Origin of the sequence: Myxococcus sp. AB036A, assembly GCF_006547355.1 — a bacterium.
Lineage (GTDB): Bacteria > Myxococcota > Myxococcia > Myxococcales > Myxococcaceae > Myxococcus > Myxococcus virescens.
The window spans coordinates 57,672-113,095 of the sequence record NZ_VHLC01000012.1 but is presented as its reverse complement, the minus strand read 5'-3'; the positions used below and the strand labels follow the sequence as shown (position 1 = coordinate 113,095).

Genomic DNA, 55,424 nt, shown 5'->3' with positions numbered 1-55,424 from the left:
TACATGCTGTCCGCGTCGGACATCCAGGAGACGCCCGCGACGGTGTCCCGGCTGGAGAGCACCTTCGTTCGCGACCCCGAGCTGGGCCGCAACGGCGTCACTGACTCCGACTACACGCGGACGGGCTTCGACCGGGGCCACATGAAGCCGGCGGAGGACTCGCCCACGCAGGAGGCGATGAACGAGAGCCACCTGATGACCAACATCGCCCCCCAACACGGCAACCACAACCAGCAGGTGTGGCGCACGCTGGAGCAGGGCGTCTCCGGTCTCGTGAACTCGCTGGGGGGCAAGGCGTACATCCTCACCGGCAACCTGTACCTGGATGACAAGGGACAGCCGCTGCCTCCTGAAAAGCGGGAGACGACGGGGGCGGGTGAGCGCCGCCTCGCCGTGCCCACGCACAACTTCAAGACGGTCCTCCACGAGCTGCCGAACGGCAGCCTCACGATGTACGCGTACCTCGTGCCCAATATGAAGGACGGGCCGTCGAAGAAGGAGGACATCCTCCCGCTGCTCGATTCGCACCGCGTGCCCGTGGACCGCATCGAGGAGTTGCTGGGGCAGGACCTCTACGCAAACCTGCCCAAGCGGGTGCAGGACAAGCTGGAGAAGGGCACGTCGGCCGAAGGCGTCTTCCAGCGCAACAGCCTGTACTTCGCCGCCAGCCTGTTCCGTTTCGCGCCCGGCAACTGACGCGGGGCTTCGCGGCCTGGGGCTCGCTTCCGGGGGAAGCGCGGGCTCACGCCACGGGGCGCGGTACGCCCAGGTGCGGGTCGTCCACGTGCTCGACGACGGCCACGCGGTCTCCCACGGAGAGCGCGTCGTGCAGCACGCGCACGGCCTCGTTCGAGTGGCGGATGCAGCCGTGCGAGACATCCGTGCCCAGGAGGGCGGGGGCGTTCGTTCCGTGCAGCTCTTCACCGGAGTGCCGGCCATCCGCCCAGGAGAGGTCGAGCATGCGCACGCCGAAGACATGGCGGTCGTTCCACAGCCGTGCGCCGGCCGCTTCGGTGGCCAGTTGATCCAGCTTCGTGCGGACCACCTTGAGCCCGGTGCGGGTAGGGGAGGCCGCGGCGCCCGTGGCGTTGGGGAAGATGTCCACGAGTTGTCCACGGGTGTCGAAGAGGAAGGTCCGGTGCTCGCGGAGGGCCACCACCACGCGGACCTGTTGTCCGTCGAAGAAGGCGGAAGGCAGTCCCCGTGTCTGCCCACGCGTCCCTGGCGCTGGCGCCAGTGCATCCAGCGCGCGCAGCGTGGCGGCATCCAGCGCGCCCGTGGGGAGGACGGCGGGGAAGGTGCGCGAGGCGTGGACCTGGAAGTTGCGCAGGGCGCGGGTGGTGTGCGGGCCGTGGCGTCCGTCCGCGCCGCCGTGCAGGGCGAAGCCCATGTCGAGCAGGGCGGCCTGTACGGCGCGGAGGCCCTCGCCCTGGCTGCCGGGGCCGAGGACCTGGGCCCCTGACGCGACGTCCGCCAGTTGGGGCAGTCCGATGAAGCGCGCGTTGTCAGGGGGCGCTGGAGTGCGCGCGGGCCGGTCCACGCCTTCCGGAGGCAAGGGCGTCCCGGACCGTGGACGTGCATCCAGCGAGGGCTGAGGACCTTGGTCGACGGTGACACGGGAGGCGGGCTTGGGACTGCGTGCCGTCTTCCCGAGGGCGGGTGTTGATACCGCGTCCGGGACGTCAGGCGGAAGGAACGAGATACGTGGCTCGGGTGGCGAGATGGATGAGGTCATCCCCGGCCTCAGTGCAAATCGCTCGCCCGACGCAACCACGCGAGGTCTGCCTTTGAGGATCGCACCTTCCGCCACGACGTTCCTGAATGTGGACCTCGAAATCCGAAGCCCGCACCGGCTTGAGGGCCTGGTTCGCGCGCTGGCTCCGGGCGCGTTCGCGCTTCACGAGGAGCCCCACTTCGCCTGTCTGGAGCTGTCTTCCTGGCCGACGAGCGTGGAGTCTGCGCTGATGGAGTTCGTGGGGCTCATCCAGGCCCTTCCCGAAGAGGCGCGCGCGGCGTGGGACGGTTGTACCCAGCGGCGCTTCGATATCGGGATTCATGTGGGGCTGGAGCCCCATTCGAGCGCCTTCCCCGTGCCGGAACTCGTCGTCCGGCAGCTCGCCAGCGTGGGTGCGGAGCTCGCCTTCACCGTGTACGCGCCGGAGACTACGGCGCGCTGAGGAGCAGCACCTTCCCCGTGGGAATGGTGCGGTTGTCCTTGATCTTGTTCCACCGCATGATGTCGTCCACGCTGACGCCGTAGCGCTGCGCGACGGACCAGAGCGTCTCGCCCTCGGCCAGCGTGTGGACCTTGCCGGCCTTGCCCGCGGGCTTGGCGACGCTCACCGAGTGCTTCGCCAGCACCGTGCCGCCGCGCTCCTGCACGCTGGCGGTGGCTGTGTTGCCATCGGGCCAGATGAACAGCGTGGAGCCCACCTGGAGCGTCGGGTTGCGCCGCTTGAGGTTGTTCCACTGCTTCAGCGAGTCCACCGACACGTTGAACTTGTTCGCAATCACCCAGAGGCTGTCGCCGGACATCACGCCGTAGGTCACGCGCGTGCGCCCGTTGATGGTCTCCTTCTTCACGGGGCCCGCGGCCACCGGGCCTTTGGGCGTGCCCGCCGGTACCTCGTCCTCGGGCCGCACCACCACGCCGCTGCGGCGGGCCTGCGCCACCTTCGTCGCCAGCGCGCCGCCCGAGCTCTTGCCGGCGGGAATCGGAATCACCAGCTCTCCGCCCACGCGCAACGTCCGGGCCGACTTCAGCTGGTTCATCTGGAGGATGGCCTCGGACGCCGTGCCGTACGTCTCAGCGATCTGGGACAGGGTGTCGCCGCGCTTCACCTTGTGGATGCGGAAGGTGAGCCGCTCCGCGGGGCTGATGCGCTTGTAGTTGTCCGCGAACTGCGTCCCTGCCCCCTTGGGAAGCCGGAGCGTGTAGGGCTTCTTGGCCGTCGCCGGCGGGGTGCACCAGCGCTTCAGCTCGGGGTTGAGGTCCTGCACCACCTTGACGGGCACGCCGGCCGCGCGGGCGACGACGTCCAGGTCCGCCGCGTCGGTGAGCTGCACCTCGTCGAAGTCGAGCACGGGCTCGGGGTCGAACTCGTTCTCGTTGAAGCCGAACGCCGCCGGGTGCTTGGCCACCAGCGCCGCGGCAATCAGCTTGGGCACGTAGTGCTTCGTCTCCTTCGCCAGGCCGCGCTCCTCGGACAGGAGCCAGAAGTTCGTCGTCCCGTGCCGCTCCACCATCCGCCGGACGCGTCCGGAGCCGGTGTTGTAGCCGGCCCACGCCAGGTACCAGTGCCCCAGCTCGCGCTTGAGGTCCTTCAGGTATGACGCCGCGGCGTGGGTGGCCTTGATGGGGTCCCGCCGCTCGTCCACCCAGAAGTCCTGCTTCAGCCCGTACTGCTTGCCAGTGCTGGAGATGAACTGCCACGGCCCCGCCGCGTGCGCCCACGAATAGGCATGCGCCGAGAAGCCGCTCTCAATCATCGCCAGGTACACCGTGTCCTTCGGCAGGCCGTACTGCTCCAGGATGGGGTGCATCACCGGCACGTACCGGGCCGCGCGCGACATCCACTTGCGGAACCAGCGTCGCCCGGGCCCCTGGAAGAACTGGACGTACTGGGCCACCAGCGGCTGCATCTCCACTGGGATGTCGTAGCGGTCCTGAATCTGCGCCACGTCGAAGGTCGCCAGGTCCGTGATGAGCGGAATCTCCGGCAGCTCTTCGTCCTCGCGGAAGGTGTGCTCGTCGAGCGCGTCCAGCATGCGCATCCGCAGCGGGTTGGCGAGCCCGAGCCGTCGCAGCGACTGCATCACCTCCGCGGTGGAGCGCGACGCCGGGTCCAGCGCAGCGCCTTCCAGTGCGCGCAGTTCCTCCAACTCGGCGGACTCGGACTCAACCGCGTCGCGCGTGGCCTCGCCTTGCTCGGAGGCGTCCTCGGCCACCATCGGCGTGCCGGGCTCCAGCGGCTCCAAAGCGGGCTCATCGACATCATCGGTCGCGGTATCCGCGGCGCCAGGTTCCGTGGCGGCCGTGGGTGCCTTCTCGGCCGTGGGTGCCTTCTCGGCCGGTGCCTGCGCTGCGGGTGCCTGCGCACCCTCGGATTCCACCACCTGAGCCTTGGCAGGAACGGGCCCCACGGGCGGTGGGGTGAGCCCCGAGGCAGGGGCTGAGGCCAGGGCGAGCAGGAGCAGAGGTAGAGGCGGCATACAGTCGCGGGAACGGGCGCCCGGAGGCGGGCGAAAGCGGGAAGTAATCGCCCTTTTCCTTGACAGTCAAACAAGGAGTCGCGCCATGCGCGTCTTGTTTGGACGCCGGGTAGGAGCAACCGCCCAGGCGAGGCCCTGGATTCCTGGATGACTAGGGCTTCCCGTGTCCCGGCCCCACGATGCGCGGCAGGTACGTCGCGAAATCGAAGTGAGGCGAGTTCTCCGGGTTGTGACAGGTGACGCACACGCTCTCGCCCGGCGAGGCGATGATGTTGTGGGTGCCAGGCGCATCCGCGTGCTCCGAGCCCGGACCGTGGCAGCTCTCACAGCCCACGTCCTCGCGGCCCGCCACCTTGTCCAGCCGGCAGACGCCGCCGGGCTGCTCCCAGCCGGTGACGTGGCACCCCACGCAGTTGAGGTGGAACTGCTTGCCCACCTGTTCCAGCGTCTCCCAGGCGAGGTGGTGCTTGGACTTCTCCCAGACGGGGAAGGCGTCCTCATGGCAGGTGCGGCAGGGCTCGTTGCCCACGAAGCCCGCGCGGCCCGGCGCCGGAGGGGGGCAGTCCTGTCCATGCGCCTTCGCCCAGGCGAGGTTCATCTTCCCCACGTCCGCGTCATAGGCGGACACCAGCGCGACCGCCTCCGCGTCGGAGGGAAGGCTGGACTCGAGGGGCACGAAGCGCAGCGTGAAGGCGTTGACGCCGTCGTTGGTGACGGGCGGAGCGTCCAGCAGGGCCTGCCGGCGCGCCACCAGTTCGTCGCGCTTGCCCTGCTTGAGCGCCTTGAGCTTCGGGTCCGTGCCGGGGAGGTTGATGTCCTTGTCCAGCAGCGCCGTGCGCTGCTCCAGGGCGGCGGCCTCACGCTCCAGGTCATCCTGCCCCTTCTGCAACGCAAAGGGGCCCGCCTGGGGTGCATAGGCCAGGTCCACGCGCAGCAGCGAGCGTCCCTTGCTCTGCAGCGCCACCACCGGCACCGCGGAACGCACGAGCCGGTTCTCCTCGCCGCTGAACTCGGTGGCGGTGCGGGTGGCCACCACCACGTCGGCCTTCAGGTTCGGCTGCTCCACCGCCTGCTGGGCCACGTCCAGCGTGACGTCCAGCAGGCCCACCACGAAGTCCGCTCCCTGCGCGCGGGCCTGGGCGCTGGCCTCCGCGAGCTGCGCGGCCGTGGTCGCCGCCACCACGCCCACCTTCCGTTCGCCCGCGGGCAGCAGCTTCACCGCACCCGGCGCCAGCTCAGGCAGCCCCAGGCCCTTGCGGAACTCCACGCCCTGTGTGTCGTCCAGCGGGCCGGTGGCGCGCACCGCCAGGCCCATGTGCCGCATGGCGTCCGCGAGCGCCTTGGCCTTGCGCTCCTCCTGGGGCACTTGTCCTGGCTTGAGCCGCTGCTCGCCGAAGAGGCTGTTGCCGCCATCCACATAGAGGACGGGCAGCGAGCCCTTGCGCGCCGACTGCACCTGCGCGGCGGCGCGGGCAATGCCGCCCCGCATGTTCTCGCTACAGCCGCACGGGCCCAGGTAGCCACGCGTGTCGGCGGAGAAGAAGAGGATGGCGCCCGAGCCCTGGCTTGCTGCCACGGCGGGCTTCGCGGCGGCGGTGGCCGACGAAGCCGAAGCGTCTGCTTCCGCGGGCTTGGGGGGCGGGTCCTTGCGTGCACAGCCAGCGAGCGACGCGGCCAGCAGGGCCGCGGCGAGGAAGGCACGCATGGGATTCACCAGAGGATGCTCTGCACCAGTTCGTCGATCTTCTCACCCATGGCTTCCAGTCCGTTCACCTTGGACAGGGAGCCGTCTGCCCCCACCTGTTCGGCCAGCTTGGACAGCTCGTCGTCCGGGAGGCTGGAGAAGAGGACGATGGGGATGTCCTGCGTGCCGTACTCGTTCTTGAGCGTGCGACAGATATCCGTGCCCTTGGCTTCGGGCATGTGGATGTCGGTGAGGATGAGGTCCGGGCGCCAGGTCTGCAGCGTCTTCTCGAACTCCATGAGCGTGGAGGTGGCGATGACCTCGTAGCCGCGCGCTTCGAGCACGGCCTTCTCCATCGCGAGCGTAATCTCGCTGTCATCAATCAGGAGGATTCTTCGCTTCTCGGACACGGCGACCTTCCTTCACTCCTTTATCTATCCTACCCCCACGCGCCGCACCAACGCTTTCCCGTGCGCTCCCGGGGCCGGTGTTTCCCTGATTTCGGATGTCCACCGCCGCACGCTCGCCCGCCGGGTCTCCGGGGACGACTTCTTTCCAGTGAGACATCCGAAAAGGGATATGGAAGTCAGCCATGATGCACCGTGACAGATGGACCCTGAGAGCACTCGTCCTGGGACTGGGGCTGCTGTGGAGCCTTCCTGCCGCCGCGCTCAACGCGGGCCTCAACCCGCCGCCCCCTTCGGTGGACCGGAAGACGCCGCAGGCCACCGTGCAGGGCTTTCTGGCCGCCGCGCACCGGGGTGACTACGCCCTGGCGGCGCACTACCTGGACCTGGACTACATCCCCCGCGCCCAGCAGGCGGAGCGGGGCTTCCAGTTGGCCCGCGCGCTCAAGTTCGTGCTGGACCGCAAGCTGCCCGTGGACGTGAGCTCGCTGAGCAAGGAGCAGGAGGGCGACCCGGCCGACGCGCGCTACGATCAGTTGGGCACCATTCCGTTGCAGGGGAACAACGTCCCCGTCCGCGTCCAGCGGGTCTCTTCTACCGAGGGGGAACTGGTCTGGGTCTTCAGCGAGTCCACGGTGCGGCAGGTGGACCCGCTCTTCGCGGAGTATGGTCCCCGGCTGGTGGGCCTCCTGCCGGCCTTCTTCTTCAGTGACACGGTGCTGGGACTGGAGCCCTGGCAGTGGCTGGGGCTGCTGGTGACGGTGTTGGGCAGCCTGGGGCTGGCGGTGCTGCTGGAGCGCCTGGTCCTGGCCTTCGCCCGCCGTGTGGCGCGGTGGACCCGGTTCACCTGGGAGGAGAATGTGGTCTCCTCGGGGAAGGGGCCGCTGAAGCTGCTCACCTTCTCCGCGCTGCTGGTGGTGGGCACGCTGCTCTTGCGGCTGCCGCGTCCGGCGCAGGGCGTGTTCATCCGGATCGGCTATTCGTTGAGCGTCGTGGCGCTGGCCTGGGCCGTGCTGCGCATCCTCCACGTCTCCGTCGCCTTCGTGCAGAGCCGCGTGTCGTCGGAGATGAAGGACGCGGCCCGGGCGCGCAGCGTGAGCACGCAGTTGGTGGTGCTCCGCGCCATCTTCGAGGTGGCCACCTACGTCATCGCCGCGGCGCTGCTGCTCATCCAGTTCGAGGTGGTGCGCAACGTCGGAGTGTCACTGCTGGCCTCCGCCGGTATCGCCGGCCTGGTGCTCGGTCTCGCGGCGCAGAAGTCCATTGGTACGCTGCTGGCCGGCATCCAGCTCTCCATCACCCAGCCCATCAGCATTGGCGACACCCTCATCACCGAGGGCGAGTGGGGCACGGTGGAGAAAATCACGCTCACCTACGTGGTGCTGCGGACGTGGGACCAGCGCCGGCTGGTCATCCCCATCGTCCAGTTCCTGGACAAGCCCTTCCAGAACTGGAGCAAGGGGAACCCGGAGATGCTGGGGCCCGTCATTCTCCAGGTGGACTTCCAGACAGACATCGACGCGCTGCGCGCGGAGCTGCGCCGCATCCTGGAGAACGAGGGCAAGGCCTTGTGGGACGGCCGCGTGGCGACGGTGGTCGTCCTGGACGTGCTGGACCGGACCCTCACGGTGCGCGCGCTGGTCAGCGTGTCGGACTTCAGCAAGCTCTTCGACCTGCGGGCCCTGGTGCGCGAGAAGCTGGTCGCCTTCCTTCGCGCCCACCCGCTGTGGCTGCCCGTCACTCGCACGGAGGCGCGTCCCTTCCCGCCGCCCGAGCTGGACCCGACGCGGCTGTCCGCTTCCCCTGAGTTGCCGCCCGCGCCGCCTCGGGCGTGAAGGCGGGCTGCCCCCCAGGCGCAGTGAGCCCTTGCCTGGGGGCATGGGGTTTTGAATAGTCGGCGCGCCGCGCCGTCATAGCGCTGGAAATTCGCACCTACCGCCCGGGGGAGTCTTCGAGATGATGCGTCATGTCAGGTTGTGTGGGGCCCTTGCGATGGTGGCCGCCACCGTGCCGCTGACCGCCAGTGCCCAATCCGGAGGCCGCACGGACGGTCCAGAGGAGTCCGAGTACGGCAAGGGTGGCTACAGCGGCCCCGGAGGCCGGAGCGTGTCGCTCCAGCTCGACTGGGGCGCGGCCATCAACTCCCGCAAGCCGCCTCGGGGCGCGCCGGAAGGCCCGCCGCTGTTCGTGGGCGCCACGCTGTCGCTGTGGGGTGCGGACTGGTACCAGCTGGACGTGAGTGGTGCCTACGTGTTCGACGGGGGCCGCTTCGTCGGCATGGTGGGCCCGCGCTTCCGGACCTGGGGCTGGCCGCTGGTGTTCACCGCGGGCCTGAAGGCCGGCGCCATCGTCATCCCGGAGGGAGAGGGCCTGCGCTTCGGCATCTCCCCGCAGCTGGGTGCCGAAATCCTCCTGGGCGACCGCGAGAACATCCTCATGGCCCTCAACTACACCCCGGACATCCCCATTGGCGGTGGCGGCGTCACGCACCGGCTGGGCATGTCCGTGGGCTACAAGTTCTAGCAAGGAGGTTTCGACATGATTGCCCAGCTGCTTGCCGCCACGCTGGCGTTGACCTCCAGCCAGGCGCCCGTCTCTGTTTCCGGCCGGGGAAGCCCGCAGGTGAACCTGCCGTTTCCGTCCGGAGACGTGCAGACCTACAACATCATCCAGTGGGACCCCAACCAGCTCCCGCGCATCTACGAGCGCTCCGACCAGCTCCCCCTCACCGACGAGGAGCTGACGAAGCTGTCCCAGGCTGGCTTCGAGCCCGCCCAGCTCGTGAAGATGATTGAAGAGCGCCGCTGCGCCTGCGACGCCAGCGCGGACGGCCTCATCCGGCTCAAGAAGGCAGGCGTGGACAAGGACGTGCTGGCCGCGGTGTCCCGGCACGGCCTGGCGCCCAACCGCGGGTTGAACCTGCTGGTGACGTTGGACTTCACCGGTGAGAGCCGCACCGCGCGCGAGGCGTTCCTCTACTTCTTCGTGGACGATGGCGACATCACCCGCGTCTTCACTGCCAACATCCCGGAGCTGCTGCGCCGCCGCAACAGCCACGAGACGACGGTGGACCGCAGTGACATCCTCGTCGCGCGTACCGTGCGCCGCGTCCAGTTGGCGGGCCAGGTGCCGCTGCGCACCTATGGCAAGCACAACGTGCTGGTGGTCGCCAGCGCCAGCCCCACGCTCACGCATCCGTCCCAGCTCACCGCGCAGGAGCTGTCGCGGTCGCAGCGCTACACCTTCGACTACCCTCGTGCGTCGCTGCAGAACGTCTGCCGCCTGACGGCTGGGTACCGCCGCGACGCGGTGCTCGCCTACAAGTGGAACTTCGAAGGCAGCCGCTTCGAATGCGAATGGAACTAGGAGTGACCCGCACCATGAACACCCGCCGCCTGCTTCTGTCCGCCTGTCTCGCCGCTTCGCTGTCCGCCTGCACGGGCCCGCGCGCCTTCACGCGTGGCACGTACGAGGACCCGAACACCATCGAGATGCTGTCGGACCGCTTCAACGAGAACGACCTGCAGCTCATCGCGAAGAAGATGGCGGAGTCGCTCGCCACCTCGCCGCGCTTCGCCCAGCCCCGGCCGGATGGCTCGCTGCCCATCGTCCTGGTGGGCAAGCTGAAGAACAGCACCTCCGAGCACATCGACATGCGCTCGCTGGGCGACAAGATTCAGACGGCGCTGGCGCAGACGGGCCGCTTCGCCCTGGTGGACCAGCAGGCGCGCCAGGACATCGCGGAGGAGTACGAGTACCAGCAGTCCGGCTACGTCGACCCGAACACCGCCAAGGGCCCGGGTCAGCAGACGTCGGTGGACTTCCTGATGACGGGCGACCTCGCCTCCATCATCCAGGAGGTCGGCCGGGACAAGCTCGTCTATTACAAGATGACCGCGAAGCTCAGCAACGTGCGGACCGGCCTCATCGAGTGGACGGACGAGAAGCAGATCCGCAAGAAGTTCGAGAAGCGCGGCGTGAGCTGGTAACGGGCGCATTCTTCCATGTCCATCCACTCCCGCAGCCCGGTCCGCCTGAGCGGGTGGGGCGCGCTCGCGCTCGCGAGCGTGCTCCTCCTGTCGTCGGGCTGCGCGGGTGATTATGTGGCACGCACCCGGGGCGTGCGGTCCGCATACCAGTCCGGGGACTATTCGCGCGCGCTGTCCACGCTGGAGGCCGCGGCGAAGGAAGGGCCCGAGCAGGACCGCCTGCTGGTGTTGATGGACAAGGGCATGGTGTTGCACGCCGCCGGGCAGTGGGCGGAGAGCAACGCCGTGCTCGAGGAGGCGGAGCGGCTCAGCGAGCAGATCGACAGTGTCTCCGTCAGTGAGGAGGCGAAGACGCTCGTCACCAACGAGCGTCAGCGCACCTACCGCGGGGAGGACTTCGAGAAGCTGATGATTTCCGTCCTCCAGGCGCTCAACTACGCGGAGCTGGGCGACGACGAAGCCGCCATGGTGGAGGTCCGCCAGGTCAACGAGCGCCTGGAGAAGATGATCGCCGAGGAGAAGAAGCCCTACGAGCAGCTCGCGATTGCCCGCTACCTGGGCGGCGTCATCCGGGAGGACCAGCGGGACTGGGACTCGGCCTACATCGACTACGCGAAGGCCTATGAAATCGCGCCCCGCAAGGACGCGCTGGCCGAGCCCCTGCTGCGGCTGGCGCAGAAGGTGGGCCGCGACGACATGTACGCGGAGCTGCTGGCGAAGTACCCGGACGTCCCGCACGCGCCGCTGGCGCCGGACGAAGGGCAGCTCGTCGTCGTGGTGGAGGCGGGGCTGTCTCCCGAGAAGCAGCGCGGCTCCAGGGACCCGGGCGGCGGTGGCGACCTGATTGAAGTCCCCACCTACCGGAACCGGGGGCTCGCGCCGCCCGTGAGTGTCGCCCTGGAGAGCCAGTCCCAGCAGGCGGTGACGGTGACGTCGCTGGCGGACGTGGCCGTGGTCCACCTGAATGACCGGATTGGCCGCATGTTGGCGAAGCAGCTCGCGGGCGTGGCCGTGAAGGCGGGCGTGGCGGCGGGCGTGGGCGCGCTGACGAAGAGCGATGAGCTGGGCGTGCTGACCTTCCTCGTCCTCAACGCGATGAATGCGCCAGACCTGCGTTCCTGGCTCTCCCTGCCCGCGGAGTTCCAGGTGGCGCGCTTCCGCGTGCCCGCGGGGAATCACACCGTGCGTGTGACGAGCTGGGGGCAGGTGACGGAGCATCCGGTGGAGGTGAAACCGGGCCGAGTGGAGTTGTTGGTGCTCCGGCGCTACTGATTTGGTTTTTTGATGTAGGGTGCGCGCCCCATGTCGCCGGTCCTGGCCACGGTGGCCCTGTATTCCCTCATCATCGTCCTCGGCGCGCTGGCTGGCGCTGTGGTCGTCGTCTTGAACGACCGACCCACCCATCTGGTGCGCTTCCTGGCTTTCGCCGCGGGCGTGATGCTGGGCGCCGCCTTCTTCCACATGCTGCCGGAGGCGTATCTGGGTGGCGGATGGTGGGCCTTCGCCCTGGTGCCCGCGGGCTTCGCCTTCCTGTTGGTGCTGGAGCGCTACCTCGTCGCGCACGCGGGCGAGGACATCTCCCACGGAGACACCATGGCGGGCACCGGGCACTCGGTGCATCCGGGCCACGTGCTGGGGCTCACCGCCTTCCTGGGGCTGTCCACGCACACATTGTTCGACGGGATTGCCCTGGGGTCGGCGGTGGAGGAGGGCGTGGGGGGCATGGCGTTGCTGGCCATCGTCGCGCACAAGGTGCCCTCCGCGCTGTCGCTGGCTTCCATCCTCAAGACGGAGGGGCGCTCGAAGGCCTCCATCCTGTCGCTGTCCACGCTGTACGGGATGATGGTGCCGGCCGGCGCGCTGCTCTACTTCCTCTTCGACGCGATGCTGCAGTTCGAAAGCCTCGCGGCCAAGGCCCTGGCTTTCTCCGCGGGCACGTTCCTCTACATCGCCGTGTCGGACCTGCTGCCGCACGTGCACCGGCACGGCAAGGACCAGCCGGGCCGCAACGTGCTGGCGCTCTTCGCGGGCCTGCTGCTGATGTTCCTGCTCGCGCGGCTGATGGGGCACCCCGAGCACCCCGGCCACTGAGCGCCCTTCATGGAAAAACGCACCGACTGGTACGAACACCCGCAGTACTACGAAGCCATCTTCGGCACGGACACCGTGCGCGAGGTGGACTTCCTCCAGACGCTCAGCGAGCGCTTCGGCACGGGCGGCAAGCTGTGGCTCGAGCCCGCCTGCGGCGCGGGTCGGCTCGTCGAGGAGGCATCGAGCCGGGGCCTGCGGGTGGTGGGCTATGACATCTCCGAGGCGATGCTGGCCCATGCGCGAAAGCGCCTGACGCCGGCGCAGCGGCGGCGCGTGAAGCTGGGGCCGTCACGCATGGAGTCCTTCGCCGACCCGTCGCTGGAGGGGCAGGTGGACCTGGCGCACTGCCTGGTGTCGACCTTCCGCTACCTGGACAGTGAGGCCGCGGCGCGCCAGCACCTGCTGGGGACGCGGCGGCTCTTGAAGCCGGGCGGCATCTACGTGCTCGGCTTCCACCTCACGGACTACGCGCGCGCCCGGCCTGAACACGAGCGCTGGGTGGGGCAGGTGGGGGAGGACCGCGTCGTCTGCAACACGAACGAGGGCCTTCCGGAGCAGCGGGCGCGGCGCTCGCCCATGCGCAACCGCCTGCGCGTCACCGGGCCGGACAAGGACTGGCTCATCGAGACCCAGTGGTACTTCCGCACGTACAGCAATGCCCAGGCGGCGAAGCTGTTCCGCGACGCGGGCATGCGGGTGCTGGCCGGGTACACCTTCGACTACGACATCAACGCACCTGTGGAGCGGGGCAGCCTCCGGTTGGACCGCGTCTTCGTCCTCCAGCCGGACCCCGAGTCTCCGTCCGTGGACCCTGCCGAGCCTGGGCGTGCGTCCGCGCGGAAAGCGCCCAAGAGGGCCTCGACGCCCCTGAAATCGCGCAAGATTTCACGATGAGGGCGTTTTGAGAGGATTGTAGAGGTACTCTCGGTGAATTCTGGGCGGCCTGCGTTCTGATGGGACGCAGGCGCGTCCTGCTGGAACGCAAAACAGGCCCCTCGTGGTGGCCGCGTTCACCCATCCCCCTGGAATCACACGAATGTCGCGTCTGGCACGGGACGCGCATGTCGTTTTGCCGTGGCGCTTCGGGAAACCGGGCTGCCCCGCAGTATCGGAGTTTCGGGAACGCGGAAGGAGGGGCCGCTCCTTCCGCGTTCTTCATCTCCGCTACACTCCGTCCCCCTGATGTGGTTCCTGACAGAGCCTGTCGGAGGGCATTGGACGGAGGCGAGTGGATGCAAGACGAGATGGCGCAACTCCTCACGGATTTGCGGGGAGCCAAGGACTTCGAGGCCGCGGCTGCCGCAACGCTCCGGCGGCTGCAGGCCGTCGCCCAGGAGGCCGTTGCGTCCAGTCGGTACGCAGCCCGGGGCCGGGTGTTGCGCGGCATCGTCCACCTCCGCCCCGGCGAGGCCTACCGCAGTCTGGCCGCACTGGAGGTAGGGGCTGCGGAGATTACGGATGCCAGTGTAGGCACGCCCTTCTTCACCTCCGCCACGGCCTGGCGCGCGGTGGTGGAGCACCGGTGCGCGGTCTCCATCGACGTGAATGTCGGGACGGTGCAGCCCCATGCGCCCAACGCCCCCGTGACGGGAGACCCGAGCCTGGCGGGCTTCAACAGCCATGAGAGCCGGCAGCGCTTCCTGGGCCGTCATGCGACACACGTCTGCGTGCTTCCGCTGCGCACGCCGGGTGGGGACATCGAGGGCATGATTTCGCTGGAGGCGGACTGCCTGGCCGCGATGGGGCAGGACTTCGTCTGGCTGGAGGCGGGGGACCGGCTCCAACTGCTGGCGGACGTGGCGGCGCCGTACCTGGCCCGGCTGCCGCAGCGGCCCGTGGCCCGGCCGGAGGTGGATGAGTTCCTCCCGGTGGTGGGGCGCTCCATGGCGGAGCTGCTGCCCATTCTCCGCGTCTTCGCGCTGCAGGATGAGACCATCCTCATCAGCGGCGCCACGGGCGCGGGCAAGTCACGGCTGGCGCGCTGGTGCCACGAGCGCTCCAACCGCCGCGGCAAGCCCTTCGAGACGCTGGACCTGGTGACGGTGCCGGAAGACCTCCAGATGGCGGAGCTCTTCGGCTGGAAGAAGGGCGCCTTCACCGGCGCGGTGCGAGATGCCCCCGGCAGCGTGGCCCGCGCGGAGGGCGGCACGCTGTTCATCGATGAAATCGACAAGCTGTCGCTCAAGGCCCAGGCGGGGCTGCTGCACCTGCTGGAGTCGCGCAGCTACCGGCCGCTGGGCGAGGGCACCGGTGAGCGGCAGGCGGACGTGCGCTTCATCATCGGCACCAACGCGGACCTGCACGCGGAGGTCCGCGCTGGCCGCTTCCGCGAGGACCTCTACTACCGCGTCAACGTGTTGCCGGTGCGCATGCCGGCCCTGCAGGAGCGCCAGGACGAAATCCCCCTGTGGGCGCAGTACATGGTGAACCGCCGGCACCGCGAGCGCTCGCCGGACGGCCACGCCCGGCTGATGAAGGAGGCGGAGCGGCTGCTGGTGGGGAGCCCCTGGCCGGGCAACCTGCGGCAGCTCGACAACATCGTCCGCCGCGCCTACACGCTGGCCATGGTGGAGCACGCGGACGCCTCGGGCGAGCTGGTGCTGCACGAGAAGCATGTCGCTCGGGCGCTCGACTATGAGCAGGCCCCGGGAGCTCGGCCGCTGCCGGAAGCGCTGCGCGCGGCCGCGCAGGCCTTCGTCGCCGAGGCGCGCCGCCGCAATGCCCCGTTGGATTTGGACCTGGCCGATGCCTTCCGCGGCATGGTGTTGGGGTTCGCCATCCGCCAGGTGGGGCGGGACGAGGGCTTCAAGCTGCTGGGCCGCGAGAGCCTGGTGAAGAACCGCAACCACCACAAGGCGCTCAAGCGCGAGCTGGAGAAGGTGGACTCGCTCTACAGGGCGCTGGGTGAGGAGGGCTCGCCCTTCTCCGACTTGCTGTCGGAGGTCGAAGCCGTCTGAGTCGCGGCGCCCGGGACGCTACCGGGCGTCGGCGTGGGGGCCCGCGGCGATGCCCGTGGCGCCCCGGGCCAGCTCGTCACACACGAGCGCGTGGAGCCGGAAGGCCATGCGCGCTTCCTGCACCACCTCTCGCGCCTCGTCCTCGTCCAGCTCCAGTCCGTCGAGGCGTGAGTGGATGCGGACGCGGAAGGCCGCCAGCCCGGCCTCGGGCACCGTGCCGTAGAAGGTGGTGCCCTGGCCTTCCGCCAACTCGAAGGCGTCCGTGATTCGCCGCGCCCGGCGGTGCCCGCTGAAGACGTCCAGCACGCAGCGCGCGTAGGCGTGCGCCACCAGCAGGTGAGGGGCGTCCTCGGCCACCTCCCGGATGCGCTCGGCGTGCAGCCGCGTCTCCACGCAGGCGAAGGTGTCCGCCCGGGACTCGCCGCAGAAGTACGTCAGGTCCGCTTCCAGCGCGGAGGCCAGCCGCAGCTCGGGTAGCAGCAGCGCGGTGGTGAGAGTGGTGCCCATGACGTGGGGCAGCGCCGCTTCGAACGCCGCGTAGAGCGTGTGGAGCTGCCGCAGGTGGCTCACGTAGTGCTGCGCCCGGACGTACTGGCCATAGATGCCGCCCTCCCACGCGTCGAGGAAGAGGGACTGGATGAACAGCGAGCGCTCCGCCTGCTCGGCCAGCTTCGCTGTGCCTTCCGCCAGCAGCACGGACAGGGGCGCCGGGGTGGTGGCCTGGGGCTGCTGCGGGGACGCCGGGAGCTGGGGCTCCACCAGCCGCTTCACACGCGCGGACACATCCGTCCGCGGCAGCCGCAACGTGCCGGTGGCGCTCACTGCTTCCACCCGCCACCGGCCAGCGTGCTCATCGCCAGGGGCCCGGTGTCCTCGTTCGCCAGGGACTCCAGCGGTGTTCCCAGTTGCTGGAGCGCCTCCGCCAGCGTCATCCCGATGGCGCGGAGGACCTCCTCCTCCACGCGAATCGTCACCGGCCCCATGGCCAGGTGGATGTGCCCGCACGAGCACTGCGTCACTTCCGCGCATGGACCTCGCGCCAGTACCGTCTTGCCGCATCCCTGACCGGGCATCGTTGCTATCCTTGATTTTGATTTTGAGTATCGAAATCAAAATAGATGATGCACCAAAGGCCGGCGGAGAGCAAGCCCCGGCCTTTTCTCGACTTGCTCCGAGTGTGGGGAAGGAGAACGGCGTGGGACAGCGGGGCGTCAGCGGCCCAGAGGCTGGCGCTGCGCGTCCCTCAGGCCCACCAGCACGCTGGAGCCGCTGTCCGCCACGCGCAGCTCGCCGTAGCGGGCGCCCTCGTAGCGGTCGGCGTGACCTTCCTGGAAGAAGAAGGCCTCCGCGCCCAGGCGGAAGCGCTCCTTGCGCAGGCGGTACCGGAGCTTGAGCTCGCCGGGCGCCAGCGGGGTGTCGGGCGTGTCGAAGCGCACGAAGGAGCCCACGCCATTCGCGTCCAGCCGCAGCACCATGTTCCCGTCCTTGGCGGTGGTGACGGGATTCGCGTCCCGCTCACGGCTGATGGCGTAGTCCAGCACCATGTAGTCGCCCTGAATCAGCGAGCGCGGGTCGACGGGGGCCAGCTCCAGCAGCACCGGCGTGCCCGAGCGCAGTACGTGCTCCTTCTGGACGACGAGCCCCGCGGGGACGAGCAGCGCGAAGGCCAGCCCGCCGAAGATGACCGCCGTGCGCACCATCACCGCACCTCCGACGCCGGGGCGGGGAAGCGCCGCAGCAGGAACGAACGCAGGCCCAGGAACACCAGGCCGCTGCCCATCAACGCCAGCGACTTGGCCAGCAGCGTGAGGCCCAGGTCGTAGTAGTACCAACTGCCGGACGCGAGCAGGTACGCCACCGCCAGCCCCAGCAGCACGCTGCTGCGCCGGTGGAAGCCGAGCACCAGCATGCCCACTGCGGTGATGACCGCCGGTGTATGGGGCGTGAGCACGGCCACCAGCGTCAGCGCAGCGAACACCGCCGCGCCCGCCACGCCGGTGGGCTCCATCGCCAGCTCACGCAGCACCCGCCACGCCGTGTACAGCGTCAGGGCCGTCAGCCCCAGCGTCAGCACCGCATCCGGGAGCGCGGAGACAGTGTCGAAGAGGTGCCGGGCCACGTCCCGCATGCCGCGCGCCAGCAGCACGCCGGGGATGGCGCACGCCAGCGCGAAGGCCACCGGCCCCACCAGCTCGCCCGTGGTTCCCCGTCGCAGCCGGGCCTGCTCCAGGAAGAGGAAGTACATCAGCGCAGCGCAGCCCAGAATCAGCAGGTCCAGCGCGAAGCCACCCACCACGTGCCAGGCGAGGAAGCCGGCCGCGCCCACCACCCCCAACGTGCTCAGGAAGCGGAGGATGGCATCTGGGTAGACAAAGAGCAGCACGCCACTGATGACCAGCACCAGCGTCGCGGCGACGTTTTCGTTCTCCGTTTCGATGCCGAAGCTGGCGGAGGCCATGGCGGCGCCGGCCAGACACAGCGCCAGCGCGAGCTGCTCGACGAAGACGCCGCGCAGCGTGCGACGCAGCATCGTCGCGCCCGCGCACAGGCCCAGGCCCACCACGCCCATCACGACCTGCTCCTCCCAGAGGCCCGCGCAGGCGAAGAAGCTCAGTACGAAGATGGCGGACAGCCAGGCGCCGACGCCGGCGAAGGCCTTCACGAACCAGGGCACGGCCACGGACTGGCGCTGGTGGGCCTCCAGGGCCACGCGGGCCCGGTCCGCGGCGTCGGGCTCGAGCTGGCCTTCGGCCTGGAGCGCGTTCAACACGTCCTGCAACGAGGGGCGCAGGGCCATGTCAGGACTCCTCCGTGGCGCCGGTGACGCGGGCTTCGTGCCGCAGCCACCACACCGCGAGCGCCACCTGGGCGATGACGAAGAGCGGCAGCACGAAGAGGCCCAGGACTTCCACGTCCCGGTAGGAGTCGAAGACGATGCTGACGGCGCCGGAGGTCAGGAGCGTCATCACGCTCACCGCGCCGAGCGTGAGCATGAACAGCTCGCCCTTCAGGTGCCGGTGCAGGGCGTACTCTGCCGCGAGCGAGGCCAGCACCAGGAGGAGCGCCACCACGGCGCCGGTGGGGGCTCGCGCCGGGTGCATGATGAATGGCACCGAGGCAATGAGCACCGGCGCCACCGCCATCACGGCCAACACCCGGGGCACCCAGCGCGCCTGGAGCCAGGACACGCGCAGGTTGGCGAAGTGCTCGTAGGTGGCCCAGGTGAAGCCGTTGAGCCCGCCCAGCACCACCGCCAGCCAGTAGGTCTGGTCCAGCTCCGTATCCAGCACCTGCTCCCAGAAGAGGAGGATGCCGGTGTTGACCAGCACCAGCGCCAGCAACCCCAGAGGCGCGAAGCGGGACACCGCCACCCAGGGAAGGATGAGCACGGCCCAGCCGATGAACAGCTCATACGGGTCCGCGCCTGTCTGATACGCCTGCCCGTAGACGGCCAGCAGCGCGCCCACGAGCACCGAGGCCGCGAACAGGCACAGTTGCCCACCCAGCGTCGCGCCTTGCTTCCAGGCGCCCACGGCCGTGCCGGTGATGGCCGCCGCGATGAGGCCCAGCTTCGCGAAGCGGTGCATGTCCGCCCAGTTGTACGCGAAGAAGTAGATGACTCCTGCGAGCACCAGCAGCGCGCCCAGGCCCATCAGCGTGGTGGAGAGGAAGCGCCGCCAGTCCTGCCGCGGCGGGGTGGCCACGGACAGGTGCAGCGCGCGCTCCAGGGTGGTCGGCGTCAGGATGCCAGCGTCCGCGAGTGCCCGGAGTCGCTCCGGCGTCGCGTCAAGGTCGAGCAAGGGTTTCAACACGGGCGCAGTCTAGCTGTCCGGCCGGGGAGCGCGTCCATCGGCATGCCTGCCGCGCCTGTCCGAAGGTCGGCCCGTGGGCCATGCTAGGCTGCCCGCCCTCGTGTGAGGCTCGCACGTGTGCCAAGGGGCCCTGTCCATGGCGGCGAACCTGGAGTGCCCGAAGTGCGGCAGCGAGCTCGACGTGACGGGGCGGGCCCCGGGCGCCATCATTCGCTGTGCCTGCGGGAACCTGTCAGCCGTCCCGAAGCGCTCCTATTGGGCGAGCGCACGCGGCGTGGCGCTGGCCCTGGGGGTGTTCTTGCTCTGCCCCTGTGTGGGAATCCTGGCCGCCATCGCCATCCCCAACTACAACAAGCTTCCGGTGCGCTCCAAGCAGCAGGAGTGCAAGGCGAACCTCCGTGGCCTCTACGCCGCCCAGCGGAACCACAACGCCGAGCACGGCACCTTCGAGCCGCGCATCGTGAAGGCGGGCTTCATCCCGGAGCGAGGCAACCGCTACGCGTACTTCACGGGCACGGGGCCACTGGTGACGCGCGAGGCGGAAGAGGACGCGGTTCCGGCGGACGCGGAGGGTGTTGGCGTGGACCGCTTGCGGGACACGAGCCGCCGGGCCATCACCCTGGCGGACCTTCCCGCGTGGGTGTCCCGGCAGGTGGGCGTCTTTGGGACGTGCCCGGATTGCTACGTCACCATGGCCTGCGCGGGCGACATCGACATCGATGACACGGTGGATGTCTGGCTCATCTCCACGAAGCCGCTCAAGGATGAGTCCGGCGAGGCTGTTCCTCCCGGCACCCCGACGAATGTCGTGAACGACGTCGACGGTTGACGGGCCCGGTCCGCTGGGAGTCGTCGCTTCGCCCGGCGAAATCGTCGTGGGCGGACGACCCGGAAATCCCGCGCTTTACGTATCTGACTTTGAGAGCGACGGACGGATGGACGGGCCTGAGTCCCATTCCGCCTCGCTCGCCAATCACAGAAAGGTTTCAACCGTGCGCTCGATGATGAAGCGTCTCTCCCTGGGTGTATGCATTTCTACGTCGATGGCGTTGCTGGGGTGCGGCGGCGAGATGATGGACGCCGACGCCATGGCGGACATGGCGCTGCCCGAGGAGGCCGTGGGCACCACCTCGTCCGCGGTGGAGACGGTCAGTGACTTCCGCTTTCGCACCGCCAACCGCTACGCGGGCATTCATGGCTACGCGGCGGGCTACGGCAACTTTCATGAGGCCAACTACGGCGCGGGCGTGGTGCGTGGCACCATCCTGCTCAAGCCGGGCACCGTGGCGCACTACCTCGCGGTGCCCCGCTCCTCCCTGGGCAACACGGCGCTGAGCAACATCCCTGAGCTGTTCCGCCGCGCGCAGGACTACGGCAACGCGCACGGGTTGGGTATCGCGCTGCCCGCGTTCGAGCAGGGCCTCAACGGCTCCATCGTGGAGTACGGCATCCACTTCCTCCACCCCAGCGTCGTCGAGTTCCGCGACGTCCCGGGCTGGGCCATTGGCTACCCGGATGTGACGGACGCCGGGGCCATGATGCGCGCCGCCAGCGACTACGCCTCCTCGAACGGTTTCGCCGCGGGCCTGCCCACCTTCCACTCCGCCATCTACAGCGGCACGAGGGTGTACGGCATGCACCTCATCCGCCCGGGCTACGCCGATTCGCGGGACGTGCTCGCGGACGTGCTCGCGATGCAGGACCGCTTCAGTTCAGACGCCGCCACCGTCACGGGCGACAACTGGGCCCGGACGCTGCGGCGCCACGAGGCAGCGCAGGACTCCATCCAGACCTGCACCCACCTGACCACCCTGGAGAAGGCCGCGCTGCGCAGTGCCTACCGCAAGGCCATCCGCCACTCGGGCACGAACGAGGCCGGCATCAACGCGCGGGCGGAATTGGGGGGAGACGATGTCTGGATCAACTTCGGCGTGCTCTTCCCTCAGGGGGACACGGAGATTGCCCAGACGCTCATCCACGAGATGATGCACATCGCCGGTTACTCGCACCCGGACCGCCGCAACGGCATCGACACTCCGTATGACGGTGGCCCGTACTACAACTCCGCGCCGCTGCGCGCCGAGCTGTGCATCGCGGGCTTCCAGAGCATCCACTCGACGCGTGAGTCCAGCCGCGAGTCGCAGACGCGCTGAGCGGAGAACGGCTCGGCCGTGGGGGAGCCGAATTAGGGGGAGAACAGGGGGCTCCGCGCGGTCCAGGCGGAGCCATCCTCCCAGTCAAGCGGCCGCAGGTCCGCGGAGGAATCGCGCGACGTGAGGGGGCTGAAGGGATACCGCGCTGCCAATGATGAGGCAGTTGCGAGGGATGGCTCATTGGCGAGATCGGGGTGATAGGGTGCCGCGCTGTCCGTTCATTGGGGCGCGGACATTCACCGGGGGATTCTTCGTCAATGGCAGATATCAAGTGTCCGGCGTGCGGCACGAAGCTCGACGTAACCGGACTCAAGCCGGGTTCAAGCATCCAGTGCTCATGTGGAAACAAGGCTTCCGTGCCGCGCTCCAGCCGGAAGAAGGTCTTCCTCATCGTGGCGGGTGTCTTTGCCGTGCTGCTCATTCCGTGCTTTTTCTTCATCGTCGGCGGCATCAGCGGCTTCCAGGGCTCCAAGAACCGCGCGATGCAGGCCATGTGCAATTTGCAGTTGAGGCAGTGGTACATCGCCCAGATGGCTCACTACGCCGAGCACGACGCCTATGAGCCTGTCTTCGCGAAGTTGAACTATGAAATTCCGCGGGGCAATCACTTCGCCTTCCTGGCGGGGAGCGCGCCAGCGGATGCTCGTGACACGGCTGGGGCCACCTCAGTGGAGGACGCCGTCGCCGTGGGTGTGGACGTGGCGACGAACCCGGCCTTGAAGGCCATCCAGTTCGGCGAATTGCCGGTGCTCGTGGCCAAGCAGGTCGGCCTTTCGGGGGAGTGTCCTGACTGTGCCATCACGGCCGCCTGTGTCGCCAATCTCGACCGGGATGGCGACCTGGACGTGTGGCTCATCTCCTCGAAGGAACTCACCGGGCTGGATGGGCAGCCTGTGAATCCTGGTGAGCCCCTCCACTTCATGAACGACCTGAAGGACTGACGCGCGCGCTTTCGTGAGCGGTCATGCGCGGACGGGCGCTCGCGTGCGCCGTCTCCCTCAATCCCGTGAGTCGTCGTCGTCCACGAGCATCATCCCGTGCTTCGTGAGCAGCTTGCGCAGGTACACCCGGGCGATACCTGCCTCGCGGGCCGCGCGGGAGATGTTCCGGTCGCAGCGCGCGATGAGGCCCTGGAGGTAGTCCCGCTCGAAGACCTCGATGAGCCGCTCCTTGGCCTCCTTGAAGGGCAGCTCCGCGTCGAGCGCGCCTTGTGGCGACCGGAGCGAGCCGGAGGGGGCGCCCATGGGCGGCAGGGTGTCCTCGCCCAGATGGATGGCCTGCTCCAACACGTTGCGCAGCTCGCGCACGTTGCCGGGCCAGGGATACTGGGCCAGCAGGGCGCGCGTCTGTTCGGACAGGGCGCTGGGCGGACGGCCCAATCGCTCCAGCATGGCGTCGATGAGCAGTGGCAGGTCCTCCACCCGCTCTCGCAGTGGGGGCGGGCCGACCTTGAGCACCGCGAGCCGGTGATAGAGGTCCTTGCGGAACTGGCCCTGTTGCACGGCCTGCTCCAGGTCGACGTGCGTGGCCGCGACGACGCGCATGTCCACCGTGCGGTAGTCGTTGGCGCCCACGCGCTTCACCTGCCGGCGCTCCAGCACGCGCAGGAGCCGGGGTTGCAGCTCCAGCGGCAGCTCGCCGACCTCATCCAGGAAGACGGTGCCTCCCTGGGCACGCTCGAAGGCCCCGGCGCGCTCCGCCTGGGCGCCCGTGAAGGCACCCTTCACGTGCCCGAAGAGCTCCGACTCCATCAAGGAGGGCGGAATCCCGGCGATGTCCACGATGATGAAGGGCCCACCGGCCCGGGCGCTCTCCTGGTGAATCGCCTCCGCGCACAGCTCCTTGCCCGTCCCCGTCTCGCCCTGGACGAGCACGTCCCCGCCGCCGGCGGCCACCCGCTCCAGGACGGTGAACAGCTCGCGCATCCTCACGCTGGCGCCCACGAGCGCGCCGAAGCTCCGCCGCGAGGACAGCGGTAGAGGCCGCTCCCGCGAATCCTCCGGCACCACCTTGAGCACGACGGTGCCCAGCGTCAGCGACGCCCCGGGCCGCACCTCCAACTCGGTGAAGCGCACGCCTTCATGGAAGGAGCCGTTGCGCGAGCCCAGGTCGGTGGCCACCACCCGTTCGTCCGTCACCTCCAACTGGAGGTGCTGCCGGGACACGACGCGGTCCGTCAAGACGATGTCGCACGTCGAGGACGTGCCGAGCCGGACCACCCCCGGGCGCAGGACGTGGCTGTGTCCCGCCTGTTCCCCGGAGAGCATCAGCAGCTTCAACCGCAAGGGGCCGCGCCGCGCCACCGGGATGGGCGCCGTCTGGACCAGCGCGTCCACCTCCGTGTCCATGTCACCTGGGTCCGCCACGGCGGGCAGGCTACCACCCCACCCAGGCGGGGGAGGGGGTGACAACTGTTGTTGCCACCTGACAACCGCGGTTACCAGGCCCACCGGAGCGCCTTGCCGGGCGTCCTCCTCTGGAGCGCGCGCCTCGACTCGGCTCCGGAGGCGCTGGAGGGCCCTGGCACACCCACTGCAATAGCCTGGGTCCGCATCGAGAACGACACCACCGAGCCGCCCACCCGCGATGTCTTGCCTTGAATGGCAAGGCACTCTGCGGGTGGGCTTGTTTGTCTTTGATTTGTGCTCGCTCCCCTCGGAATCGCGCGAAAAACAAATGAAAACACCGCACGAAACACCGCGCGTATCCGACAGAGAATGTTCATGTAGTCAGCGCGCGGGGCTTTCGGCTGAAACAGCCACCTGCCCCCAATCCAAACCATCGTAGCAATCGCTATCAGGAGTCACGACCATGAGCCTGTCCATCGCGAAGTCCATTCTGTGCAACGGCTTCTCCGGCAACACCCGTGGCTGCGGCCCCACGGACCGCTACCAGGCGGCTTATCAGTCGATGGACCCGTCCAAGGCGGCGCAGACGGTGCTCAAGCACTTCGACGCCATCGAGGGCGTGGGCATGAACGCCAGCGGCAAGGGCGCCGGGGACAACAACATCGGGACGTCGGAGCTCAAGCGCGTGGCGGACCCGAACAGCGGCTTCCCGCCCGACGTCCGCGCCGCCGCGAAGTGGATGCTCGACCACCCCATCGCCCTGCGCTCGCTGGACCAGGGCGCCAGCAAGGCCCATGGCGGCAACAATGAGGTGCACCTGAGCAAGGCGGACCTCCAGGCGCGCGCGGGCAATGCGTCGGACTCCGGGGCGCCGCAGCGGCCTGGCTTCCCGCATCGTCCGCCGCTGTTCGGCTCCGGGTTCGGCGGCGGCTGCGGTGGCGGACTCGGTGGCCCGGGCGGCCTGCCCAACCCCCACCGTCCCAACCTGCCGCCGCGGCTGGACCTGTGCGGCCCGCAGTCCCGCCCGCCCTTCGGCGCTGGCCGCCACGAGCCCATGGACGTCTACAAGGCGGCCCAGACGCTCAAGGACCACTTCAACTTCGCCGAGGGCGTGGGCATGAACGCCAGCGGCAAGGGCGCCGGGGACAACAACATCGGCATGTCGGAGCTCAAGCGCGTGGCGGACCCGAGCAGCGGCGCGCCGAAGGAGCTCCGTGAGGCGGCGCAGTTCCTGATCAACCACCCCACGGCGTTGCGCTCGGTGGACCAGGGCGCCAGCAAGTCCAAGTCCAGCAAGGAGGTCCACATCAGCCTCCAGGATTTGGAGTCCTTCACGGCGAAGGCGCCCCGCCGCGAGACGCAGTCCAACCGCCTGGACCTGGCGCAGTTCATGGGCCGGGCGAGCGTCTGGGGCTGAGCCCGCCCGTTGTCCCGGCGGCCCACCCGTCATGGGCCGCCGCGCTGGGCTGGAGGTGACTGGGAGCCGGGCCCTGGGGGGAGCCTGGCTGGCCATGTCCTGACACTGGCGCCTCCGGGGGGGAGGGCCCAGTGTCAGGGCATGGCAACCATCGACATCACCAAAGCCAACTTCAAGGAAATCGTCTCGAAGGAGGGAATCGTCCTCCTCGACTGGTGGGCCGAGTGGTGCGCACCGTGCCGCACCTTCTCACCTGTGTTCGAACAGGCGAGCGCGAAGAATCCGGACCTCGTCTTCGGCAAGCTCGACACCGACGCAGAGGTGGAACTCGCGGGGGCTTTCGCCATCCGCTCCATCCCCACGCTGATGGTCTTCCGTGACGGCATCATGTTGTTCGAGCAGGCGGGAGCGCTGCCGGCCAACGCGCTGGATGACCTCATCCGCCAGGTGCGCGCGCTCGACATGAACGAGGTGCGCAAACAACTGGTGGATCGCCAGGCACAGCAGGGCGCGCCGTCCCAGGCCTGAGACGGCACGCCTCTGTGCTGCGTGAAGACGGGCGGGCCTCTCGGGGGGAGAGGTCTTCCGCCACGTCTTCGTTTCAGCTCAGGACCTGCACCTTGCCGTGGTCATCGCAGTGGCCGTCGTGCGGATGATGCAGGTGGCCGTCCACGAGATAGTCCATGTGGTCTCCGTGCGGCGCGGCGGCGTGGCCACACGAGGGGCCGTGGCGGTGCGTGGCTTCATGGGCACCACAGGCATGCTGCGGCGTGCATTGCGCGGGGTTGCGCGCGTCTTCGGCGAGCATGCACTCGTCCGTGTGGTCCGAGTGCGGGCGGTGCAGGTGCCCGTCGTGCAGATAGTCCACGTGGTCCTGGTGCTGGATGGCGGGGTGGCCACAGCCCTTGGCATGGACGTGGTCATGGCGCTCGTGCGTCTTGTGATTCATGGCAGCCTCCCTGGCGGCGGTGTCCCTGGATGACACAGCGGGACGGTCGCCATCCAGGAAGGCCAGGACAAGCGCCGCCAGGACGAGCTCCGACTGCCGGACGAGGCCGTGTCACCTGCCCGCCGTCGGGCGCCTGCCTGCCGTGCGGCCGCTAGTGCTCCTGGGGCGCGGCGAGGAACGCCTTCAGCTCGGGGAGCACGCGCTCCGGACGTTCCTGGTGGGGGCTGTGGCCCGCGTCCAGGCGCAGGAGCCGGGCCCGGGGTAGGCGCTGTGCCGCCCGCTCGGCGATGGAAATGGGCAGGGTGTCCTCGTGCTCGCCCCAGACGAGCAGCACCGGCGCCGTGATGGCGTTGAGCTTTTCCGCGCGATGAAAGACAGGCCCGGCCACGGGCACGAGCCGGTTGAAGGCCCGCGTGGCGTCAGGGCTGGCGTCCGGGCGGGTGAGCAGCTCGTACTCCAGGGCGCCCAGCCGCTCACCCAGCGGCGTCGGGGGCGGCGGCATCATCTGAGCCCAGGCCCATGGCCCCAGCGAGCGCGCCAGCCGTTCGGGACCGGCGCGGAAGAAGAGGCGGGCTTTTCGCGCCATCTCCGGGCCCAAGCCCATGGCATCCACCAGGGCCAGCCGCTCCACCGGTACCCGGCCGCGCAGCGCGAGCTCCAGCGCCACGAGCCCGCCCAGCGAGTGGCCCACCACGGCCACCGGGCCCGGGGCGAGCTGGGACAGGAGCGCCTCGATGGGGGCGGTGAAGAAGGCCGCCGCGTCCTCGCCGGTGGCCAGCGGGCCTTCGGGGGTGGACGACATGCCGAAGCCCGGCAGGTCCACCGCCAGCACGCGGTGGTTCCGGGCGAGGACCGTCAGGTAGCTGAACCACTGGGAGGCCGCGCCGCCTCGCCCATGGAGCAGCACCACCGTGGGGCCGGCGCCCGCCTCCAGGACCCGGAGGGCCCCGCCGCCCGGCAACCAGTGAACCGTTACGGCCACCGCGGGGGCGAACTGGGCCAGCAGCGCGGCTTCCACCGGCCCCACCGAGGGGGCCTTCATGCCGCCTTCCGCGACACCGGCGTCCGCCGGGAGTGGAACAGGGGTTGGCGTGGCGGCTGTGAGTGGTACATGGGGAGGACACTCCAGGAGGGGCGGACGGGCGGGCAACATACTGGAATGCGCGGCCCTCAGCGGTGTTGAGCCGGATACCCTGTAAACCCTAGGCTGCCCGCCGCCAGTCCGACACGAGGCGACATGAACACCGACATTCGCGCGCTCACCGAACGCGTGCAGCAGGAAAGCAGCTTCGTCGAGGTCCTCAACCAGGAAACCAGCAAGGTCATCGTCGGGCAGCGCTACATGTTGGAGCGCATCCTCATCGGCCTGCTGTGCAACGGGCACGTGCTGCTGGAGGGCGTGCCCGGCCTCGCCAAGACGCTGACGGTGCGCACCGTGGCGGATTCGCTCAGCGCCACCTTCATGCGCATCCAGTTCACCCCGGACCTGCTGCCCGCGGACGTGGTGGGCACCATGATCTACAACCAGCAGGCGGCGAACTTCACCGTCCGCAAGGGGCCCATCTTCGCCAACATCGTGCTCGCGGACGAAATCAACCGCGCCCCGGCGAAGGTGCAGTCCGCGCTCCTGGAGGCCATGGCCGAGCGCCAGGTCACCATCGGCGACCAGTCCTTCCCGTTGCCCTCGCCCTTCCTGGTGCTGGCGACGCAGAACCCCATCGAGCAGGAAGGCACCTACCCGCTGCCCGAGGCGCAGGTGGACCGCTTCATGCTCAAGGTGAAGGTGGGCTACCCAACGCGCGATGAAGAGAAGGTCATCATGGACCGGATGTCCGGTGGCTCGTCGCCGCGCGCCCAGCGGGTCATCGACCTTCAGCACCTGGTCCGTGCGCGCGAGCTCGTCCACCACATCTACATGGACGAGAAGGTGAAGGAGTACATCCTCAACGTGGTGTTCGCCACGCGCGAGCCCAGCAAGTACGGCCTCAAGGACCTGGCGGACTACATCCAGTTTGGCGCCTCGCCGCGCGCCACCATCGCGCTGGCCCAGGCGGCGCGCGCGCATGCCTTCCTGCGCCACCGTGGCTTCGTCACCCCCGAAGACGTGAAGGCCATTGCCTTCGACGTGCTCCGCCATCGCGTCGCCATGACGTACGAGGCGGAGGCGGAAGACCTCACGCCGGAGAAAATCATCCAGCGCGTGTTCGACCGCGTCGAAGTCCCCTGACCCTTCCTCCTCGAGCCCGCCAGGCGCCCCGTGCTTCCCAAGGACCTCATCCGCCGCATTCGCAAGCTGGAGATTCGCACCCGCAAGGTGGTCTCCGACATGCTCGCCGGCCAGTACCATTCGGTCTTCAAGGGCCGGGGCATGGCCTTCTCCGAGGTGCGCCAGTACCAGCCCGGTGACGAGATTCGCATCATCGACTGGAACGTCACCGCGCGCATGGATGAGGCCTACGTCAAGGTCTTCACCGAGGAGCGCGAGCTGACGGTGATGCTGGTGGTGGACGTCTCCGCGTCGAAGGAGTTCGGCTCGCGCGAGCGCACCAAGTCGGAGATCGCCGCGGAGGTGGCGGCGCAGATCGCGTTCAGCGCCATCGCCAACAATGACCGGGTGGGGCTCGTCCTCTTCTCGGACCGCGTGGAGAAGGTGGTGCCGCCGCGCAAGGGCCGCACGCACGTGCTGCGGCTGGTGAGCGACATCCTCACGTTTCAGCCGCAGGGGCGGGGGACGGACCTGGCCGCGGGGCTCAACTACCTGACGCGGGTGGCGAAGCGGAAGGCGGTGACGTTCCTCATCTCCGACTTCCAGGCGCACGACTACGAGAAGCCGCTGCGGCTGGTGGGGCGCAAGCACGACCTGGTGCCGGTGGTGGTGGCGGACCCGTTGGAGGAGGCCTTCCCCCGGCTGGGCCTGGTGGACATGGAGGACCCGGAGACGGGCGAGCGCTTCGTCGTCGACACCAGCGACCCGCGCGTGCGGGGCCGCTTCGCCCGGGCCATGCAGGCCGCGCGCGACGAGCGGCGCAAGCTGTTCAAGAAGCTGGAGCTGGACCACGTGGAGCTGCGCGCGGGTGATGACCACGGCAAGGCGCTGGCGAACTTCTTCCGCGCGCGGGCCCGGAGGATGGCGGCATGAACCGGCTCATCCCCTTGCTGGCGGTGTGGCTCGTGGTGGCGGCGCTGGTGGTGGCGGCTCCGGCGTGGGCCCAGGCTCCGGCCCCTGCACCGGCAGCCGCGACGACGGAGCAGGTCGAACCGCGGAACCTGTCCGTGCGGCTGGAGCCGGAGCAGGTCCGCATCGGTGACCCCTTCGTCTACGAGGTGGTCATCACCCACCCGAAGGACCACCGCTACGAACTGAAGGTGCCCCAGGAGACGGGGGACTTCGAGTTCCTGGACCAGACGCGCCAGCGCCAGGACGGGCCGGACTCTGCGACCACCACGTTCCGGGTGCGGATGTCCGCCTTCGCCCTGGGCTCGGTGGCGGTGCCGGCGCTGCCCTTCGACGTGGCCACGCCGGAGGGGCCCAAGGCGTTCACGGTGCCGGGCCGCACGGTGGAGGTGACGTCCACGCTGCCTCCGGACGCGGAGGGGCAGGGCGCGGACCTCTTCGACTACAAGCCGCCGGAGGAGGTGCCCATCCGTTCGTGGCGCCTGGTGCTCACGGTGCTGGGCGTGCTGGCCGCGGCGCTGCTGGCGTGGGTGCTCTTCCGCTGGTGGAGGAACCGGCCCAAGCACGTGGAGGTGGTGCCGGCGCTGCCCCTGGACGTGCGCACCCGCAAGGCGCTGGACGCGCTGAAGGCGGAGGACCTGCCCTCGCGCGGCCGGGTGAAGGACTTCTACTTCCGGCTGTCCGAAATCGTCCGGGGCTACCTGGGCGAGCGCTACGGCTTCGAGGCGCTGGAGTGCACCAGCTCCGAGCTGATGGCGTCGCTGCGGCGCATGTCCACGCCGGGGCTGCCGGAGGACAAGCTGATGCGCTTCGTGTCCGAGTCGGACATGGTGAAGTACGCACGCGCGGATGCCTCCGCTGACGCCTGCCGCGACGCGCTGGCCTTCGGCTACTCGCTCATCGACACGACGTACGTTCCGCCACCGCCGCCCCAGGCTCCCGACAATGCCGCCGCTCCCCGCGTTCAATAACCCCGAGGCGCTCTGGGGGCTGCTGCTCGTGCCGCTGCTGCTCTGGCAGGCCTGGCGGGAGCGGCGTGCCCGCGCCACGCTGCGCTTCTCCGCGGCGCATGTCTTCGCCCGGGGGGGCCGAGGCTTCCGCGCGTACCTGCTGCCGCTGCTGCCGCTGCTTCGCGTGGCGGCGGTGACGGCGGCGGTGCTGGCCATCGCCCGTCCGCAGGTGCGTGACTCGCGCGTGCGGGACCTGTCGGTGGAGGGCATCGACATCGTGGTGGCGTTGGACCTGTCCACGTCGATGGAGGCCGGTGACTTCCGTCCGCAGAACCGCATGCACGTCGCCAAGGAAGTGCTGAGCGAGTTCATCGCCAACCGGGTGAACGACCGCATCGGCCTGGTGGTGTTCGCGGGCGCGGCGTACACGCAGGCGCCGCTGACGCTGGACTACGGCGTGCTGAAGGAAGTGGTGAAGCAGCTGCGCACGCGCGTGCTGGAGGACGGCACGGCCATTGGCGACGCGCTGGCCACGTCCCTCAACCGCCTGCGGGACTCGGAGGCGAAGAGCCGGGTGGTGGTGCTCATCACCGACGGCGACAACAACTCCGGGAAGATTTCGCCCATGGACTCGGCGAACATGGCCCAGGCGCTGAAGGTGCCCATCTACACGATTCTGGTGGGCAAGGGCGGCAAGGTGCCCTTCCCGCAGGGCACGGACCTGTTCGGCAACACCGTGTGGCGCGACACGGAAATTCCCATCAACCCGGAGCTGATGCAGGACATCGCGGACCGCACCGGCGGCGAGTATTACCGCGCCACCGACCCCGAGCAGTTGCGAGAGGGACTCCAGAAGGTGCTCGATTCGTTGGAGCGCTCGAAGCTGATGGAGGGCGGCGCCAGCGCCACCTACCGCGAGGAGTTCCATCCCTTCCTCCTGGCCGCCTTCGGTCTCGCCGCGCTGGAGCTGCTCCTGCGCGCCTCCTTCCTGAGGGTCTTCCCGTGACGCCCGTGGAACCCTGGCGCTTCACCGTGCTCGGTTACCAGGCGGGGCTCGCGCAGCCCCTCTTCCTGCTATTCGTGCTCGCGGGCATGATGCTGGGCCTGCTCGCGCTGGTGGGGGCGCTGCGGCGCCGCTCGCGCGTGCGGGCGCTGCTGCATGAACGCCACGCGGAGCGCTTCACGCCGGGCGTGTCGGTGTGGCGTCCGGCCACGCAGGGCGGGCTGTACGGCCTGGGGTTGGCGCTCTTCGGCTTCGCGCTGGCGCAGCCGCAGTGTGGCACCAAGAGCGAGCTGACGAAGCGGCGCGGCATCGACGTGGTGGTGGCGCTGGATGCCTCCAAGTCCATGCTGGCGCGGGACATCCAGCCCAGCCGCCTGGAGCGCGCGAAGCTGGAGCTGACCACGCTGCTGGACGAGCTGAAGGGCGACCGCGTGGGCCTGGTGGTGTTCGCGGGCGATGCGTTCATCCAGTCCCCGCTCACGTCGGACTACTCGGCGGTGAAGCTGTTCTTGCGCGCGGTGGACCCGGAGGTGATGCCCCAGGGCGGCACCAACGTGGGCGCGGCGCTGCGGCTGTCGCGGCAGGTGCTGGAGAACGCGGACCGCGGCTCGAAGGAGCGCGTGGTCGTCCTGCTGACGGACGGCGAGGACCTGGTGGGCGACGTGGCGGAGGCCACCGAGGCGCTGAAGGACGCGGGCGTGCAGGTGCTGGCGGTGGGCGTGGGCTCGGAGTCCGGTGAGCCCATCCCCGTCTTCGACCGGCGCGGCGCGTTCGTGGACTACAAGAAGGACGCCGCGGGGGAGACGGTGATTACGCGGTTGGACCGGGCGGGGCTGACGGCCATCGCCGAGGCCACCGGGGGCACCTTCTACTTCCAGCCCCGTGGCGTGGCCATGTCGCAGGTGGTGGAGCGCATCGATCAGATGCAGAAGAGTGAGCTGGAGAGCCGGGTGACGGTCCGCTACGACGAGCGCTTCCAGTCGTTCGCCATCCCGGGGCTGGCCTTGCTGGCGCTGGGCATGTTGCTCTTGCCGTCGTCGCGCCGGAGGTCGTCACCATGAGCGCCGCGAGGACGCGCGCGGCGCGGTGGCTGGCGTGGGGCCTGGTGACGTCGCTGGCGCTGCCGTCGCCCGTGTGGGCCGCGGGGCCGCTGGAGCGCGGCCACCCGCTGGTGGAGCAGGGCCGCGAGGCGTACACGGCGGGTCGTTTCGAGGAAGCGCTGGAGGCGTTCGAGGCCGCGAAGAAGGAGCGCCCCAACGACGTCACGGTGGACTTCAATCGCGCGGACGCGATGGCCAAGCTGGGGCGCATCGCGGATGCGAAGGCGCTGTTCCAGTCGGTGACGGAGTCCAACCGCGCCGACCTCCGGCAGAAGGCCTGGTACAACCTGGGCAACCTGCATGCGACCACCGGAGACCGGCAGGAAGCGCTAAAGGCCTACCGGCGCGCGCTCACGCTGGACCCGCAGGACGTGCAGGCCCGCCACAACTACGAGGTGGTGTTGCGCAACCTGCCGCCGCCGCAGGACAAGGGCCAGGATGGCGGCACGGACGGTGGCAACGACGGCGGCAGTGACGGTGGGCGCCCGGATGCCGGCGAGGACGGCGGCACGAAGGGCGACGGCGGCACGCCCCAGGACGGTGGCACCGATGGTGGCTCGGACGGCGGTGCCGACGGCGGCGCGGATGGTGGCGCCAGCGATGGCGGCATGGACGGCGGTGCCGACGGTGGCGACGGGGATGGTGGCAGCGACGGCGGCTCCGACGGAGGCGCGGACGGCGGCGAGCAGGGCCCGCCGGACAAGGGCGACGGGGGCGCGGACGGCGGCGCGGATGGTGGACAGGACGACGGAGAGGGCGAGCCCCAGGACGGTGGCAGCGACGGCGGCAGCGCGGGAGAAGAAGACTCGGAGGAATCCGAGGCGGACGGTGGCTCCAGCCAGTCGGACCTGGATCGGCAGGAGGCGGAGCGCCTGCTGGATGCGATGAAGCAGAACGAGAAGAACCTCCAGCTCTGGCGGTTCCAGCAGAAGAAGAAGCAGAGGAAGCCGAATGAGAAGGACTGGTAGCGCCCTCGGCGTGGTGTTCGCCGTGTTCGCCCTGCTGGCCACCGCGCCAGCGTGGGCGGCCTCGGATGACCTCGATTTCTACCAGACGGCGGACCGTACGGAGGTGGGCACCGAGGACACCTTCCGCCTCACGGTGGTGGTGGTGGATGCGCCCGCCAACGCGCAGGTGAAGCTGCCGGAGTCGGACGACTTCTCCATCCTCTCCAGCTCGCGCAGCAGCCAGCGCTCCATCTCCCTGTCGGGCGGTGGCCCCGCCGTCATCCAGGACGTCACGCGGCACGTGTTGGTGATGCAGGCCACACGCGCGGGGCGGCTCAAGATTCCACCGTCGCAAATCACGGTGCGCGGCAAGACGTACCGCACGCAGCCCGTGGAGTTGACGGTGAAGGCCGGCCGGGTGGGCGGTGCGCCGTCCCCGGGGCAGGCGGGACGTGGCGGTGGCCGGCAGCCGGACCCCTTCTCCAGCATCCAGTCGCAGATGCAGCAGATGGAAGAGGCCTTCGGCGACATGATGGAGCCGGACCGGCCCACGATTCCCCGGGGGGACTCCGACCTCTTCCTGCGCGCCAGCCTGGACCGGGACAACGTGTACGTGGGCGAGCAGGTGACGCTGTCGCTCTACATCTATTCGCGCGTGGACCTGTCCAGCGTGGACGCCGTCACCATGCCCAAGCTGGAGGGCTTCTGGACGGAAGAGGTGGAGAGCCCCACGCAGCTGTCGGGCGAGCAGCGCGTGGTGGACGGCATCCCGTACCGCGCCTACCTGCTGCGCCGCCGCGCCATCTTCCCGGTGAAGTCCGGCACGCTGTCCATCACCCCCGCGGAGGCGGACATCACCACCGGCTTCCTCTTCGCCGGCCACCGCGTGCACCGGGTGTCCAACGCGCTCAAGGTGAAGGTGAAGCCGCTGCCGCCCGGTGGGCCGGAGGACATGCCCAACGCGCACGTGGGCAACTGGCGGCTGTCCATGGACGTGTCCCAGACGCGCGTGGCGCTGGGCCAGCCCGTCACGGTGAAGGTCAGCCTGGAAGGGGTGGGCAACGTGAAGAACGTCACGCCCCCCGCGCTGAAGGGCCCCGCCGCGCTCAAGATTTATGACCCCACCACGACGGACAAGGTGTCGCCGCAGCGCCACCGTGTGCAGGGCCGGCGGGTGATGGAGTACCTGGTGATGCCGCAGCGCACGGGCAGCTTCACGTTGCCCGCGCTGGAGTTCACCTACTTCGACCCGCGCGCCCGCAAGTACGAGGTGGCGCGCACCGACCCGGTGACGATTACGGTGGAGGCGGGCGCGGGCGGGGCATCGTCCATCGCCTCGGGGTCGCCTCAGGCTTCATCGGACCAGGCCAACGAGCAGAAGAACGTGCTGACGGCGGGCGGCCTTCGGCCGGTGCGCTACCAGGCCCGCTTCGAGGCGCCGGGCGTGCCCGTGTGGAAGCGGGGCTTCTTTGTCCCGACGGTGCTGGCCCCGCTGGGGCTGCTGTTGGGCGTGGCGCTGATGGGCGGCGTGCGCGGGCGGCTGGCGCTGCGCTCCGAGGCGGGGCGTGGGCGTCAGCAGGCGAAGGCCGCGCGCAAGCGTCTGGCGGATGCGGAGAAGCTCCAGGCCAGCGGGGACGTGGGGGCCTTCTACGGCGAGGTGGAGAAGGCGCTGCACGGCTTCCTGGAGGCGCGGCTGGGCATGCCGGTGGTGGGCCTCACCCGCGAGGTGCTCGCCGAGAAGCTGACGGCGGGGGGCGCGGATGCGGAGCGGCGCGCCAAGGTGCTCTTCGTGCTGGAGGCGTGCGACTTCGGGCGCTACGGCGGCGGGGGTGACCCGGCCGAGCGACAGAAGGTGATGGATGCCGCCGCGGCGGCCATGGAGGGCTGGGCGTGAGCGGCTACTACACGCCGGAAGAGGCGCAGGACATCTTCCTCAAGGCCAACGAAGCCTACGCGAATGAGGACTACGCGGCGGCCAAGGAGGGCTACGAGAAGCTGCTGGCGAACGGCCAGGGCGGCCCCGACGTGCTCTACAACCTGGGCACCACGCACCTGGCCCAGGGGGATTTGGGCCGCGCGGTGCTGGCGCTCGAGCAGGCGCGGAAGGAAGGGGGCCAGGCACCGGACCTGGAAGCCAACCTCTCCGTGGCCCGGGCGCGGCAGGTGGACAAGGTGGTGGGCGCCACCGCGGAGGACGCCTTCCTGCCTCGCGTCGCGGCGGCCACGGACGGCCCGGTGGTGGCGTGGACCTTCCTGGGCACCTGGGTGGCGGCCTTCGTCCTCGTGCTGCTCTGGCGCTTGCTGGGGCGGGGACGGCGGACGGCGGTGGGCGTGCTGGCGGTCCTGCTCTTCGCGGTGGCGGTGCCGTCAGGGCTGCTGGTGGCCACGCACGCCTACGTGGGGGCCACGGTGCACGAGGCCGTGGTGCTGGCCCCCACGCTGGTGGCGCGCGAACTGCCTCAGCCCGGCGCCCGTTCCATCTTCGAGGTGCACGCCGGCCTCAAGGTGCGCCTGCTCGAAGAGACGGGCCGCTTCGTCCGTATCCGTCTGCCCAACGGCCTGGAAGGCTGGGCCGAGCGGGAAGGCGTGGCCGAAATCTGAGGCCATACGCAGAGTGTCGGGACGCGAAAACCTGGAAATGCCTGCCATTCAGAGGGTAGACTGCCTCCGGAGGGATAGCAGGTAATGCCAGGAGGTCGTGGCCCTGTGTTTTCGGTCGAGGCACTCGTTGGCAAGAACCGGTTGGTCATCCGCCTCTGGGGTGTCGTCACGGAGGAGGAAGCGCTCCAGATTGGAGATGCGTCGCTGCGCGAGCTCGAGCGGCTCCGGCCGGGCTTCGACATCCTGTCTGACCTGACGGGCGTGACGGAGCTCCCGGAGTCGGGCTCGGGGCAGATTGAGCGCGTCGTCGAAGCGGCCCGGGTCCGCGGCTTTCGCCGGGTGGTGCGCGTGGTGGGGCGCTCCGCGATGGCGGCGGTGCGATTCCAGCGCAGCAGCCGGAACGTGGGGCACGAGGCCTACCTGGCCTTCTCTCTCGAGGAGGCGGAGCAGCTGCTGGAGGGCGGCTGGACATGAGCCCCGGCCCGGCGCCGGTCAGCTCCGGCGGCCCGTGAGGCGCGCGAAGAGGCCGCGCTTCTCTTCCTTGCGAGGGCCGGGGGAGGCCGCCGCGAGGCCTGTCACCTTGAGCAGGTTCTGCTGGAAGACGGGATGGTTCGGCTCCAGCGCCACCGCGCGCTCCAGCAACTCCACGGCCCGCCGGTAGTCCTTGCGCTGGTGAACCAGGATGAGGGCCAGCTTGCTGTAGAGCACCGCGGCTTCGGGCGCCTGGGCAATGGCGCGTGTGAGCACGTCGATGGCCCGGTCCACCTGGCCCTCGCGCTCTAACCGCACGGCGCGCTGGAGGAAGTCCTCCGCCGACCCTGGCTCGATTCCGAGCCGCCGGACGGTGCGCGGTGGGCGGTGGGCGGTGCGCTGCTCTCATCGCGAGCACCGGCCGCGCGGGCGGCTCCTCGTCCCCGAGTGCCATGGGCTCTGGCACGAGGAAGTCCTGCCCGTCCAGGATGGGCAGCTCGTCCGTCATCGTGCGCATGGCGGGTGCGCCGGGCAGGCGGTGCAACTCCACGACGCCGCGCTCCAGCAGGGCCTTGAGGACGACCTTCACCTCGATTTCGGGCAGCCGTGCCGCCCGGGCCAGGTCCGGCACGGCATGGTCCCCGTCGATGAACGAAGCAATGTGCGCCTCGAAGGGGTGGAGCGGCTGGAGCGCGATGTCCAACCCAGCGCGCAGGTGCGGCACGGTGTGCGCGTCCATGGGCACTGTAAAGCGCGCGGTGGCCAGGTCATGCGGCGTGGGGCGCTGGGGCGGGGGCCTTGGCAGCTCCATGGTGCGCGTGCGCTGAGGCGGGGACAGCAGCGCCCGGACGATGGTGGGCTCGGTGATGACGTACTCCCCGCTGGCCTGCTGCGGGTCCAGCAGCAACCCGCACTGCGTGCACTGGAAGTCGTTTCCACCCACGGTCGCCCGGCACTCGGGGCATTCTGGTTTCGCGGCCATTCCAGGGTCATCATAGCGCCCGGTTTCTGGCCGTGTTGGACGGGGCCGTGCCCACCCTGGCTACGCCCGCCTGTCAGCCCTTCTAATCAAAAAGCAAGGCATCCAGTGTGTGTCCGACTTACGTATGGGGGAGACGGGTGCCATTGCACAATCCGTTGCATCCTCCCTGGTGCGGCTACGCCCCGGAGGGCTATACCGCGCGCGGCGGGTGGCATTGGCATCGTGTTGCGTCCGGAGAACCATGGCTGGCAATTCCCAGGCACCCTTCCACATCCTTCTCGTCGAGGATGAGCCGGTCATCCGGGAGCTGGTTCGCTCCATGCTGAGCGACGGCACCGTGGAGGTGGTGTGCGCCGCCACGGGGCTGGAGGGCCTGAAGCTGGCCAAGAGCCAGACGTTCCACCTCATCCTGATGGATGTGGTGCTGCCGCAACTGGACGGTATCTCCGTGTGCCGCATCCTCAAGGGAGACCCCGTTACCGCGGGAGTGCCGCTCTACATGCTCACCGCGAAGGCGAAGCGCTCCGACATGGAGAGCGCCACCCAGGCGGGGGCGGACGGCTACATCCACAAGCCCTTCCGGGGCGCCGAACTGATGGCGCTGGTGGAGCGGCTGCGCGAAGCGGGGCCGAAGCCGGAGCTGCCCTGAGTCAGGCGGGCTTCAGGGCAGGCGCGGATGGAGGAAGCGCGCCAGGGCGATGAGGTCGTCCCAGTCCAGCTCGCCGAACTCCAGCGCCACTCCGTCCACTTCGCGGCGGCGAATCTGGCAGGTGGTGACGATTTCCCGGTCGCCGGGCAGCGGCACCGCGATGGTGAGCTCCCGTGCAGTGTCGGCCGGGTGGGCCATCAGGAACAGGCCCGCCATGGACACGTCCCGAGCGCGAACCATCACCGAGCGTCCCTTGAGGAGCACCTTCACGGGGAGGTTGGCGTCGACGCGCGGGTGAAAGCGCTCGGCAATCTGGGGGCCGCCATCGGTCGTCCGCACCGGGTTTCTCCTCTTCTCCACACGACAGGGTGCAACAACTCTGAGGCACTCCGGAGCGGACGCAAGTTTCCAGCCAGGGCCGCCGTCCAGCCTCCCGGACGCTCCTCCCGGTCCGCGGAGCGCTTCCGGACCCGCCGTGGTGCCTCAACGCCTGGGATTGCCGGGGGTTATCCCTGGCACGGCGGCTGAAACAGGGCCGGGCAACTCTCCGCAGGAGGCTGCCCGTGTCCAATGACAGTCGGATTCCCACACTGACCATCACCCATACGGTTCCGCGTCAGACGCCGCAGAACGACTTCGGCACGGTGCTGGCGCGCGCGGCGAACGAGGTGGTGCGCTCGGGAGCGGGCCTGGTGGGCGGCATGATTCCGGGGGGGCCCATCGTCAGCGCGGCCGTCTCCAGCGTGAAGACGGTGGTGTCGGCGGTGGCACCGAAGACGTCGGGGGCGGGGATGCCCGCGACGGCGGATACGGGGAGCGCGGCGGGCGCGGGGGCCGCGGCGGGCAACCAGGAGGCGTGGGACCTGCTGGAGGCGCAGAAGGTGCTCGCCGCGGAGGGCCAGAAGTTCAACATGGCCTACCTGCAGCTCCAGAACGAGATGCAGAAGGAGAGCCGCGAGCACACCGCTGTCTCCAACATCATGAAGGTCCGCCACGACTCCGCGAAGGCGGCCATCAACAACATCCGCTGAGGAGCGACACCAGCCATGGCCATGGACACGTTGGGGCCGGTGGGGGGAGCGGGCGCGCCGCCCGCGGTGGAGCCCAGCCGGGAGCGATTCAGCAAGGTGTTGGACGAGGTGCAGGGGCCTGCGAAGGGCACTGGGGTTCCGGTGGCCACGGAGGGGCCGCCGAAGCCCGCGCCCGCGGCGGCGCCGCGGGGTGTCTCCCGGGCCGAAGGGGTGGGGCCCGCCGCGCCGGGCTGCGCGGACGTGAAGCCGGGCACTCGCGTGGACTCGGTGCAGGCGGCGAGAGCGCAGCAGGCGGCGCAGGTGCTGGATCGGGTGGGGCAGGCGCAAAAGCGACTGGACCACATCCTTCAGCTGGCGCAGTCCGGCCGCAGCTTCACGCCCGCGGAGTTGCTCGCGTTGCAGGCCCATGTCTACCGGGCGAGCCAGGAGCTCGACCTCGCCGGCAAGGTCGTCGAGAAGGCGACCGGCGGCGTCAAGCAGGTCCTCCAGACCCAGGTTTGAGGAGCACCCGATGCGTTTGCATTTCCGTCGCGCTTTCTTCCTCGTGCTACTCGTGAGCGTCACCGCCTGCCGCGAGCGCATCCAGCATGGTCTGGATGAGCGGCAGGCCAACGAGCTTCAATCCGTGCTCGTCGAGCGAGGGCTCGACGCGCGCAAGGTCCCCGAGGCGGGCAAGAAGCCCACGTGGTCCATCGAGGTGGCGGACGAGCACGCCTCGGACGCGGTCCGCATCCTGTCGGAGCTGGGGCTGCCGAGGCCGAAGGAGGAAGTGGGCTGTGACGTCTTCGGCGGTGGCGGGCTGGTGCGCACGCCGGTGGAGGAGAGCGTCTGCCGAGTGAGGGTGATGGAGCGGAGCCTGGAGAAGACGCTCCAATCCGTGGAAGGGGTGCTGCTCGCGCGCGTCCACCTGGTGGTGCCCGCGCCGCCGAGAGTGGGACAGGCCCCGGGGCCATCGAAGGCATCGGCCATGCTTCGCGTGGCGCCGGGCAATGCGGCACGGGTGCGGCAATCCTCCGAGACGTTGAAGGTCCTCCTCGCGGGTGGTGTGGAGGGCCTGTCGCCGGAAGCCGTCTCGCTGTTGGTGGACGAGGTCTCCACCCGAGTGGAGGCTCCGACAGAGTTGGGCGTGTCTCCGTTGACCCGACTGCGTGCCCTCTTGGCCGTGTTGGGCCTCATGGTGACGGGGCTGTCGGTGGCGCTGGTGCTGGTGACGCTCCGGATGCGGCACTACCGCGACCGGACACCGACTCCGTCTGCGCCGCCTGGACCCGCGCGGCCCGTGTTGTCACCGGGACCGGCGCGCAAGGTGGCGTGAGGTGTCCATGGAGAGCGAACGCATGGATGCGACACGCGTAGGGCGCAAGCCTCGGCCAAGCCGGAACTCCGCGTCCGTCCGGGCCACTGCACCGACCGAGGAGGTGCCCCGGCTCATGGGCCCCTTGCCGATTCCATTCGAACGCCTCGCGCTCGTCGCGTGGGTGCTGGGGCGGGAGCGGGCGGGCACCCTGCTGGGCGAACTGGGCGAGGAATCGGCGGTGCGTGCGCGGGAGCACCTCAAGCGTCTGTCCGCGCTGCCCTCCGCGCAGCGACAGGCGAAGGTGGCGGTGGAGTTCGGGGAGCGAGCTGATGCCGCTGCTCGGCTGAGGCGCCTCATGAGTGACGCGCCTCCCATGCTTCGCCGGGAAATCTTCCGGCGTCTGCCTCCGTACCACCGGACCTTGTTTCCCGATGCGAGTCTGGCACCTCAGGCGACAGAGGTGCCTCCCGCGCTGGGGGCACTGGCCGACCGCTTGATCCGCGAGGCCACGCGCTGAATCTGTAATCGGCGCCGTCCCGGCCCGCGTACCCGGCGTCCCGCGCGCGGATGCCATGCCTTCCCAACCCCGCGACTCCACGAGCCCGGCCCCTGGCGGGGGCCCTGCACGGGAGGAGTGCGTCTCGATGCAGCAGCGGAGCCACCGATGAAGACCCGTATCGAACACGCCGCCAGCCGGAAGGTCCGCCCCCTGCGCCGCTTGGGGGCGCGCCGGCTGACCCGGGCGCACCTCGTGCTCGCGGAGCGGCCCCAGGCTGGGGGCCTTGGAAGGGAGGCGCTGGACGCGGTGATGGCGGCCCTGACTCGGGAACTCGGCTGTCCCGTGCATGCGGAGGCCCGCTTCCTGGAGTCCGTCGTCTCGCCTTCGGTTGGACTGGGCGAGCCCGCGATTTTCGCGCTGCTGGAGCTGTCGGCGGTGGGAGGCACGGCGGTGCTGGAGCTGGAGCCCGCGCTCGCCTTCATGGGGCTGGAGCGCATCGCTGGCGCGGGGCAACGGCCCGGCGTGGTGACGGAGTTGGCCCGGTTGGAAGAGGCGACGTTGGCCTATGTCCTGCTGGTCGCGCTCTCCGCGGTGCGGGCGGCGGGCGGGGCATACCCGTGGCTCGGTCCACGGCTCGTGGGCGTGACGATGTCCAGGTCGGACGTGGTGGCGCGCTTGGACCCTCGCGAACCCTTGGTTGGCATTGAGGTGATGGTGAGCGTGGGCGAGTCGCGCGCGGGCGCGCGGTTGTTGCTGCCGTCACAGGTGGTCCAGACGGTCTTCCAAGCGCTTCCGGTGGAGCGTGCGCCGGGCATCGCGCCAGAGGTGCTGGCCGCCTCGCTGGAGGCCCGGTGCCTCGTAGGCCAGACGCCGCTGCCCGCGAACGCTCTGGACGCGCTCGTGGTGGGGGACGTCGTCGTCTTCGAAGGTGTGCGCAAGCAGGCCGGCCAGCTCTTCGGGCCGGGGCGGCTGGTGACGCGCGGATTCGCGCTCTCGGGAGACTTCCTCGCCGAGGGCTTTTCACTGACCCGCGCGCAGGGGCGCGGGATTCCCCAGGAGTCGGACATGGTGGCCGTGAACAAGCAGGAGGAGGGCATGCCTCCGCTGCCCGTGGATGTGGAAATCGAGCTGACGCGGGTGATGATTCCCCTCTCGGAGCTCGCGGCGCTCAAGCCGGGCGCGCTGCTTCCCCTGCACATCAACGCCAGCGAGCCGGTGGTGCTGCGCGTGGGAGACCGCGCGGTGGCCCGCGCCGAGTTGGTGGAAATCGAGGGCGAGGTTGGAGCCCGCGTCCTGGCGCTGCTGCCGTGAGTCCCGTCATGAATGCACAGCGTTTCGTTCATTCGCCGCGCTCGCGCTTGCTGTTGGCGGGGGCACTGGTGCTGGGTTTGGCGGTGATGGGCCCGGTGGCTGGGGTGTCCACCATGGTGGCCGCGCGGTGGCTGCTGGGCGTCGTGGCGCTGGCCGCGCTGGGATGGTGGTTGCACTGGCGCGGCGCTGTCGTCGCGGGCGAAGCCACGGCGCCACGGCTCAACATCGTATCGCGAGCGGGGCTGTCGCAACGGTGCGGTGTCGCGCTCGTGGAGGTGGATGGGCGCAGTTACCTGGTGGCCTTCGGCGACGCGTTCGCGGAGATTCGCGAGACGCCAGCGCCAGCGCCGGAGTTCGGCCATGTTCTGGCGCAGGCCCGGCGGCCCATGCCCAGGTCCCGCACGATTCGGGGCCGGCGGGAGGGGCCATGAGCCACGGCTTGCTGGGAGCGCTCCTGCTGGTTCCTGCCGCGGCCGCCGCGGCGGAGAACTCACTGTCGCGGATGTCGTACGCGGGCAGCCCTCTGTCGATGATGGGCATGCTCGCGGTGATGTCGCTGCTGCCGTTCGCGGTGCTGATGCTGACGAGCTTCTCGAAGATTGCCGTCGTGTTGTCACTGGCCCGCTCGGCCATGGGCACACAGCAGGCGCCGCCTACCATCGTGCTCACGGGCCTGGCGGCGGTGCTCACCGGGCACATCATGGCCCCGGTGATGGAGCGCATGTACGACGCGGGGCAGGTGGCCTACGCGCAGGTGGCGTCGGGCTCCGGCGCGGAGATGCTCTCCGCCGCGAGCCGTGTGTCGGAGCCGCTGCGCGCCTTCCTGGTCAAGCACGGGAGCGCTGAGGAGCGCGCGCGCTTCGTGGACCTGGCGCGCGAGCTACGTCCGGTGGAGGAGATGGACGCGGTGCGGGAGACGGACCTCTTCGTCGTCATTCCGGCCTTTGTCATCACCGAGCTGAAGGAAGCCTTCCAGATTGGCTTCCTCGTCTTCCTCCCGTTCCTCGTGCTGGACATGGTGATTGCCAACGTGCTGCTCGCGCTGGGCATGCAGACGCTGTCACCCAGCCAGGTGAGTCTGCCCTTCAAGATTCTCCTCTTCGTCGCCGTGGATGGCTGGTCGCTGCTCGCGCGGGGCCTCATCCTCGGCTACCGGTGATGCCATGACCCAGGACTTCTTCCTTACCCTGGGACGTGAGGCCCTGCTGTTGATGGTGATGGCGTCGCTGCCGCCCATTGGCGCGAGCCTGGTGGTGGGGTTCTTGTCGAGCCTCTTCCAGGCCACCACCCAGCTTCAGGAGTCCACGTTGTCGGTGGGGCCCAAGCTGTGCGCGGCCGTCCTTGCACTGGTCCTCGCCGGGCCCTGGATTGCCGGGCAGCTCACGCGCTTCACCCACCAGCTCCTGATGCTCATCTCCGAGGTCGCGGCATGAATCTGGAGCCGCTCCGCGCCTGGCTCGAGTCACTGGGGCCGGACATCATCGTGGTGGCGCTGTGTGCCGCGCGGCTGCTGCCCATGACGTTCCTGTGTCCGCTACTGGGAGGACAGGCCTCGCCGACGATGGTCCGCCTGGCATTGGTGCTGTCCCTGTCGCTCTTCCTCCGGGTGGAGGCGGGCGTGGCGCTGGATGCGCCTGTGCCGTCCGCGGTGGTCCTGGGCGGATTGGTGATTCGCGAGCTGCTCTTCGGGACATCCGTGGGGTTGGTCGCGGCACTCCCCTTCGATGCCGCGCGCATGGGGGGCCGTTTCATCGACCTGCTTCGTGGAACCTCCGCCGAGGCGAGTCTGCCCCTGGCGGGGAGCCGTGAGTCCGCGGCAGGGGAGGGGCTTTACCATCTGCTGGTGGCGCTGGTGGTCTCCGGTGGCATGTGGCCGCTCGTCATCTCCAGCGTGCTGCGTGGGTTCGGCGTCGTGAAGCTCGGCGCCTTCGTTCCAACCGAGGCAGCCACGCTGCATGTCGTTCTGCTGGCGGGCGCGGCCATGGCCACGGGGCTGGCGGTGGGGGCGCCGATTGCCGCGGCGGTGCTGACCGTGGACTGTTTCCTGGGCCTGGCCTCGCGAGCGGCGCCGCAGGTGAATCTTCAGGAGGTGGGGACGCCGCTGAAGATTCTGGGTGGGGGCGCCTTGTTGTGGCTGGGGACGGGCGTGTTGTGTGAGCGGCTGCTGGCGGGCGTGTTGTCCGTGGAAGGCGCGCTGGCGCTGTTGGGGGAGGTGGCGCGGTGAGTGGGGAGAAGACAGAGAAGCCCAGCGCGAAGCGCCTTCGTGAAGCACGGCGCAAAGGACAGATTCCCCGCAGCCGCTTGCTGAACGCCAGCGCGGTGACGGCGGGTGGATTGTTTGGACTCACGGAGGCCGCGCCAGTGGGCATGGCACGGCTCCAGGCATGGACGGAGCACCTCTTCCTGGGACAGCAGGCCCTTGGGGCGTGGCAGGAAGGACTCTGGATTGCCGCTCGTTTTTGTGGCCCGGTGCTGGGGGGCGCGTTCGCCGCGGCGCTGCTCGTGTCCGTGGCCACGGTGGGCCTGGAAGCCGACCTCCAGCATGTCGAGCCGAAGTTGGAGCGCATCAGTCTCGTGGCGGGCATGCAGCGGCTCTTCAGCTGGCGCCCCTGGGTGGAACTGGCGAAGACGCTGCTGATTGTCTGTCTGGTGGGGGCGCTCGTCTGGAGCGATGTGGAGGAGGCCGCTCCGTATGGGATGAAGACCGCGTGGCTGGGCGGTACGGAGGGCTTGAGCCTGGTGGTCGCGCATGTGTCCGGACTCGCGAGCCGCCTGGCCTGTTTGCTGGTGGTGCTGGGCGTGGGGGACTACGCGCTGGCCTGGCGGCGCCACATCAAGGATTTGATGATGACTCGCGAGGAGATGAAGCGCGAGTACAAGGAGAGTGAGGGCGACCCCCGGCACAAGGGGCAGCGGAAGGCCCTGCATCGCCAGCTTTCGCAGGGCGGTGCGGCACGCGGGGTGCAAAAGGCGACCGCCGTGGTCGTCAACCCCACGCACATCGCGGTCGCGCTCCGCTACGACGTCGACGAATGTGAGGCGCCCTATCTCGTGGCCAAGGCCCGGGAAGGGGATGCGCTCGCCATGCGGGAGCAGGCCCGCCGACTGGGCATTCCGGTGGTGCGGGACATCCCGCTGGCGCGCAGCCTCATCCACTACGACGTGGGCGAGCCCATCCCAGAGGAGCTGTACCAGGCGGCGGCGGTCGTCCTGCGCACGGCGATGGATGCGCGGGAGTTGGACGGCCATCCACGGAGACAGACGTCATGAACCCCCTCATGAAGGTATTGCTGAAGGCCCGAAACTCCTCGGACGTGGTGTTGGCGATCGCCATGGCCGCGGTCCTGGGCGCGCTCATCATCCCCTTGCCCGCATGGCTCCTGGACGCGGGGCTCGCCGTCAATCTGGCGGCGTCGGTGGCCCTGCTGGTGGCCGCGTTGCGTGCCCGGGACGCCTTGAAGGTGACGTCGTTCCCCACGCTGCTGCTGTTCACCACGCTGTTCCGGTTGGCGCTCAACGTGTCCTCCACGCGGCTCGCGCTCGCGGAGGGGCACGCGGGAGACGTCATCCAGGCCTTCGGTGAGTTCGTCGTCCGGGGCGACTACGTTGTGGGCGCGGTGGTGTTCGCCATCCTCACGCTGGTGCAGTTGCTGGTCGTCACGAAGGGCGCGGAGCGGGTGGCGGAGGTGTCCGCGAGGTTCACGCTGGACGCGATGCCCGGCAAGCAGATGTCCATCGACGCGGATCTGCGCGCGGGCGCCATCGACCAGGCGCAAGCCCGGCGCCGGCGGCGTGACCTGGAGCGCGAGTCTCAGATGTTCGGCGCCATGGACGGCGCGATGAAGTTCGTGAAGGGGGACGTGATTGCGGGCCTGGTCATCGTCGCCGTGAACCTGCTCGGAGGAACCGTCATTGGTGTGTTGCAGGGAGGCATGCCCCTGGCCGAGGCGGCGTCGACATTCGCGCTCATCGCCATTGGTGACGGGCTGGTGTCCCAGGTTCCCTCGCTGTGCATCGCCGTGGCCGCGGGCCTCGTCGTCACGCGCGTCGCCTCGGAGAAGGAAGAGGACACGCTGGGGGCGGAGATTGGGGCCCAGTTCTTCGGAGAGGCGCGGACGCTTTGGGTGGTGGCGGGTCTGTGCGTCGCGTTGGCCCTCATGCCGGGAATGCCGCACGTGACATTCCTTCTGCTGGCGGGAGGCCTGGGTGGGCTTGGCCATGTGCTGAGCCGCGCGGGTGTTTCGAAGGTCGAAGAGAAAGCAGGCGCGCCCGCGGAAGGTGTGGCGCCTGGCGCGGCTGGAGCCCCACCGGAGAGTGCCGCGTCACCCGTGGGTGTCTCCCCGCTCACGCTGGACCTGGCGCCTGACCTGACGGTGCTGGCCGAAGCGGAAGGCGCCGCCTTCGTCCACAAGACGTTGAACGGCGTGCGGGACGAGCTGTTCTTCGAACTGGGGGTTCGGGTGCCCGGCATCCGGGTGCGCACGCAGGCCGCCTACCTGGGCCCGGGCGAGTATCGCGTCCTGGTGGACGAAGTCCCGGCGGGTGGAGGGCAGGTGCTGCCGGGGGCGCTCTACGCGCTGGCGCCTCCGGATGAACTGGCGTTCCTCCAGGTGAGCGCGGAGGCCGCGACGGAGCCCTCGAGCGGGAAGGTCATCAGCCGCATTCCGGAGTCGGCTCGGGTCCTGCTGGAGACGGCGCAAGTGCCGCTGCGGCGTCCGGGAGAGCTGGTCTCGGACCATGTGCGCGCCATCCTGCGTGTCCGCGCCGCGGACCTGCTGGGGCTGCAGGACGTCCAGGGACTGCTGGAGGGACTGGAGGCGCAGGCGCCCGTGCTCGTGAAGGAGGCGCTGCAGAAGGTGCCGCTGCCGCTGCTCACGGACGTGCTTCGCAAGCTGCTCCAAGAGGGCGTCAGCATCCGGGACTTGCGAGCCATCCTGGAGGCGCTGGTGTCGCCGACGACGGAAGGAGATGCCGTCGCGCTCGCGGAGCGCTGTCGGCAGGCGCTGCGGCGGTACCTCAGCCACAAGTTCGCGCCCACTGGGCCGCTGTACGCGTACCTCGTGGACCCGGAGGTGGAAGAGGTGCTGCGCGGCATGGGCCCGCGAGGGCTGGCGCCCGACCCGGAGCGGGTGGCGGAAATCCTCGAAGGCGTGCGGCAGGTGGCCACCGAGGGACGGGCGGTGCTGCTCACCGCTCCGGATGTCCGGCGGCCTCTGCGCAGACTGTGCGAGGGCGCGTTCCCGGACGTCGCGGTGCTCACCTATGGCGAGTTGGATGGGGCCCTCCAGATTCGCCCCATCGGCCGGCTGTCGCCGGTGGCGGTAGGGCGCTGACGGAGGTGGGCCTAGAGCCCCGTGCCCGTGTTGCCCGGCCCCTTGCTTTCGGGAAGCGGGGGCAGCTCCGTCTGGGCCTGCTGGGGCGCCGGACGGTTCACGCGGTCGCGCAGCTCCTTGCCCGTGCGGAAGAGCAGGCCTCGCTTGGGCTTCACCGGGATGACCTGTCCCGTCTTCGGGTTGCGGCCCTGGTAGCCCTGGTAGTTCTTCACGTGAAAGGCACCGAGCCCGCGAATCTCGATGTTCTCGCCGCGGCAGAGGGCATCCTTCATCGACTCGAAAATCGTCTCGATGGTGGCCTCAGCCTGCTTCTGCGTCACGCCCCTCTTGGCCACGAGGATGTTGATCAGATCGGACTTGAGCATCGGACGCTCCCGCAAACCCGGTGACCCCTTGGAAACAGGGCGCTCTGGCCCGTGGTCGAATCCTGAAAACATAACAGAACACATCCTTCGTGCAAGCAGGGTGAGCTTCCAACCACCCAGAAACGCTACGGATTTCCCCCTGCGGCCACCCTGGGTGGTGGAGCGGGAGCAGGCTCGGCAAGTCCTGGGCGGAGCGGCACCACCAGGTCCAGCCATCGGGTGCGACGTAGCAGGTCGACACCGGCGCAGTCAGCTGCCTGGAAGATGGGCTCCATCTGTTCGAATCCGGGCGCCCGGGGCCCGTTCCATCCCTCCGCGCCGCCGGTGAGCATCACACCGTGCACGGCGAGCGTTGTGTCCGCCAGCGTGAGGGCAGCCGGGTCCTTCGCGGGACGCAGGCCCCCTTTGCGGAGGCGCTCCAGCAACTCGGCGGCCACCATGCGGTCGACGACCTCGTGGACCAGCGACTCGGGGACGCGCAGCCGCGTCGCCAGCTCGCGCGGCGAGGGAGGCGGCAGTCCGTCCACCCAGGCCAGGGTGGCCTCCTGGGCGACACGGGCGGCGACCAGTTCGTGCGCGCGCGGGTGGCTTCCAAAAGCGAAGAGGGAGTGCCGGAAGGCGGTGTGTTCCACGGCATAGGAGAGCCGGGCGCCAAACAGCACCAACAGCCAGCTCACGTAGACCCACGCCAGGAACAACGGGAGCGCGCCGAGCGAGCCGTAGAGGGGGTTGTACTGGAAGCTGCGCTCCGCGAATGCGGCGTACACCTGCTTGGCGAACGTCCACCCCAGGCCGGCCACCAGTCCTCCGGCGAGCGCGGACCGGACGCGGACGTGCGCGTAGGGCGTCCAGTAGTAGAGCAGGGTGAGGCTGGCCACGGTGACGAGCGTGGTGCCCAGCAGGATGAAGGCGCTGGCGTAGGGCGCGTGGCTCTGCAGGAAGACGCGGACCTTGCCCGTCCCGGAGAAGGACAGCGCGAGGAAGAAGGGGCCCACGAGCAGGAGGCCCGAGTAGATGAGCAGCCGGATGCGCCACGGCCGCTGCCGCCGGATGCCCCACAGCTCGTTGACGGCGCCGTCGAGCTGCCGCAACAGCGAGCCGGCGGACAGGAGCACCGCCAGGAAGCCCACGCTGCCAATGGCGACGGTGTGCGTGGGATTCAGGAACCGGTCGAGGAACTGGGAGGACTTGCCGCGCACCCCGGGGTTGAGCACCTCGCTGACGACGAAGCGCAGCTTCTCCTTGAACTCATCCTGGTGGAAGGCGGTCAGCAGTACGAGCGCCACCGTCAGGAGGGGCACCAGGGAGAACATGCTGACGTAGGTCAGCGCGGCGGCCCGAAGCCGGAGATTCTCCCCGCGAAAGCCCTGGGCCACCGTCTTCGCGGCCAGGAGGGTGTCCGTCGCGAACAGCCCCACGGGCGTGTGCTGCAGGGGCGCCCAGAGCCGGGTGGCTCGCTCGCGGAAGTGACGGAGCCACGGCAGGGGCGTCAGTTTCACCGATTCCCTCAAGTGGCCCGGCCGCGCCAGGGGCGGGCCTGACGGAGGCGGAGGGAACGTGGCCCCACACGGGGCGATACGTGCTCGGAGCGTGAGGACATCATCCGTGTGACATGGCCGGCCCGCGAGGCGGGAACCGCCTTGGGGCATGGACGCTCACGCTAGCCAATCCGCGGCCGCCAGTGCCAGCCCACCCCGGCTTGAGGTGGCTTGCCAGCGTACACAGGCCGACACGGTACGGGGCTTCGTGTGCACTGGCCCGCGACTTCTGCCACGCCAGCGCCGCCGGCTCCCCGCCCCGGCCTTGAAACCACCGGCAGGGCAGGGCGCCGACGACTGACCGGCGGAAAGAACTCAGGTCGTGCCGCCCGAAGGCTCCGACCCGCCACTTGAGGCTGGAGGCGGAGGCGGCGTCGAGCCACCCGCGTTCTCGCCTCCACCAGACGTGTTCTGCGAACCGCCGCGCTCTCCACGCTCGCCGCGGTCGCCACGCCGGTCGCCGCGCTCGGAGCGTTCACCACGCTCGGGACGCTCGCCGCGCTCGGAGCGTTCACCACGCTCGGAGCGTTCGCCCCGTTCGCCGCCGCGCTCCCCTCCACGCTCGGAACGGTCGCCCCGCTCGCCACCCCGGTCACCCCGAGGACGGTCTCCGCCACTTCGGCCGTCGCGGCGGCCCTCGCGACGGTCTCCGCCCCGCTCACCGCGCTCGGAGCGTTCGTTGCCCCGCTCACCACCCCGGTCCCTGCCACCACCGCCGCCGCCACCACCGCCGCGCCGGCCCTGCTCCTGGCGGCCGTAGCCTCCGCCATTGCTGTCGGGCTTGCGCTGCTGCATGGCCAGCTCGCCATCACCCGAGCCAGGCGACGAGGCCACCTTGTGCTCCGGTCCCGAGGCCGAGCGTCCGTAGATGTCGTACTGCTCGCGGTGGTAGTTCTGCTGCGCCTTGACCTGGATGGACTTGTTGTACCGGTCCATCAGGTGCCGCAGCTCGTTGCGCTCCTCGCCCTGGAGCAGGCGCGCCACTTCCGCGTTGCAGTTGATGACCAGCGTGGAGTCCTTGTAGCCCGGCGCTTCGCGGCGAATCTCCCGGAAGATTTCGTAGGCCACGGTGGTGGCCGTCTTCACGAAGCCGTTGCCGTCGCAGTACGGGCAGTCCTCGTGGAGCATGCGGCCAATGGACTCGCGCACGCGCTTGCGCGTCATCTCCACGAGGCCCAGCTCGGAGATGCGCAGCACGTTCGTCTTGGCCTTGTCACGGCCCAGCGCTTCCTGCAGCGCCTTGAAGACCTTGTCGCGGTTCTGCGCCTTCTCCATGTCGATGAAGTCGCAGATGATGATGCCGCCGATGTTGCGCAGCCGGAGCTGGTAGACAATCTCCTTGGCCGCCTCGACGTTGATCTTGGTGATGGTCTCCTCGAGGCTCTTCTTACCGACGTAGCGGCCCGAGTTGACGTCGATGGCGGTGAGCGCCTCGGCCTGGTCGATGATGAGGTAGCCGCCGCTCTTCAGCCACACCTTGCGCTGGGTGGCGCGCTGGAGCTCCTGCTCGATGCCGTACGCGTCGAAGACGGTGTCGTCGCCCTCGTGCAGGGCCACCCTGTCTCGCAGCGCCGGGTCCTGCGCGGTGACGAAGCCGAGGATGCGCTCGTACTCCTCGCGGTCATCGACGACGAGCTTCTCCACGTCGTGCGCGAAGAGGTCGCGCGTGGCGCGCAGGATGAGGTCCAGGTCGGGGTGCAGCAGGCCAGGGCCGCCGCGCTTCTCGTTCTTGCGCACCACCTGGTTCCACACCTCGATGAGGAACCGGATGTCGCTCTCGAGCTTCTCTTGCGGCACGTTCTCCGCGACGGTGCGGACGATGAAGCCCGTCCCGGGCGGGCGCAGGCGGTCCACGATTTCACGCAGACGCCGGCGCTCCTTCTCGTTGGAGATGCGGCGGCTGATGCCCACGTGGTCCACCGTGGGCATGAACACCAGGTGCCGGCCGGGGATGGAGATGTGCGAGGTGAGCCGCGCGCCCTTGGTGCCGATGGGGTCCTTGGAAATCTGGACGACGACTTCCTGGCCCACCTTCAGCAGGTCCTCAATCTTGTCGGTGCGGCGCGGCTTGGCCTTCTCCTTGTCCTCGTGCTTGTCGCTCCGGCGCTTCTCCTCCTGCGGCCGACGGCCCTTCTCCTTATCGCCGCGCTCCTTCTCCCGGCTCCGGGGCTCACGCGCCTCACGGGCCTCGCGCGGCGTGCGGCGCTCGCCGGAGACCTCGGACGGCTTCGCAGCCTGCGCGCCCTCCTCAGCGGGCGAGGGGATGAGGTCTCCCAGCGCGGTGGCCGCGGGGGGAGGGGGCTCGACGGGAAGAACGGTGGCCTCGCCCTCGGCCGCTTCCACGGCCGATTCAGCGGGCGTCGCCACCCCGGCCGCGTCGGGCTCGGACGCCGCGGCAACGGCCAGCGCCGCCTCGGGCGACTCCACCTTCGCGGCGGGCTCCACGGCGGCCTCGGCCACCTGCGGCTCGGAGGAGGGCGCGGCCTCGGCCTCGCCACCCGTTGGAGCAGGCGCGGCCTCCACGGGCGTTGCCGTGGACGGCTCGACCGCGACAATCTGCTCGGGCGTGACGGGCTGAACGGCCACCTCGGCGGCCACCACCGTCTCTGACCCGGCGGCCGGCGCTTCCTCCGCGGGCGCCGCCGGCGTCTCCGCGCCCGGCGGCGTCACCGTCGGGGCGTTGGCGGCCAGCTCCAGGGCCGTGTCGCGCGGCAGGGACTCGGTGGGCGCCGCGACAGGCTCGAAATGGGCGTCCTCCGGCTCCGGCTCCACGTGACGGGGGGGCGCGTGCCGGGCGGCGGCCTCCGCGGCCTCGGCCTCGGACTCGTCCGGGACGTCCGGCGCATCCTCATGCTCGCCTTCGGTCAGCTCGAACTGCGCGCGCGCGAAGTCAGGGTCGTAGACGACGTCACTGACATAGAGGAACGCTGCCTTCTCCAGGCCAATGTCCACGAAGGCGGCCTGCATGCCCGGGAGCACCCGGACGACGCGGCCCTTGTAGATGTTCCCGACGACGCCCTTGTCCTTCTTACGCTCGAGGTAGAACTCCGCGATGTGTCCGCCCTCGACGAGCGCGACGCGCGTCTCTCGACCCGCGGCGTTGATGACCAGGATGCTGCTCATGGATGAATCCTGCTGGCGCGCGCGGTAGGGCGGACCTCACCGGACGGGCGGCGGCGAGACGCCGCGCCTCCGAGCGCGCTGCGAAGGGAGAGGCGGCCTCCGGCGGGCCTACAGCGAGCGACGCCGGCCCGGGCATGCCGGGTGCGGCTGGGGGCTCGTTGTCGAGGACCGAGGGGACCACCGCCTGCTCCTCCGAGTTCATTGGCGCCCCGCATTGCGACCGGCACCGTGCCGGGCGAGGCCTTGTCTTCACAACGCGTTCGAGCTTCCCCACGACGCGCGTGCCGCCCGCTCTTCTATCCACACCCGGTCGATGCCCATCGTGGGCACCTTGGGGGGGCGACTGGAGCCTCGGTGCAGCTGACGCGCCCGGAGGAGCCGGGAACGCAACCCGTCAAAATCCCTACCAGACGTCGACCCCCGACAACGCGGGGCGTCACACAACCGTCCAGAAACACGGGGAGTTTTTCACGGCCCCCCAGGTGTGTAAAGCCGAGAAACGGCTTCCATCCACTGTCAGGCAGATGCCGGGCGGCTACCCGGCAGGGCATCAGGCCTGGGCGGTGATTCGCTTGCGCTCCCCTGGCTTGTCCGGTCGCCCTCGGGGCCGCCTCACCAGCCGGAGGCCTGTCCAGGTGGCGTCGATGATGCAGATTTTGTTGTCCACCAGACCGATGTCCAGGGCCGCGTGGCGGACGAAGTCCTCGGAGAGGTCCCGGCGGGCACCCTCGCCCCCCGGCCAGCACACCCAGATGCCGCCGGTGAGGGCCATGGCGCGGGCCAGGGCTGGCAGCCGCTGCACCAGCTCCTGCGGGTCCTCGGTGAAGAAGAGGATGACATCCAGGCCCGTCACCGCGGTGATGAGGAACTCCACCCCATCCGGCAGCGGGTTGAGCTTCTGCACGAAGCCCCGCGGCGGGTTGATGACGGAGACCTTGGACCCGGCCCGGATACCCAGCATGGCCGGGAGGGAGGCCAGCGCGTAGGGCGTCATGATGTGCGCTCCACGTTGAATTGACTGAACTCGCCGGTGGCCTCGCCGTCCGTGCGCTGAACGCCCGAAACCCGGGCCTGCGTCGGACCGCGATGACACCAGCGGATGAATTCCTCGAGCACGGCGGGCTCCCCTTCCACGACGGCTTCCACGGCCCCGTCCGGCCGGTTGCGCACCCAGCCCGTCAGGCCCAGGCGTGTGGCCTCAACGCGGGCGCTCTCCCGGAAGAAGACGCCCTGCACCTTGCCTTCGATGCGCAGCGAGGCTCGCCGCGTGCCACTCATGGACCGCCCCATCCTCTAGGCGTTCGTCTGCAACATCTGCAGGAACGCCTGCTCGTCCAGGATTCTTACCCCGAGTTCCTGGGCCTTCTTCAGCTTGCTGCCCGCATCCTCACCGGCCACGACGAAATCGGTCTTGCGCGAGACACTTCCGGCGACCTTGCCGCCCCGGCGCTCGACCTCTTCCTTGGCCTGTTCCCGCGTCATACCCGTCATCGCGCCGGTGAGCACCACCGACTTGCCTACGAAGGGGCCTCCCGTGGCGACCTGGGGCGCCGCGGGCTGGACCCCCGCCGCCAGCAGCGCGCGGATGGCCTCCTGATTCTGGGGCTCCTGGAAGAAGGTGTGGATGACCTGGGCCATGATGGGGCCCACGTCCTTCACGCGGGAGATGTCCTCCAGGCTGGCCGCGAAGAGCATCTCCGACCGGGGGAAGGCCTCCGCCAGCGCCTTGGCGGTGGCGTCACCCACGTGGCGGATGCCCAGGGAATAGAGGAAGCGGCGCTGCGTGGTCTGCTTGGAGCGCTCCAGCGACGCGATGAGGTTGTCCGCGCTCTTGTCGCCCATGCGCTCCAGCGTCAGCAGGTCCTGCTTGGTGAGCGCGTAGAGGTCCGCGAACGCCTTCACCCTGCCGGTGGACACCAGCTGCGCGGCCAGCTTGTCGCCCAGCCCTTCGATGTCCATGGCCAGGCGGCTGGCGAAGTGGCGGATCTTCTCCACCAGCTGGGCGGGGCAGGAAGCGCCCGTGCAGCGGATGATGGCGCCGTCCTCGTCCTTGGTCGCCACCGCATCACAGACGGGGCAGTGCTTGGGGAACTCGAAGGGCGCGGAGTCCGCGGGGCGCTTGGACAGCACCACGGAGACGATTTCCGGAATCACGTCACCGGCGCGGCGCACGAAGACGGTGTCGCCCTTGCGCACGTCCTTGCGGCGCAGCTCGTCCTCGTTGTGCAGCGTGGCGCGCGCCACCGTGACGCCGCCCACCTTCACCGGCTTGAGGTGCGCCACCGGCGTCAGCGCGCCCGTGCGGCCCACCTGGATGCCGATGTCCATCACCTCCGTGGACTCCTCCTCCGGAGGGAACTTGTACGCCACCGCCCAGCGGGGGCTCTTGGAGACCTGACCCAGGCGCTTGCGCTGGTCCTCGTCATCCACCTTCACCACCATGCCGTCCACCTCGAAGGGCAGCTCGTGGCGGCCCTTGAGGGAGGCGTCATAGGCCTCGCGCACGCCCTCCAGGCCCTCGGCGCGGCGGTACTGGTTGATGGGCAGGCCCAGCGTCTTGAGGTACTCCAGCTTCTCGATGTGCGTCTTGAAGACGGGCACGCCTTCGCCCGGGACGCATTCATAGAGGAACACGGAGAGGGGCCGGGCGGCCGTCATCCGCGGGTCCAACTGGCGCAGGCTGCCAGCGGCGGCGTTGCGCGGGTTGGCGAAGAGCGGCTCGCCTTCCTCCTCACGCTTCTCGTTGAGCTTCTGGAAGTCCTTCTTGCGGATGAAGACCTCACCGCGGACCTCCAGCACGTCCGGCACCTTCACGCCGTCCTGGGGGAACAGCGACATGGGCAGGCTGCGGATGGTGCGCAGGTTGGAGGTGACGTCCTCGCCGGTGGTGCCGTCGCCCCGGGTGGCGCCCTGGACGAACGCGCCCTTTTCGTAACGCAACGCGATGGCGAGTCCGTCCAGCTTGGGCTCGCAGACGTAGGCGATGCCCGGCAGGCCCACCAGCTTGCGGATGCGCTCGTCGAACTCAAT

The 55,424-nt window shown here is 69.5% G+C and carries 56 protein-coding genes (2 of these 56 cut by a window edge); 36 read left to right on the top strand and 20 right to left on the bottom strand.

Annotation, left to right across the window (positions count from 1 at the left end; genetic code table 11):
- Positions 1-696, top strand: partial view of a DNA/RNA non-specific endonuclease gene (locus FL344_RS07755; protein WP_141618054.1) — the end only. It extends 756 nt beyond the left edge of the window; the window shows 696 of its 1,452 coding nt (coding positions 757-1,452); its start codon lies off the left edge, out of view; the stop codon is at positions 694-696.
- 46 nt (positions 697-742) lie between these two features.
- Here the strand turns inward: FL344_RS07755 and FL344_RS07750 are convergent, their stop codons facing one another.
- Positions 743-1,735: a L,D-transpeptidase family protein gene (locus tag FL344_RS07750; RefSeq protein WP_141618053.1), complete on the bottom strand. Its 993-nt coding sequence runs from the start codon at positions 1,733-1,735 to the stop codon at positions 743-745.
- A gap of 52 nt (positions 1,736-1,787) precedes the next feature.
- Here FL344_RS07750 and FL344_RS07745 point away from each other — a divergent pair, with 52 nt between their 5' ends.
- Complete coding sequence (locus FL344_RS07745; RefSeq protein ID WP_228564854.1) at positions 1,788-2,177, top strand: hypothetical protein; 390 nt, start codon at positions 1,788-1,790, stop codon at positions 2,175-2,177.
- On the opposite strand, the gene FL344_RS07740 is transcribed toward FL344_RS07745, so the two are convergent.
- The 3 genes from FL344_RS07740 to FL344_RS07730 form a co-directional block, all read right to left on the bottom strand.
- Complete coding sequence (locus tag FL344_RS07740; protein WP_141618052.1) at positions 2,164-4,212, bottom strand: LysM peptidoglycan-binding domain-containing protein; 2,049 nt, start codon at positions 4,210-4,212, stop codon at positions 2,164-2,166. The genes FL344_RS07745 and FL344_RS07740 overlap by 14 nt on opposite strands.
- A 151-nt stretch (positions 4,213-4,363) precedes the next feature.
- Positions 4,364-5,917, bottom strand: coding sequence for a cytochrome c family protein (locus FL344_RS07735; protein WP_194863031.1), 1,554 nt, complete (start codon positions 5,915-5,917; stop codon positions 4,364-4,366).
- Between the two features lie 5 nt (positions 5,918-5,922).
- On the bottom strand, positions 5,923-6,306 hold the full coding sequence (locus FL344_RS07730; protein WP_002634498.1) for a PleD family two-component system response regulator: 384 nt from the start codon (positions 6,304-6,306) through the stop codon (positions 5,923-5,925).
- Between the two features lie 182 nt (positions 6,307-6,488).
- Between FL344_RS07730 and FL344_RS07725 the strand changes: the two genes are divergently transcribed.
- From FL344_RS07725 to FL344_RS07690, 8 genes are all read left to right on the top strand, one after another.
- The gene (locus tag FL344_RS07725; RefSeq protein WP_141592627.1) at positions 6,489-8,138 is read left to right on the top strand and encodes a mechanosensitive ion channel family protein; all 1,650 of its coding nucleotides are present in this window, start codon (positions 6,489-6,491) and stop codon (positions 8,136-8,138) included.
- A gap of 121 nt (positions 8,139-8,259) precedes the next feature.
- A complete protein-coding gene (locus FL344_RS07720; protein ID WP_090490253.1) occupies positions 8,260-8,826 on the top strand; it encodes a hypothetical protein in 567 nt (188 codons plus the stop codon).
- A 15-nt stretch (positions 8,827-8,841) separates the two neighbouring features.
- Entirely contained in the window at positions 8,842-9,669 is an 828-nt protein-coding gene (locus FL344_RS07715; protein WP_141592628.1) for a hypothetical protein, read from the top strand.
- Between the two features lie 14 nt (positions 9,670-9,683).
- Positions 9,684-10,292 carry a penicillin-binding protein activator LpoB gene (lpoB, locus tag FL344_RS07710; RefSeq protein ID WP_141592629.1) on the top strand — a complete coding sequence of 203 codons (609 nt, stop codon included), beginning with the start codon at positions 9,684-9,686 and terminating at the stop codon, positions 10,290-10,292.
- 15 nt (positions 10,293-10,307) lie between these two features.
- The gene (locus FL344_RS07705) at positions 10,308-11,564 is read left to right on the top strand and encodes a COG3014 family protein (RefSeq protein ID WP_141618050.1); all 1,257 of its coding nucleotides are present in this window, start codon (positions 10,308-10,310) and stop codon (positions 11,562-11,564) included.
- 30 nt (positions 11,565-11,594) lie between these two features.
- The gene (locus tag FL344_RS07700; protein ID WP_090490250.1) at positions 11,595-12,383 is read left to right on the top strand and encodes a ZIP family metal transporter; all 789 of its coding nucleotides are present in this window, start codon (positions 11,595-11,597) and stop codon (positions 12,381-12,383) included.
- 9 nt (positions 12,384-12,392) lie between these two features.
- The gene (locus FL344_RS07695) at positions 12,393-13,277 is read left to right on the top strand and encodes a bifunctional 2-polyprenyl-6-hydroxyphenol methylase/3-demethylubiquinol 3-O-methyltransferase UbiG (RefSeq protein WP_141618049.1); all 885 of its coding nucleotides are present in this window, start codon (positions 12,393-12,395) and stop codon (positions 13,275-13,277) included.
- 338 nt (positions 13,278-13,615) lie between these two features.
- Positions 13,616-15,340, top strand: coding sequence for a sigma-54 dependent transcriptional regulator (locus tag FL344_RS07690; RefSeq protein WP_194863030.1), 1,725 nt, complete (start codon positions 13,616-13,618; stop codon positions 15,338-15,340).
- A gap of 18 nt (positions 15,341-15,358) precedes the next feature.
- On the opposite strand, the gene FL344_RS07685 is transcribed toward FL344_RS07690, so the two are convergent.
- The 5 genes from FL344_RS07685 to FL344_RS07665 all read right to left on the bottom strand — a co-directional run bounded on the left by FL344_RS07685 (position 15,359) and on the right by FL344_RS07665 (position 19,152).
- Positions 15,359-16,162 (bottom strand): heme oxygenase (biliverdin-producing), encoded by an 804-nt coding sequence (locus FL344_RS07685; RefSeq protein WP_141618047.1) that lies wholly within the window; start codon positions 16,160-16,162, stop codon positions 15,359-15,361.
- Positions 16,159-16,413, bottom strand: coding sequence for a hypothetical protein (locus FL344_RS07680; protein ID WP_194863029.1), 255 nt, complete (start codon positions 16,411-16,413; stop codon positions 16,159-16,161). The genes FL344_RS07685 and FL344_RS07680 overlap by 4 nt, the downstream gene beginning before the upstream one ends.
- 138 nt (positions 16,414-16,551) lie before the next feature.
- Positions 16,552-17,040, bottom strand: coding sequence for a GDYXXLXY domain-containing protein (locus tag FL344_RS07675; protein WP_171452316.1), 489 nt, complete (start codon positions 17,038-17,040; stop codon positions 16,552-16,554).
- Positions 17,040-18,137, bottom strand: coding sequence for a DUF4401 domain-containing protein (locus tag FL344_RS07670; RefSeq protein WP_141618046.1), 1,098 nt, complete (start codon positions 18,135-18,137; stop codon positions 17,040-17,042). Before FL344_RS07670 ends, FL344_RS07675 begins: the two co-directional genes overlap by 1 nt.
- A gap of 1 nt (position 18,138) precedes the next feature.
- The gene (locus FL344_RS07665) at positions 18,139-19,152 is read right to left on the bottom strand and encodes a DUF2157 domain-containing protein (protein ID WP_141618045.1); all 1,014 of its coding nucleotides are present in this window, start codon (positions 19,150-19,152) and stop codon (positions 18,139-18,141) included.
- 136 nt (positions 19,153-19,288) lie between these two features.
- Here FL344_RS07665 and FL344_RS07660 point away from each other — a divergent pair, with 136 nt between their 5' ends.
- The 3 genes from FL344_RS07660 (at position 19,289) to FL344_RS07650 (ending at position 22,246) form a co-directional block, all read left to right on the top strand.
- On the top strand, positions 19,289-19,981 hold the full coding sequence (locus tag FL344_RS07660; RefSeq protein WP_141618044.1) for a fimbrial protein: 693 nt from the start codon (positions 19,289-19,291) through the stop codon (positions 19,979-19,981).
- Positions 19,982-20,153: 172 nt separating this feature from the next.
- Positions 20,154-21,305: a hypothetical protein gene (locus tag FL344_RS07655; RefSeq protein ID WP_228564853.1), complete on the top strand. Its 1,152-nt coding sequence runs from the start codon at positions 20,154-20,156 to the stop codon at positions 21,303-21,305.
- 356 nt (positions 21,306-21,661) lie between these two features.
- A complete protein-coding gene (locus FL344_RS07650) occupies positions 21,662-22,246 on the top strand; it encodes a hypothetical protein (protein WP_228564852.1) in 585 nt (194 codons plus the stop codon).
- Positions 22,247-22,303: 57 nt separating this feature from the next.
- On the opposite strand, the gene FL344_RS07645 is transcribed toward FL344_RS07650, so the two are convergent.
- Complete coding sequence (locus FL344_RS07645; protein ID WP_141618064.1) at positions 22,304-23,653, bottom strand: sigma 54-interacting transcriptional regulator; 1,350 nt, start codon at positions 23,651-23,653, stop codon at positions 22,304-22,306.
- Positions 23,654-24,116: 463 nt separating this feature from the next.
- On the opposite strand from FL344_RS07645, the gene FL344_RS07640 reads away from it, so the two are divergent.
- Both FL344_RS07640 and trxA read left to right on the top strand, forming a co-directional pair.
- Complete coding sequence (locus tag FL344_RS07640) at positions 24,117-25,070, top strand: hypothetical protein (protein ID WP_141618043.1); 954 nt, start codon at positions 24,117-24,119, stop codon at positions 25,068-25,070.
- Between the two features lie 141 nt (positions 25,071-25,211).
- Entirely contained in the window at positions 25,212-25,598 is a 387-nt protein-coding gene (gene trxA / locus FL344_RS07635; RefSeq protein ID WP_090490239.1) for a thioredoxin, read from the top strand.
- Positions 25,599-25,671: 73 nt separating this feature from the next.
- Here the strand turns inward: trxA and FL344_RS07630 are convergent, their stop codons facing one another.
- Both FL344_RS07630 and FL344_RS07625 read right to left on the bottom strand, forming a co-directional pair.
- Entirely contained in the window at positions 25,672-26,019 is a 348-nt protein-coding gene (locus FL344_RS07630) for a hypothetical protein (RefSeq protein WP_194858548.1), read from the bottom strand.
- A gap of 151 nt (positions 26,020-26,170) precedes the next feature.
- The gene (locus FL344_RS07625; protein ID WP_141618042.1) at positions 26,171-27,061 is read right to left on the bottom strand and encodes an alpha/beta fold hydrolase; all 891 of its coding nucleotides are present in this window, start codon (positions 27,059-27,061) and stop codon (positions 26,171-26,173) included.
- 195 nt (positions 27,062-27,256) lie between these two features.
- Between FL344_RS07625 and FL344_RS07620 the strand changes: the two genes are divergently transcribed.
- From FL344_RS07620 to FL344_RS07580, 9 genes are all read left to right on the top strand, one after another.
- Positions 27,257-28,246, top strand: coding sequence for a MoxR family ATPase (locus tag FL344_RS07620; protein ID WP_090490237.1), 990 nt, complete (start codon positions 27,257-27,259; stop codon positions 28,244-28,246).
- 30 nt (positions 28,247-28,276) lie between these two features.
- Positions 28,277-29,158 (top strand): DUF58 domain-containing protein, encoded by an 882-nt coding sequence (locus FL344_RS07615; protein ID WP_090490236.1) that lies wholly within the window; start codon positions 28,277-28,279, stop codon positions 29,156-29,158.
- The gene (locus tag FL344_RS07610) at positions 29,155-30,165 is read left to right on the top strand and encodes a hypothetical protein (protein WP_141592641.1); all 1,011 of its coding nucleotides are present in this window, start codon (positions 29,155-29,157) and stop codon (positions 30,163-30,165) included. Before FL344_RS07615 ends, FL344_RS07610 begins: the two co-directional genes overlap by 4 nt.
- A complete protein-coding gene (locus tag FL344_RS07605) occupies positions 30,140-31,150 on the top strand; it encodes a VWA domain-containing protein (protein WP_011555616.1) in 1,011 nt (336 codons plus the stop codon). The genes FL344_RS07610 and FL344_RS07605 overlap by 26 nt, the downstream gene beginning before the upstream one ends.
- Positions 31,147-32,208 (top strand): VWA domain-containing protein, encoded by a 1,062-nt coding sequence (locus tag FL344_RS07600; protein ID WP_141592642.1) that lies wholly within the window; start codon positions 31,147-31,149, stop codon positions 32,206-32,208. Before FL344_RS07605 ends, FL344_RS07600 begins: the two co-directional genes overlap by 4 nt.
- On the top strand, positions 32,205-33,215 hold the full coding sequence (locus FL344_RS07595) for a tetratricopeptide repeat protein (protein ID WP_141618041.1): 1,011 nt from the start codon (positions 32,205-32,207) through the stop codon (positions 33,213-33,215). The genes FL344_RS07600 and FL344_RS07595 overlap by 4 nt, the downstream gene beginning before the upstream one ends.
- The gene (locus tag FL344_RS07590; protein ID WP_141618040.1) at positions 33,199-35,088 is read left to right on the top strand and encodes a BatD family protein; all 1,890 of its coding nucleotides are present in this window, start codon (positions 33,199-33,201) and stop codon (positions 35,086-35,088) included. The genes FL344_RS07595 and FL344_RS07590 overlap by 17 nt, the downstream gene beginning before the upstream one ends.
- On the top strand, positions 35,085-35,795 hold the full coding sequence (locus FL344_RS07585) for an SH3 domain-containing protein (protein WP_141592645.1): 711 nt from the start codon (positions 35,085-35,087) through the stop codon (positions 35,793-35,795). The genes FL344_RS07590 and FL344_RS07585 overlap by 4 nt, the downstream gene beginning before the upstream one ends.
- A 105-nt stretch (positions 35,796-35,900) precedes the next feature.
- Positions 35,901-36,269, top strand: coding sequence for a hypothetical protein (locus FL344_RS07580; protein ID WP_225909466.1), 369 nt, complete (start codon positions 35,901-35,903; stop codon positions 36,267-36,269).
- Between the two features lie 18 nt (positions 36,270-36,287).
- Here FL344_RS07580 and FL344_RS38940 read toward each other — a convergent pair whose 3' ends face one another.
- Entirely contained in the window at positions 36,288-36,584 is a 297-nt protein-coding gene (locus FL344_RS38940) for a tetratricopeptide repeat protein (protein ID WP_255508176.1), read from the bottom strand.
- Positions 36,585-37,489: 905 nt separating this feature from the next.
- On the opposite strand from FL344_RS38940, the gene FL344_RS07570 reads away from it, so the two are divergent.
- Positions 37,490-37,897, top strand: a complete 408-nt coding sequence (locus FL344_RS07570) for a response regulator (protein ID WP_141590801.1) — start codon at positions 37,490-37,492, stop codon at positions 37,895-37,897.
- A gap of 12 nt (positions 37,898-37,909) precedes the next feature.
- On the opposite strand, the gene FL344_RS07565 is transcribed toward FL344_RS07570, so the two are convergent.
- Complete coding sequence (locus FL344_RS07565; RefSeq protein ID WP_194863028.1) at positions 37,910-38,236, bottom strand: PilZ domain-containing protein; 327 nt, start codon at positions 38,234-38,236, stop codon at positions 37,910-37,912.
- Positions 38,237-38,460: 224 nt separating this feature from the next.
- On the opposite strand from FL344_RS07565, the gene FL344_RS07560 reads away from it, so the two are divergent.
- From FL344_RS07560 to FL344_RS07510, 11 genes are all read left to right on the top strand, one after another.
- Positions 38,461-38,928 carry a hypothetical protein gene (locus FL344_RS07560; protein ID WP_141590799.1) on the top strand — a complete coding sequence of 156 codons (468 nt, stop codon included), beginning with the start codon at positions 38,461-38,463 and terminating at the stop codon, positions 38,926-38,928.
- Between the two features lie 15 nt (positions 38,929-38,943).
- Complete coding sequence (locus FL344_RS07555; RefSeq protein ID WP_141618038.1) at positions 38,944-39,429, top strand: ATP-dependent helicase HrpB; 486 nt, start codon at positions 38,944-38,946, stop codon at positions 39,427-39,429.
- A gap of 10 nt (positions 39,430-39,439) precedes the next feature.
- Positions 39,440-40,243: a flagellar M-ring protein FliF gene (locus FL344_RS07550; RefSeq protein ID WP_141618037.1), complete on the top strand. Its 804-nt coding sequence runs from the start codon at positions 39,440-39,442 to the stop codon at positions 40,241-40,243.
- A gap of 115 nt (positions 40,244-40,358) precedes the next feature.
- On the top strand, positions 40,359-40,742 hold the full coding sequence (locus tag FL344_RS07545) for a hypothetical protein (RefSeq protein ID WP_228564851.1): 384 nt from the start codon (positions 40,359-40,361) through the stop codon (positions 40,740-40,742).
- A 147-nt stretch (positions 40,743-40,889) separates the two neighbouring features.
- Complete coding sequence (sctQ, locus tag FL344_RS07540; RefSeq protein WP_228564850.1) at positions 40,890-42,035, top strand: type III secretion system cytoplasmic ring protein SctQ; 1,146 nt, start codon at positions 40,890-40,892, stop codon at positions 42,033-42,035.
- 8 nt (positions 42,036-42,043) lie between these two features.
- On the top strand, positions 42,044-42,466 hold the full coding sequence (locus FL344_RS07535) for a flagellar biosynthetic protein FliO (protein ID WP_228564849.1): 423 nt from the start codon (positions 42,044-42,046) through the stop codon (positions 42,464-42,466).
- Positions 42,463-43,194 carry a type III secretion system export apparatus subunit SctR gene (gene sctR / locus FL344_RS07530; protein ID WP_141618033.1) on the top strand — a complete coding sequence of 244 codons (732 nt, stop codon included), beginning with the start codon at positions 42,463-42,465 and terminating at the stop codon, positions 43,192-43,194. Before FL344_RS07535 ends, sctR begins: the two co-directional genes overlap by 4 nt.
- A gap of 4 nt (positions 43,195-43,198) precedes the next feature.
- Positions 43,199-43,468 (top strand): flagellar biosynthetic protein FliQ, encoded by a 270-nt coding sequence (locus FL344_RS07525; protein WP_141618032.1) that lies wholly within the window; start codon positions 43,199-43,201, stop codon positions 43,466-43,468.
- Positions 43,465-44,259, top strand: coding sequence for an EscT/YscT/HrcT family type III secretion system export apparatus protein (locus FL344_RS07520; RefSeq protein ID WP_141618031.1), 795 nt, complete (start codon positions 43,465-43,467; stop codon positions 44,257-44,259). Before FL344_RS07525 ends, FL344_RS07520 begins: the two co-directional genes overlap by 4 nt.
- Positions 44,256-45,305: a flagellar biosynthesis protein FlhB gene (locus FL344_RS07515; protein WP_141618030.1), complete on the top strand. Its 1,050-nt coding sequence runs from the start codon at positions 44,256-44,258 to the stop codon at positions 45,303-45,305. Before FL344_RS07520 ends, FL344_RS07515 begins: the two co-directional genes overlap by 4 nt.
- On the top strand, positions 45,302-47,368 hold the full coding sequence (locus FL344_RS07510; protein WP_141618029.1) for a flagellar biosynthesis protein FlhA: 2,067 nt from the start codon (positions 45,302-45,304) through the stop codon (positions 47,366-47,368). Before FL344_RS07515 ends, FL344_RS07510 begins: the two co-directional genes overlap by 4 nt.
- A gap of 11 nt (positions 47,369-47,379) precedes the next feature.
- Here the strand turns inward: FL344_RS07510 and FL344_RS07505 are convergent, their stop codons facing one another.
- The 6 genes from FL344_RS07505 to ligA all read right to left on the bottom strand — a co-directional run.
- Positions 47,380-47,733: an HU family DNA-binding protein gene (locus FL344_RS07505; protein ID WP_011555596.1), complete on the bottom strand. Its 354-nt coding sequence runs from the start codon at positions 47,731-47,733 to the stop codon at positions 47,380-47,382.
- Positions 47,734-47,858: 125 nt separating this feature from the next.
- Positions 47,859-49,232 carry a YhjD/YihY/BrkB family envelope integrity protein gene (locus FL344_RS07500; protein ID WP_228558011.1) on the bottom strand — a complete coding sequence of 458 codons (1,374 nt, stop codon included), beginning with the start codon at positions 49,230-49,232 and terminating at the stop codon, positions 47,859-47,861.
- Positions 49,233-49,586: 354 nt separating this feature from the next.
- A complete protein-coding gene (locus FL344_RS07495; RefSeq protein ID WP_141618028.1) occupies positions 49,587-52,394 on the bottom strand; it encodes an Rne/Rng family ribonuclease in 2,808 nt (935 codons plus the stop codon).
- 550 nt (positions 52,395-52,944) lie between these two features.
- Positions 52,945-53,388: a DUF3052 family protein gene (locus tag FL344_RS07490; protein ID WP_141590776.1), complete on the bottom strand. Its 444-nt coding sequence runs from the start codon at positions 53,386-53,388 to the stop codon at positions 52,945-52,947.
- On the bottom strand, positions 53,385-53,684 hold the full coding sequence (locus FL344_RS07485; protein ID WP_141590774.1) for an acylphosphatase: 300 nt from the start codon (positions 53,682-53,684) through the stop codon (positions 53,385-53,387). The genes FL344_RS07490 and FL344_RS07485 overlap by 4 nt, the downstream gene beginning before the upstream one ends.
- A 3-nt stretch (positions 53,685-53,687) precedes the next feature.
- Positions 53,688-55,424 carry the 3' portion of an NAD-dependent DNA ligase LigA gene (ligA, locus tag FL344_RS07480; RefSeq protein WP_141590772.1) on the bottom strand. 282 nt of this gene lie beyond the right edge of the window, so 1,737 of the gene's 2,019 nt are visible here — the last part of the coding sequence; its start codon lies beyond the right edge, outside the window — the gene reads right to left on this strand; its stop codon occupies positions 53,688-53,690.

Bases quoted from the DNA above. Each gene is read 5' to 3' on its own strand.
- FL344_RS07750 (WP_141618053.1), bottom strand. From the start codon at position 1,735: ATGACCTCATCCATCTCGCCACCCGAGCCACGTATCTCGTTCCTTCCG.
- FL344_RS07740 (WP_141618052.1), bottom strand. From the start codon at position 4,212: ATGCCGCCTCTACCTCTGCTCCTGCTCGCCCTGGCCTCAGCCCCTGCC.
- FL344_RS07735 (WP_194863031.1), bottom strand. From the start codon at position 5,917: ATGCGTGCCTTCCTCGCCGCGGCCCTGCTGGCCGCGTCGCTCGCTGGC.
- FL344_RS07725 (WP_141592627.1), top strand. From the start codon at position 6,489: ATGATGCACCGTGACAGATGGACCCTGAGAGCACTCGTCCTGGGACTG.
- FL344_RS07720 (WP_090490253.1), top strand. From the start codon at position 8,260: ATGATGCGTCATGTCAGGTTGTGTGGGGCCCTTGCGATGGTGGCCGCC.
- FL344_RS07715 (WP_141592628.1), top strand. From the start codon at position 8,842: ATGATTGCCCAGCTGCTTGCCGCCACGCTGGCGTTGACCTCCAGCCAG.
- lpoB (WP_141592629.1), top strand. From the start codon at position 9,684: ATGAACACCCGCCGCCTGCTTCTGTCCGCCTGTCTCGCCGCTTCGCTG.
- FL344_RS07705 (WP_141618050.1), top strand. From the start codon at position 10,308: ATGTCCATCCACTCCCGCAGCCCGGTCCGCCTGAGCGGGTGGGGCGCG.
- FL344_RS07700 (WP_090490250.1), top strand. From the start codon at position 11,595: ATGTCGCCGGTCCTGGCCACGGTGGCCCTGTATTCCCTCATCATCGTC.
- FL344_RS07695 (WP_141618049.1), top strand. From the start codon at position 12,393: ATGGAAAAACGCACCGACTGGTACGAACACCCGCAGTACTACGAAGCC.
- FL344_RS07690 (WP_194863030.1), top strand. From the start codon at position 13,616: ATGCAAGACGAGATGGCGCAACTCCTCACGGATTTGCGGGGAGCCAAG.
- FL344_RS07680 (WP_194863029.1), bottom strand. From the start codon at position 16,413: ATGCCCGGTCAGGGATGCGGCAAGACGGTACTGGCGCGAGGTCCATGC.
- FL344_RS07675 (WP_171452316.1), bottom strand. From the start codon at position 17,040: ATGGTGCGCACGGCGGTCATCTTCGGCGGGCTGGCCTTCGCGCTGCTC.
- FL344_RS07670 (WP_141618046.1), bottom strand. From the start codon at position 18,137: ATGGCCCTGCGCCCCTCGTTGCAGGACGTGTTGAACGCGCTCCAGGCC.
- FL344_RS07660 (WP_141618044.1), top strand. From the start codon at position 19,289: ATGGCGGCGAACCTGGAGTGCCCGAAGTGCGGCAGCGAGCTCGACGTG.
- FL344_RS07655 (WP_228564853.1), top strand. From the start codon at position 20,154: ATGATGAAGCGTCTCTCCCTGGGTGTATGCATTTCTACGTCGATGGCG.
- FL344_RS07645 (WP_141618064.1), bottom strand. From the start codon at position 23,653: ATGGACACGGAGGTGGACGCGCTGGTCCAGACGGCGCCCATCCCGGTG.
- FL344_RS07640 (WP_141618043.1), top strand. From the start codon at position 24,117: ATGAGCCTGTCCATCGCGAAGTCCATTCTGTGCAACGGCTTCTCCGGC.
- trxA (WP_090490239.1), top strand. From the start codon at position 25,212: ATGGCAACCATCGACATCACCAAAGCCAACTTCAAGGAAATCGTCTCG.
- FL344_RS07630 (WP_194858548.1), bottom strand. From the start codon at position 26,019: ATGAATCACAAGACGCACGAGCGCCATGACCACGTCCATGCCAAGGGC.
- FL344_RS07625 (WP_141618042.1), bottom strand. From the start codon at position 27,061: ATGAAGGCCCCCTCGGTGGGGCCGGTGGAAGCCGCGCTGCTGGCCCAG.
- FL344_RS07620 (WP_090490237.1), top strand. From the start codon at position 27,257: ATGAACACCGACATTCGCGCGCTCACCGAACGCGTGCAGCAGGAAAGC.
- FL344_RS07610 (WP_141592641.1), top strand. From the start codon at position 29,155: ATGAACCGGCTCATCCCCTTGCTGGCGGTGTGGCTCGTGGTGGCGGCG.
- FL344_RS07605 (WP_011555616.1), top strand. From the start codon at position 30,140: ATGCCGCCGCTCCCCGCGTTCAATAACCCCGAGGCGCTCTGGGGGCTG.
- FL344_RS07595 (WP_141618041.1), top strand. From the start codon at position 32,205: ATGAGCGCCGCGAGGACGCGCGCGGCGCGGTGGCTGGCGTGGGGCCTG.
- FL344_RS07590 (WP_141618040.1), top strand. From the start codon at position 33,199: ATGAGAAGGACTGGTAGCGCCCTCGGCGTGGTGTTCGCCGTGTTCGCC.
- FL344_RS07570 (WP_141590801.1), top strand. From the start codon at position 37,490: ATGGCTGGCAATTCCCAGGCACCCTTCCACATCCTTCTCGTCGAGGAT.
- FL344_RS07555 (WP_141618038.1), top strand. From the start codon at position 38,944: ATGGCCATGGACACGTTGGGGCCGGTGGGGGGAGCGGGCGCGCCGCCC.
- FL344_RS07550 (WP_141618037.1), top strand. From the start codon at position 39,440: ATGCGTTTGCATTTCCGTCGCGCTTTCTTCCTCGTGCTACTCGTGAGC.
- FL344_RS07545 (WP_228564851.1), top strand. From the start codon at position 40,359: ATGGGCCCCTTGCCGATTCCATTCGAACGCCTCGCGCTCGTCGCGTGG.
- sctQ (WP_228564850.1), top strand. From the start codon at position 40,890: ATGAAGACCCGTATCGAACACGCCGCCAGCCGGAAGGTCCGCCCCCTG.
- FL344_RS07535 (WP_228564849.1), top strand. From the start codon at position 42,044: ATGAATGCACAGCGTTTCGTTCATTCGCCGCGCTCGCGCTTGCTGTTG.
- sctR (WP_141618033.1), top strand. From the start codon at position 42,463: ATGAGCCACGGCTTGCTGGGAGCGCTCCTGCTGGTTCCTGCCGCGGCC.
- FL344_RS07525 (WP_141618032.1), top strand. From the start codon at position 43,199: ATGACCCAGGACTTCTTCCTTACCCTGGGACGTGAGGCCCTGCTGTTG.
- FL344_RS07520 (WP_141618031.1), top strand. From the start codon at position 43,465: ATGAATCTGGAGCCGCTCCGCGCCTGGCTCGAGTCACTGGGGCCGGAC.
- FL344_RS07510 (WP_141618029.1), top strand. From the start codon at position 45,302: ATGAACCCCCTCATGAAGGTATTGCTGAAGGCCCGAAACTCCTCGGAC.
- FL344_RS07505 (WP_011555596.1), bottom strand. From the start codon at position 47,733: ATGCTCAAGTCCGATCTGATCAACATCCTCGTGGCCAAGAGGGGCGTG.
- FL344_RS07495 (WP_141618028.1), bottom strand. From the start codon at position 52,394: ATGAGCAGCATCCTGGTCATCAACGCCGCGGGTCGAGAGACGCGCGTC.
- FL344_RS07490 (WP_141590776.1), bottom strand. From the start codon at position 53,388: ATGACGCCCTACGCGCTGGCCTCCCTCCCGGCCATGCTGGGTATCCGG.
- FL344_RS07485 (WP_141590774.1), bottom strand. From the start codon at position 53,684: ATGGGGCGGTCCATGAGTGGCACGCGGCGAGCCTCGCTGCGCATCGAA.